Raw genomic sequence first — 46,484 nt, forward strand, 5'->3', positions numbered from 1 at the left:
CATCGTCTAGAGGCCTAGGACACCGCCCTTTCACGGCGGTAACAGGGGTTCGAATCCCCTTGGGGACGCCACTTACTTATTCAATAGGGAAGTGAAGTGTTGTTAAGATATCCACAGATTTTCTTCTAAAATTAGTTATCATTTTCTCTTAAAGATTAAGTGTTTACACTTAGTTACAAAACCATAGTAATTTCACTTCAATACAACTTGTTGTAACTCTACTTAGTCCTTAAACTCATTGAGTTAATTAAAAATGGACTAAAAAATGAAACTCTCAAAAATAGCACTTGCAGTATTATTAGCATCAGGGTTAGCTGCTTGTAATAGCTCAACCCAAGCAATTGATAAAAATACAGTAGCAGAAGTATCAATTCCAGGCGTTACACTCATAGAATCTGTTCAAGCTAATCCTAACGATATCAATATACCTTATAAAAAATATAAACTTGATAATGGTCTAACAGTTATCGTGCATGAAGATCATTCAGATCCACTAGTGCACGTTGATGTTACCTACCATGTTGGATCTGCTCGCGAAGAACTTGGTAAGTCAGGTTTTGCTCATTTTTTTGAGCATATGATGTTTCAAGGATCTGAAAATGTTGCTGACGAAGAGCATTTTAAAATAATCTCAGAGGCAGGTGGTACTTTAAATGGAACTACTAATTCAGATAGAACAAATTATTTTGAAACAGTGCCTGTAAATCAGTTAGAAAAGATGTTGTGGTTAGAGTCTGACAGAATGGGCTTTTTATTAGATGCTGTGACTCAAGAAAAATTTGAAGTACAACGAGAAACTGTAAAAAATGAACGAGGTCAACGAGTCGATAATCGTCCTTATGGTCGTTTAGGTGAGCGTATGGCACAAGCAATGTATCCCGATGGACATCCGTATTCGTGGCCTGTTATTGGATTTATGGACGATCTAAATCGTGTGAATGTTAATGACCTAAAAGCATTCTTTTTGAAATGGTATGGTCCTAATAACGCAACGCTTACCATTGGTGGAGACATCAACGCTAATGAAATATTGCCATTAGTTACTAAATACTTTGCGCCAATCCCAAAAGGCCCTGAAATACCTAAAGTTGAAAAAAAAGCAGTAACACTAAATGCTGATAGATATATATCGATGGAAGATAAAGTTCATTTACCTTTACTGGCAATGAGTTTTCCAACGACTTATGCTCGCTCTGAGGATGAAGCACCACTAGATATACTTGCCGAAATTTTAGGTGGTGGCAATAACTCATTACTTTATAAAAACCTAGTAAAAACTCAACTTGCAGTTCAAGCTAGTGCCAATCACCCATGCCAAGAGTTATCTTGCTCAATTAGTATTTATGCTTTACCAAACCCCACATCAGGTAAAACGTTAGCTGATATGGAAAAAATTGTACGTGATTCATTTACTGAATTTGAAAAGCGCGGTGTTACACAAGACGATTTAGATAAAGTAAAAGCAAAAATAGAATCGGGTGCAATATTTGGCTTACAAAGCGTATCCGGAAAGGTATCTCAACTTGCTGCATCAGAAACATTTACGGGCAATCCAAACTCAACTAAAGCTGAAATTGCACGCTATAACAGTGTGACAAAAGCAGATGTTATGCGTGTATTTAATCAATACATTAAAGGTAAATCTTCAGTTATTATGAGTGTAGTTCCAGAGGGACAAACTCAACTTATAGCCGCTCCAGATAATTTCACTCCTAAAAAGCATGATTTTGGGGGCCCCTCGACAACCTCTGCTGATGATTTAGTCGCCCGAAGAGCTGTTGATACATTTGATCGAAGTGTTCAGCCTGTAGCGGGTGCAAACCCTGCTGTAGACGTACCTGCGCTTTGGCAAACTAAGACCGACAACGGTATTAAAATATTGGGCACTCAAAGCAGTGAAACACCCACTACAGCTGTATTCATTAAAATACCGGGTGGCTTTTATAACGAGCAGACCAGTAAAGTGGGTTTATCGTCGATGACTGCATCGTTAATGAGCGAGTCAACGCAAAACTATACTACAGAGGAAATGAGTAACGCGCTTGAAAAACTGGGTAGCCAAGTAAGCATATACGCTGATAAAACACACACAAATGTATATGTTTCTACCTTGACTAAAAACCTAGACGCAACATTAAAGCTTGTTGAAGAAAAGTTATTTAGACCAGCATTTAATGCCGATGATTTTGAGCGTAATAAAAAGCAAATCATTCAAAATATTCAACATTCAATGAAGGATGCTGGGTATTTAGCATCTAATACATATAGCAAATTACTATATGGCGACAATATAGCTGCACTTCCAAGTTCTGGAACGCTTAATAGTATTGAGGCTATTACATTAGATGACGTTGAAACTTTTTATAAAGCCAACTTTAAACCACAAGGTGCTCAAGTCATTATAGTGTCAGATTTAAGTGAAGCTGATGTCGAACCAAAAGTTAAATCAGCACTTGCTAACTGGCAAGGGAAAGGCCAAAGTTTTGATGTAGACTTTACCGAGCCTAACGTTCAAACAAACGTAATTTATCTTGTGGATAAACCGGGTGCGCCACAATCACAAATTCGTATCGGTAAACGCGATATGGTTGAAGATATTACAGGTGAATTTTTTAAAGCTAATTTAATGAATTTTGCGCTTGGTGGTACTTTTAACAGCCGTATCAATCTAAATTTACGAGAGGATAAAGGCTATACATATGGTGCTCGTTCACGTTTTTGGGGTGATAAAACATCAGGTGGTTTTACAGCCTCTGCAGCAGTAAGAGCTGATTCGACTGCTGCGTCTATTACAGAGTTTACTAATGAGCTTAATAACTACGCTCAAAACGGTGTAACAGACGAAGAGCTGATGTTTATGCGTAAGGCAATTAACCAAAAAGATGCGCTTAAATACGAAACCCCTAATGCAAAACTTGGCTTTTTGGCACAAATTTTAGAGTTTGATTTAGAACCTAACTTTGTAAAAGAAAGAAATAAGATCGTTAGCACTATTAGTAAAGAAGAAATTAATGCTTTAGCTAAAAAGCACTTAAATGCTAAAGATATGATTTACCTAGTGGTTGGAGATGCAAAGACATTGCGTCCAGAGCTTGAGAAATTAGGTATGAAGGTTGTTGATTATAGTCTTTAATATTTAATTGAATAATCGGTATGATAAAGCAGCTTTTTAGCTGCTTTAATTTTATCTCTTCTCTATTCAGGGCTTATAAATATTTTACTTGTTAACCTATATAAAACTTCCAGAAAAAGAGGAGGATTTATGGCAAGTGGATGGGCGCGAGATGGCGCAATTCAAGAGCAAATAGATGCAAGTGTTAACGATGCAGTGCAATACGCAAGAAGTAACCTAATTTCAGGAGCGAGCGCTGAGCTTTGTGATGAGTGTGACGAAACAATACCACAAGCAAGAAGGTTAGCGTTACCAGGTGTGCGCTACTGTATTTCATGCCAAGCGGAATTAGAAGGGCTACCAAGCAATTCTAACGCGTTCAATCGCCGTGGTAGTAAAGATAGTCAACTACGATAAAGGTGCCAAAGGCACCTTTTTTATGGGTAAAATACCACGCATTATTATTTATGATTTTTTCTGAATAAGCTCAATTGCATACCCATCAGGGTCTTTAACGAATGCAATTTGGGTTGTCCCACCTTTAACTGGGCCGGGTTCTCGACTTATATTTCCACCTGCCGCTTTTATGTCATCGCACGCTTTATATATGTCTTCAAATTCAATGGCGATGTGCCCGTAGGCGTCTCCTAAGCTGTAACTACTTTGATCCCAGTTGTATGTTAGCTCAAGGACGGTTGTATCTTTTTCGTCGCCATAGCCTATAAAGGCCAATGTGTATCGGTACTCTTCATTTTCAGAGCGACGTAGCTCTTTCATACCAAGAACATGCGTGTAAAACGCAATGGATTTTTCTAAATCTGTAACGCGAAGCATAGTGTGTAATAAGCGCATTTAAGTAACCTTAAACTTTATTTGAATGTCGTCGGCCTTTCATTCAGACGTTTTGAAACACGTTTTTTAGAAAAGGCGAATTGCTTTGTTAGTTTGAGATTATATGAGGGCAGCACATGTTTATTACAACCAATAAAACGTCCATTTAGTATTTAAGTATGAATAAATAAAACATTTATTATTTATATGTGAGTTAACAACTTAAATTAATTACCAATTTTAAATAAAAATGCGACTGGTCAGCCAATTTTTACGCTTATTGGTCAACCTGTCACAGAAAGTTTATTTTAATATTATTTAACAATGCTTTTACACGAAGAGTTAGGTTTTGGTTTTTATCTTGTTGTAATTACTGGGTATTTTATTTCTCTTAGCATTTGGTTGTAACTGGCTAATTTACAAAAAGTAACTTATTGGTTGACAATAAATGCGTTTGGTCATAATGTTTGTGCATACCAATTGGTAACCTCGTTAACGTTGTTACTAAATGGGTTAGCAATTAATCAGAGTTACACTAAATTTTAAATTTAAATAAGAGCATAAAAAATGCAAAACCAATGAAAATTTGGTTCAACATTTTTACTTTCATAAAGCACAAAAGACTTATTTATTTAACTAAATATAGTGGCTCTACTGAATTAAATAAAAGACAGAGCGTACCTATTTTATGGGGTAAATCATTACTCATTATCATAAAAGTTTGCGCCATCATATCTAGGAGTTTTTCATGTCAAAACCTGTAATCGGTTTCATCGGTCTAGGCCTTATGGGCGGCAATATGGCCGAAAATTTACAAAACAAAGGCTATGAGCTGATTGTTATGGATTTAAGCAAAGATGCAGTTGCTGCATGTGTTGCTCGAGGCGCAAAAACAGCAAGCACGGCGAAAGAACTTGCTTCAGGTGCAGATATTGTAATGCTTTGTCTAACAACTTCAGCTGTAGTTGAAAAAATTGTTTACGCAGATGATGGTATTTTAGCTGGGATCAAAGAAGGCGCAGTGCTTGTGGACTTTGGTACATCGATACCATCTTCAACTAAAAAAATTGGTGCTGACTTAGCAGCTAAGGGTGCTGGTATGATTGACGCGCCATTGGGTCGCACACCTGCACATGCCAAAGATGGTTTATTAAATATTATGGCGTCTGGCGATATGGCTACCTTTAATAAAGTGAAATCTGTATTAGAAGACCAAGGCGAGAACGTTTTTCACTTAGGTGATTTAGGCGCTGGCCACACAACTAAGTTAATCAATAACTTTATGGGAATGACGACTGTATGTGCTATGTCACAAGCGTTTGCTGTTGCAGAGCTTGCAGGTGTAGACCGTCAGCAATTGTTCGACATAATGTCTACTGGTCCGTCAAACTCCCCGTTTATGCATTTTTGTAAAAACTACGCGGTTGATAATGTAAGCGACTTGGGTTTTTCTATCGCCAATGCAAATAAAGACTTAGGCTATTTTTTACAAATGGTTGAAGATTTAGGCACTCAATCAAAAATTGCTGAAGGTTCGTCTGCTAACTTACAAGCTGCATTTGACGCAGGTATGGGGCAAGGCAACGTGCCAGAGATATTTGATTACTTCAAAAAACTAGAAAAGTAATTCTTTTCTAGCTTTAAAGCGCTTTAAGCTTATGACTTAAAGCGCTTCAACACACATGACACCAATTGACTTAAGTCTTTATGTATTGTCAGTCTATTTAACCCTGATAGCGCATTTACTTAGTCACAACGAAAAAGAGTTAACTATGCGTTTGATTAATACAATAAAGCTTAGTCTAGTTCTCATCGGTTGCCTATCAACACACATAGCGGCCAAAGATTATTTTGTAGAGGACCAACAGGCTTTCAACGATATTGCAGCAAACCTACTTGCAGGCGATAAAGTTATTCTTAAAAATGGAACTTGGTCTGATTTTGAAATTTTATTACAGGGTCAGGGTAAAAAAAATGCACCTATTACGTTAACAGCTGAAACACACGGCAGCGTTATTTTATCAGGCCAATCTAATCTTCGTCTTGCGGGTCAATACCTTGAAGTGTCGGGTTTAGTTTTTAAAGATGGCTATACACCCAGTTCTGCAGTAATTGAGTTTCGTCGTGATAAAAAAGAGTTAGCTTACCACTCACGTGTTACCAACGTTGTGATCGACAATTACAATAATCCAGATAAGCGAGAGTCAGATTATTGGGTAGCGCTATACGGCCAACACAATAGATTTGACCACAGTCACTTAGTGGGAAAAAGAAATAAAGGTGTGACAGTCGCTGTTCGATTAAATACTCCTCAAAGCCAACAAAATCATCACAAAATTGATAATAATTATTTTGGCTACCGTCCTACATTTGGATCTAATGGTGGCGAAACACTACGTATAGGTACAAGTCATTATTCTTTAACTGACTCGTATACCTTGGTTGAAAATAACTACTTTGAACGCACTAATGGTGAAGTTGAAATAATATCTGTTAAGTCAGGTAAAAATATCCTTAAAAATAATGTGTTTTATGAAGCTCGAGGCACATTAACGCTACGCCACGGGAATGGAAATCTAATAGAAGAAAACGTATTTATTGGTAATGGTGTTGATCATACTGGCGGTATTCGCGTAATCAACAAAGACCAAATTATTAAAAATAACTACCTAGAAGGGTTAACTGGCTACCGCTTCGGGAGTGGTTTCACTGTAATGAATGGCGTACCTAATTCGTCAATTAATCGCTACCATCAGGTAGAAAACGCCACAATCGAAAATAATACATTCGTAAATGTACGTCACATACAGCTCGCGGCAGGAAGTGATGCTGAACGCAGTGCAGTCCCAATAAACAGCACAATGAGCAACAATTTGATTGTAAATCAAAGTGGTAATCAGCCGTTTACAACATTTGACGACGTGACTGGTTTAGTCCTTAGTAATAATGCTGCCAATACCAATGCGTTAGATGAGCTAGCTTATGGTGTAGAAAAGCAAGATATAAAGCTAAAAAAAGCCAAAAATGGATTATTTTATCCAGTATCTGAAAAGTTAACTGTAGGCGTAAAACGCGACTTAAAAGTATTAAAAAAAGAAGAGGTAGGTGTTAGTTGGTATCCTAAAACACCTGCATTAACAGCATTTGATTCGGGCAAAACAATCAATGTTAAAGCGGGTGCAGATGCTTTATTAAATGCTATTGAAAATTCTAATACAGGTGATGTATTGGTATTGGCACCTGGTCAATACGATATTTCTAAATTAGTAAAAATAAACAAAACACTCACCATAAAGGCAAAGAAAGAAGGCCAATCGAAGCTTACCTTTCAACGTTCTACCTTATTTGAAATTCATGATGGCGGCAGCTTAAAAATTGATGGTTTATCAATTTCAGGTGAGAACGCGCCTGACGCCATTGGTAACAGTGTGGTTCGTACACAAAAGTGGGGAATGATAGAAAATTACCGCTTTGAAATGACAAATACAGCAATCAATGAATTAGATATTAATCATTCATTTCATTTTTTCGTCACTGGTAAAGGGGCTATGGCCGATACCATTGTATTAAATAATAATACATTTAATGAAATTACGGGCGATGTATTACGCCTAAATACAGAAATCGAAGACTTAGGTGTTTACAACGCAGAGTACGTGACGGTTACCGGCAATAGCTTTAAAAATGTAAAAGGCAGTTTAGTAAAACTCTACCGAGGCGGGTCTGACGAAAGTACATTTGGCCCTCATTTTGAGATGAAAAATAATACGCTTAACAATGTTGGCCTTGGTAAACGCAATAAAGAAAAAGCCAGTATTCATGTTCATGGTGTGCAGGTTACTAATATTGAAAATAACGAGTTCACTAATTCTGCACCCATAGTCGTTGAGCATACTGTTGGCGAGCCAATCACGAAAGTATTAAAAAATACATTTAAAGAAACACCCGCCCCAAGTGTAAAAGAACTAAGAGTTGAAGGTCCGCATACCGCAATTCTTGAAAATAACAACGTGATAAATGAGGGGCAGTAAACTGATGAATTTTTTTAAACGAACAACACACATAAAAGCCGCTTTTTTAGGTTTATTTTCATTGTTACTGTCATCAGTAGCCAGTGCTGGGTCACATCCAAACCTTGTAATCACAATTGACGATGTAAAGCTCATGCGCCAAGCAATAAAGGGTGAGGGGCAGTTTGCAACGGCGTATAACGATTTAAAAGCGCAAGTAGATGAGCAAATAAAGCAGCCTATCATGGTGCCAGTACCAAAAGATGGTGGGGGCGGATATACGCACGAACGCCATAAAAAGAACTATCAGGTAATGTACAACGCGGGGATTATTTATCAATTAAGCGAAGACGATAAATATGCTGCTTATGTTCGCGACATGCTGCTTGAATACGCAGCTCTTTATCCAACACTTGACGTTCATCCAAAGCGTAAAGTTAAATCACAAAACCCTGGCAAGCTATTTTGGCAAAGCCTGAATGAAGCTATGTGGCTTGTTTACACTATACAAGCTTACGACCTTATTTATGATTCATTAAGCGCCGCACAGGTAAAAGTAATAGAGGATGATTTAATACGCCCTGTTTCATTGTTTACATCAGAGGGTCAACCGTCAACGTTTAATAAAGTACACAATCATGGTACATGGGCCACGGCTGGTGTAGGTATGGCAGGTTATGTATTAGACGAGCCTGAGTGGGTGGAAAAATCGCTATATGACCTAGACAAGTCGGGTAAAGGTGGCTTTATTAAGCAATTAGAAATGCTGTTTTCACCACAAGGCTACTACAACGAAGGGCCGTATTATCAGCGTTTTGCATTATTGCCATTTGTTACGTTTGCTAAAGCAATAGAGAATAACGAGCCGCAACGTAATATTTTTGAATACCGCGATGGTGTGCTACTCAAAGCGATTGATACCACTATTCAACTTAGCTACAACGGTTTATTCTTCCCAATTAATGACGCTATAAAAAGTAAAGGTATCGACACTATTGAGCTGGTTCATGGTGTTACAGCGGCTTATGGGCTAACAAACGACACCGGTTATTTAGATATTGCGAAAAAACAAAAACAGACAATTTTATCTGGCGATGGCTTGAAAGTAGCTCAAGCACTAGACAATCAAATGCAAACACCTTACGAGTTTAGATCTGTAGCGTTTGGTGATGGTAATGATGGTAAGCAAGGCGCGCTTGTGGTTATGAGAACGCAAGTAGGTGGCGATCAAGCTGTTTTATTTAAACCTGCGGCACAAGGTTTAGGCCATGGCCATTTTGATAAATTGACTTGGCAGTTTTATGATCGAGGTAACGAAATTGTATCTGACTATGGCGCGGCTCGTTTTTTAAACGTTGAAGCTAAGTTTGGTGGTCGTTATCTTCCAGAAAATGAAACCTACGCCAAGCATACCGTTGCACACAATACTGTTGTGGTAGATGAAACATCTCATTTCAATGCTAATGTAAAAGTGGGGAACAACAATCACCCAACACTAAATTACTTCACTACCAATGAGTTTGGTACTGTGGCAAACGGTTCAATTAGCTCGGCTTACAAAAACGTAGAGCTAGAGCGAACCCTTGCTTTAATAAATTTACCAGAGCTTGAGAGCACTATTACATTAGACATTTTTAATGCCAATGCTAAGACTAAACATCAATTTGATTTACCCCTTCACTATAAAGGGCAGCTCATTGACACAAGTTTTGACTTAAAAGCGAATGCATCACAGCTATCTGCATTAGGTAGTAATAATGGTTACCAGCATTTATGGCTTAAAGCACAAGCGACACCTCAAAATGGCCTTGCTAAGGTGACATGGCTAAATGATAACGGACGCTTTTATACGCAAACAAGTTTAGTTTCGGGTGATGAAGAATTTTTGTTTACTCAAATTGGTGCAAACGATCCACACTTTAATTTACGTAATGAAAATGGCTTTATTCGTCGCGTAGAAGATCAAAAACAGCATACGTTTGTGTCTATTTTAGAGCCTCACGGTGAATATAACCCTAGTAAAGAATATACCCTAGAGGCTGTTAGCCGTGTGTCAGCTGCCAACTATATCGAGCAGGGTAATTTATTGCTCGTGCATTTAATCATTAAGAACAAAGCCTACTTAGTCGCTATTAATAAAGCGCACAGCAAAGCAAGCAACACATTCACATTTAAAAATAAGTCATTCACCTTAAACGACCGACTTGGCGTTTATGCGTTGAAGAATAATTAGGAGTAATTAGGATGCAAAAGCAAAGTGCACATTTTTCATTTGGTGACAAAACTGAGATTGAAGATTTAGGCAATGGTTTAAAGCGTCAAATGTTAGGTTTTAACGAAGAACTTATGGCCGTTAAAATTTGGTTTGAAAAAGGCGCAATTGGTTATAACCATGCCCATAGACACTCACAAGTAACCTATGTAGTTGAAGGTGAATTTCACTTTAACATTGACGGCGTCACTGAAATTTTAAGACCCGGTGACAGCTGTTTTATTCCCCCGTTTGCAGATCATGGCGCTACATGCCCAACAGGTGGTATTTTAATCGATACTTTTAGTCCAGCTCGTGAAGACTTTCTTGAGGAATAATTATGCAACTTAAAGGCTTACGCTGGTGGGTTATTGCGTTAATCGCGTTAGCAACCATCATTAATTATATCGACCGCCAAGCACTTAGTGTGCTTTGGCCGGATATTGTAGAAGAAATGTTCCCTGATGAATCAGCATTAGAACGTAAACAAATATACGCAAATATTTCCATAGTGTTTGTGTTTGCCTACGCATTTGGCCAAGCTATTTTTGGTAAAATATTTGACTGGGTGGGCACCCGTTTTGGTTTTGTTTTATCAATTGGTGTGTGGTCGTTGGCAACCATTGCGCATGCATTTGCACAAGGTGTTTTAAGCCTGAGTATTTTTCGTGCCATTTTAGGGGTAGCTGAAGCCGGTAACTGGCCAGGCGCTGCCAAGGGAAACGCTGAGTGGTTCCCAACTAAAGAACGCGCACTCGCACAGGGTATTTTTAACTCTGGTGCTGCAATTGGTGGCATTATCGCTATTCCTCTAATCGCTTACTTAACAGTGTATTTTAGCTGGCAAATGGTGTTTGTTTTTGTAGGTGCCTTGGGTTTTCTATGGTTAGTTCCATGGTTAATTTTAGTAAAAGCGCCACCAGGTTCTCACCCTTGGATAAGCGAAGAAGAGCGCGAGTACATTTTAACAGGTCAAAGACGTGTTGATGACAACGGCGATGTAACAGGCGAAGATGAAGAAGAATATAACCCTTCTACTGGCGAGTTGCTTTCACGTAAACAAAGCTGGGGTGTAATTATAGCTTCTGCGGCGATTGACCCAATCTGGTGGTTATTCGTTTTCTGGATCCCTATTTATCTAAACGAAGTGTATGCCATGGACGTTAAATCTATTGGTATATATGGCTGGGTTCCTTATGTAGGCGCAATGTTTGGTGCATGGTTTGGTGGTCTACTTGCTCAAAATAGACTTAAATCAGGTTGGAATACTGACAAAACACGCAAGCTCACTATTACACTTGGTTGTTTAATTATGCTTCCTGCATTACTGGCTATGGCTAACCCTGGTGGACCAACAACAGCTGTTCTTATCATGGCCGTTATTTTGTTTGGCTTTCAAACTGCTATTGGTAATGTTCAAACTTTACCAAGTGACTTACTGGGTAAAAAAGCGGTAGGTACCTTATCTGGTTTTTCTGGCATGGCTGCAAAACTAGGTGCGGTAGGTCTTACGTCACTTGTACCAATATTAACCGCTGATGGTAATTATGCTCCGGCATTCATAATTGGTGCATCACTTGCCATAATAGCAATGGCTGCAGTGTGGATTTTAATCCCTAAAATTGAACCTCTTAAAAAGCCTGATTAATCTGCTTCAACTGCTATGCCAACACGGTAGTGCTTGTGCATAGCAGTTAGTTACAAAGGATACTTTCAAAAATGAATACTATTTATTTTATGGGTGAATGCATGGTAGAGCTCAGGGCTATGAGCGCTGCTACGTTACATCAATCTTTTGCAGGCGATGTATATAATTCAGCTGTATATTTGAAACGCTGTTTTCCTAAAGTAAGCACATCTGTAATTACGGCTTTAGGGCAAGACAACCTAAGTAAAAAAATGCGCGAACGCTTTGAAAGTGAGCAGCTTGATACACAGTATGTATTTAGCCACGAAAGCAAAGTGCCCGGCATGTACTACATTGAGACAGATGAGCACGGTGAGCGAAGCTTTATTTATTGGCGAAGTGATTCGGCGGCTAAAAAAACAGTTGAGTTTTTAAATGCCGAGTGCGTTGACCAATTATGCCAAGGTGATATGTTTTTCTTCTCAGGGATCTCTTTAGCCATCGTAGATAAAACATCACGAGATCAATTCTGGAAGGTTTTAGAGCAACTAAAAAGTGCTGGGGTTAAAATTGTATTTGATCCTAACTACCGAGCTCGTTTGTGGGACAGTGCAGAGGATACTAAGGCGCAGTATCATTTAGCATTTAACCTTGCAGATGTAACTCTTCCAGGAGTTGAAGACCTTACAACATTATATGATGTTCACAGCGTTGAGGCGGTAATAGAGTACTTAAAGCCATATCAAATTGATGAGATTGTGGTTAAAAATGGTCCAGAATCTGTTATTACACAACACAACAACACACTTCAAAGTCACACAATAATACCTGTCACCACAGTGGTAGATACAACGTCAGCGGGCGATGCCTTTAATGGTGTTTATTTAGGCGCTCGACTTTCAGGTAAGTCAATTGCGGCAGCAGTTCAACTTGGCGCTAAAGCAGCCGGAGCTGTGATTCAACAACCGGGTGCAATTGCACCAAAAGATGTTTTTCAACATGCAATGGTTGAAGCTGGTATCTAATAAAATTTAAGGCCTCCATACCCCGGCCAAACTACTTAAAATAAAGGAACAACGTTATGACTCGCTTTTCTGAACTTATGTCAGGGCAAACTCTGCTACCTATAATTCAAGCTGATACCCCAGAGCAGGGTGTTCAAATTGCAAAAGCTATGGCTAAAGCAGGCCTTACTTTGGTTGAAGTTGTGCTAAGAACAGACGCCTCAATTGATGCTTTAAAAGCGATTAAAGAGCAAGTCCCAGAGCTAAAAGTTGGCGCAGGTACCGTTATTAACGAAGCTATTTTACAGCAAGCAATTGAAGCAGGTTCTGATTTTATTGTAACCCCAGCGGTATCTCCTAAATTACTAACTGCACTAACAAAGTGTGGTGTTCCTGTTTTACCCGGCGTATCAAATACCGGTGATATTCTAATGGCGCTAGAGTATGGCTTTGAGGAGCAAAAATTATTCCCTGCATCGCTAGCAGGAGGGGCTCCGTTTGTGTCGGCTGTCTCGAGTGTATTTAGATCGGTTAGCTTTTGCCCAACGGGTGGGGTAAGTGAAAGTAACAAAATGGATTATCTTTCTTTAAATAACGTATTTGCTGTAGGTGGTACATGGGTTGCTAAAAAGGAATGGGTTGCACAAGAAAACTGGCAAGCTATTACAGACTCATGTATTCAAGCAATAAAATAGCAGGGAGCGCTAAAATGAACGATTTATCTCAAACTATTTTACCTGGCGTAATAGTGGGTGACGAGGTAAGTGCAATATATAACCATGCGCGTGCTAACCAGTATGCGCTGCCAGCTGTAAATGTAGTTAGCACAACCTCAATTAATGCAACTCTTGAGGCCGCGAAAGAAATGAAGTCACCTGTTATTATTCAGCTTTCAAATGGTGGTGCACAGTTTTTTTGTGGTAAAGGCCTCTCATTACCAGAACAACAAGGTGCAGTACTTGGTGCGGTGAGCGCAGCTAGGTATGTACATAGTGTTGCGGCGCACTACGAAATCCCCGTTATGCTTCATACCGATCACGCAGCCAAAAAATTATTACCATGGATTGATGGTTTGTTGGATGAGGGTGAAAGGCATTTTAGATTGACAGGTAAGCCGCTGTTTAGCTCACACATGATCGATTTATCTGAAGAGCCGCTAGAAGAGAACATAGAGATATGTGAGCGCTACTTAGCACGCATGGCTAAAATAGGGATGACACTAGAAATTGAGCTTGGTTGTACAGGCGGAGAAGAAGACGGTGTTGATAATTCTCACCTTGATAGCTCAGCGCTTTATACTCAGCCAGAAGATGTTGCTTACGCTTATGAACGCTTAAGTGCTATTAGTCCTAATTTTATCATTGCCGCTTCTTTTGGCAACGTGCATGGTGTTTATAAACCAGGAAATGTTGTCCTTACGCCTACTATTTTAAAATACTCACAAGCATATGTAGCGAAAAAATTTAACTTACCGAGTAATTCAATTAACTTTGTATTTCATGGTGGCAGTGGTTCAGAGGAAGAAAAAATTGCAGAGTCATTAACGTATGGTGTAGTTAAAATGAACATTGATACCGATACGCAGTGGGCATGTTGGAACGGTGTTTTAGATTACTACAACAGCAACGAGGCCTACCTACAAGGTCAAATTGGTAACCCTAACGGTGATGATAAACCTAACAAAAAGTACTATGACCCACGCGTGTGGCTTCGTCACTCTGAGCAGCATATGGTAACAAGACTCATCCAGTGCTTTAAAGATCTTAATTGTGTAAATCGGTATAGCTTATGAAAAGACTCAATACAGTATTAAAAGAAGATGGTGTAAGAACGGATCTAATTTTACTTATCCGTACTATTTTAGCCACAAGTAAAGAGATTGCGTTTAGGGTTGGTCAAGGTGAACTTGCAGGTGTTTTGGGTTCCACAATGAATGAAAACATTCAGGGTGAAGTTCAAAAAAAACTAGACATAATTGCCAACCAATTACTTAAAGATATTCTTCTTGACGACAGCTCTGTAAGAACCGTTGCCTCTGAAGAAGAAGACCATGCGGTTGGTGGCCACCCTGAAGGCACTTTTATTGTTGCTTTTGATCCACTCGATGGCTCTTCTAATATCGATGTAAATGGTCAAATAGGCACAATATTTACTATTTATTTGGCAAGAGACGACGTACCTTTTGACAGTGATGAGCAGTTTAACCAACCGGGTGTAAGCCAAGTGTGTGCAGGCTATGTATTATATGGCCCTTCATCATTGCTCGTAATGACCACCGGTGGGCCAACACGCTGTTATACCCTTGACTCAACACATGGTGGGTATTTACTCACTAATCCACAACTACAAATTCCTTCGCAAAGCCGAGAGTTTGCCGTAAATATGGCAAATTATCGTTACTGGGATGAGCCTACACAAGTGTACTTTGACAAGTTGCTTTACACATCTGAAAGCTTTGAAAAAAGCTCAATCCGATGGAATGCGGCAATGGTAGGTGATGTACACCGGATATTATGTCGCGGTGGCTTATTTTTATACCCGCAGGATAAACGCGTTGGTAATGACAATGGCAAAATTAGGCTTTTATATGAAGCCAACCCGCTTGCAATGCTCGTAGAAAATGCGGGAGGCAAAGCCACATCGCGTGGCGCTCGAATTTTAGATATAACTCCTGACGATTTACATCAACGAGTTCCCGTTACTTTAGGCTCGATTGAACCCGTTGATTATTTTAACAACTCAGCGCTAAGCTAATTCGATACCCTTCACTTCGGTTATTTAGTAACAGAGAAAGCTTTTCTCTGTTACTTTCCTTTTCAACTAATTACTCATCTTCTTGTTCTAGCAATTCTATTAATACGCTCATTAGTTAAATAGTCATTTGTATTTTAGTGTCATTATTGTAAAGCCAATTGGTAAAGATTTATTTTTTGTCAATGCTGATTTTTGTACATTTATGCATCCTTTAAATAGGTTAGTGGGTTACCTATGTGCCTTGTATAGGTAAAAAGGTACATTGAGTTCAGTAAATAAGCTGGAAATATCATTTCTATTGTGGTTATATGACCAAGTTGGTTAACAAATTATTTTCAAATAAAGTAAATTTGGTAACAACTTATATGATTATTTGGTAACACACACAATAGCTGGCCAAATATTTAACCTATAAAATGGAGAATAGAGGCATCATGAATTTAAAACACTTTGCACTATGCGCTATTGCAGCGGCAATAGTTGGTTGTGACACTGACGCAAACAACAATGACAACGAACTGGGCTCTATTGCTCTGTCAGGAACAGCCACAAGCGGTCAAACATTAACAACAAACGTGTCAGATCCTGATGGTATATCAGGAACTGTTTCTTATTTTTGGTATGCAGATAACGAAGTAATAGAAGGCGCTAATAGCGCATCGTTTACACTTACGGACGATCAAATTGGTTTAGCTATCACAGCTCAAGCTAAATATACTGATGATGGTGGTGTTAACGAGTCACATATTTCAGATCCGACCTCTGACGTAGCAGCCATTGCATTTCCAGCAAGCGTAACAATAACAGGTGATGCACTTATCGGGTCAGAGCTGACCGCGAATGTTGAAGACGAAAATGGTTTTGATAGTTTAACAGTCGTATACGAGTGGTTGGCGGATGACGTAGTAATTGAGGGAGAGGTTCTTTCGTCACTCATGCTTACTGAAGCACAGTTTAATAGCGTGATCACCGTTACAGCATCGTTTGAAGACGATCGTGGGTTTGCAGAGTCAGTGACGTCTGTTGGGACTGCGCCTGTTGCGCGTGTTAATGCGCAAGGTGATGTAGCAATTAGTGGCACACCCACAGTGGGTAATACGCTTAGTGCTGATATTACTGATATGGATGGTGTATCTGGAGAAGTCACTTATCAATGGTTTGCTGACGATGAAGAAATAGTTGGTGCAACCCAAAGCGAATATATTGTAGAGGCTGCTTTAATCGGGCAAGCTGTATCGGTACAAGTGACTTATACAGATGACAATGGTTTTGTAGAAGATAATACATCAGAAAAAACAATTCCCGTATCGGCTGTTGCGGTTGATGAAGCGGGAAGTATTACAATTATAGGCACATCACCTTACTTAGTTAGCGGTGAATTAACAGCGCAACTAACAGATAATAATGGTATTGAAGAAACAAATGTTACCTATAGCTGGTTTGCCGATGGCGTTGAAGTAGCCGATACAAACAGTAATACGTTTTCACCTGCGGCATATGCGGGTGCAATTATATCTGTGAGTGCTTCTTACACCGATAACGACGGATTTGAGGGTTCTGTAAGTGGTTCACTAGAGACGGTAATTTATTCCCAACTTGTTAGCTCACCAACAGAGCTACTAAGTGCGGTAAGTGGCGGCCTTGCTGATGGTGATGTTGTTGGCCTTAATACCGGTGTTTACGCTGATATGGATGAAGTTTTACTCACCAGTGGTGTAACGCTTCGCGCTGTTGAAGAACAAACGCCAGTTATTAGTGGCGAAGTATGTATTCACGTTGCTTCAGGTGTAGAAGGTGCAGCGCTAACAGGCCTTACGTTTAAAAATATAGATACAAAATCAGGCTCATTTTGTGAAACGCAAGAAAGTGCAATTATTTATTCTGAAGGGAATAACTTCGAGTTTACTCAAAATACTATGGATGGCGATGAAGCCGAGTTAAATAATTCGACTTACCACTGGTTAATGATCAAAGGCACGGGCGCGCTAATTGAGCGAAATACATTTAGTAATCGTGATAATGCTGAAAATGGTTCCGTTATTAAAATTGCTTCATCAGGCAGCGACCATGTTGTTCAATACAATTTATTTAGTGGCACCAGTGCGAATCCAAATTTTGGTAACTCAAGCCTTCATTTAATTAATGCGGGAAGTACTACCGGTTCAGATGCAGCTGACGATGCAAACTTTACTATTCAATATAATCGAGTAGAAAACTTTGTAACCGGTCGTCGTTTAATGCGTGTGCAAACATCGGGTGCAACTATCAAAGGTAACACTGTGGTTAACCCTAATGGCGGGATTTCACTAGAAGATGGTGGTTTTAATAACGTGACAGACAACGTTATTATTCGTACTACTGATATTGCAAGCTCTAGCGATCGTCCTGCTGGTGTGCTAATTACACCGCTAGGCCACACAGTTAGTAACAACTACATTGCAGGTATTCGTTCTGGTAATAAAGAGGCTGGTGGAATTGTATTTACAGCAAATCCATTCTCTCAAGCTGATGGCGGTATACCAAACTCAGGCAACCAAGCTGTATTAGATGCGGCGGGTGACTTCACATTAACGGTAACTAACAACACTGTTTTGAACTCTCAGCAACCAATCGTGTTTAGTACTGAAATAGGTTCTCGTGCCCCTGTGGGTGATTGTGATGAACTTACAGTGGATAATGCTCCTGTACTCTATGGCTTAACTAAAAATGCATTTGTCATAAACTTTGATGGAAACCTTATTGCTAATGGCTTAGGTGATCAAACTGATGCAGATACCATTGAAAGTAGCGCCTTAACACAAGGATTATTCTATCCAAATACGCTTGATAGCGACCATGCTTTTGAATACGACTGTGATTTAATCAAGCATGATACATCAGTATTAAGCAACAACTTTGGTTACATGGATAGCCGTGTATCTGGTGATACAAGTGGCGATTGGGTTGCAATCAGAAACCTAAATGGTAACGGCTCATTTGATACCGATGGCGCTATTGATCAAGACCCAGCTGCAAACGGTAAAGAAATACTTGAATATGTATTCGCAGCAAGCACATTACTTGAAACCGACCCAGCAGGTTTACAAGCTGTGGCAGGTGCAAAAGGGCTTTACTACATTCAAGCGAGTGATGTAGGTGTTGGCTCAACATGGGTTGTTAATAACGACTAACCTAAGTAAACACTCTTAATTAAAAAGCCCCTTTTTTGGGGTTTTTTTATGCCTGTGAGTAAAATATGACCGAAAAATGCGTTTGCTTTTCTAATTATTTTTCACTATAACGCCGCCTGACCCCTTGGTAATACTGGTTTGTGAAAATTGGTATGTTAATTGGTAATGCTTTGGTTGTGAAATTGGTTGATCATCCGTGGTTACTTGAGTATATTAACAACAGTTGTCACATAACTTATACAGATGAATAACAAGTCAACACACAACAATCACACAACAATAACCAACGGAGCATAAAATGTCGTTGAAGTCTTCAAAAAATAATAAAATGCGTTCAGGTCAATTCGCACTGAGCCCGGTAGCTAAATGGGTACGAACAGCCGCTATTGCCGGTGTAGCAAGCTCATGTGTATTTTCAGCGCACGCACAACAAGAACAAGCAAAAGCGACTGAGGTCGAGCCTGATGTAGAAATCATCAGTGTTACAGGTACACGCAGAACAATTCAAGATCAAATAGCCATAAAGCGCGAAGCCACAACCGTTGTTGATGGTCTTTCATCTGAAGATATTGGTGATTTACCCGCTTTATCGATAGGTGAAGCATTAGAGTCTATTACAGGCGCAGCATCGCATCGTGAAAATGGCGGTGCGACAGAAATTACCATTCGCGGCCTAGGTCCATTTTTAAGTGCAACACACATAAACGGCCGTGAAGCGACCAATGGTAGCGGTGACCGCTCAGTAAACTTTTCACAATTTCCATCAGAACTTGTAAAAAAAGTAGCTATTTATAAAACCCAAGATGCTTCGATGATTGAAGGTGGGGTTGCGGGTGTTATCGCACTTGAAACGGTTACCCCACTGGATTATGGCAAGCAGCGTTTGCAAGGTGAGGTTAAACTTAACTACAACCCTGACGAGAGTAATGTAGACAACTCACTTCAAAGCGATTTAGGTTACCGTGGCACATTTAGCTATGTTGACCAGTTTGAGTTCGATAATGGTCAGGCAGTTGGGTTTTCTTTTGGTGTGCAACGACAAGATATTTCGCAGCCAGAAGCAGAATACCGAAGCTCTAGCCCATCAGGTTCGTCGCTTTGGGCATGTTTAAATGATCCAACAAATACAAATGAAGGTTTTTACCGCAGTAGTGCAGGTGATTGTGAGGATCAAGTAAACGGAAGTAATAACCAAGGTTATGACACAGAAATTGACCCTGACACAGGCAAAGCTGTAAGTGACGGCACTCCATACGCATGGACTGGCAGCAGCCGAAGCTTTCGTCAAAACGAAACGTCAGACGAGCGTGACGCGGTATTTTTTGCCTTTCAGTACCAGCCGTCTGCAGAATGGGATATTAATTTTGATAGCCAAATTTCTGATAGAACGCAACGAGAAGCACGTCATGATTTAATTTTCTTACAAAAGCGCGCAACACCAGGTGTAACTGGCCCATCACTTGTCACTAACGATGTAGGCGGCATTTTACATTGGGAAGGTGAAGAGCGTATTGAGTCTGCTGGTGAGCAATTTTCTCGTGAAGAAAACTACCGTGGTTACGGCTTAAATATCGAACATACTGTAAATGATAGACTGACCATAGATTTAGATTTAGCGTATTCAAAAACCTCGCGTGAAGAACTGCAAATTTCTAACCGAGGCAGAACCGCTGGACGTAATTTCTTCTCGTGGGATATGGGCGATAACATTCCACATTTTACGCTTACTGATTTTGACGTAACAGATATTTCTAATTTTACTGACAGCTTAAGAACGCGTATTGACCGTGAAAACGTGAGAGATAACAAAGTTGTGTCTGCTCGTTTAGATTTTGACTATTTAGTTGATAGCGGTATGTTCACCACAATTCAAGGTGGCGTTCGTACCTCAGAGCTTAGCTTTACACAATTTGGTGGAACGAACGGTAACGGCTCTCGTAATCAATTTACTTTAGGTTCAGGTGCTGAAGCGCTCGATGTGCTTCAAGGTTGTCAAATTGATTTTCCTGAATCAGGCTTTTTGTCTAGTGTGTCAGATGGAAATATCATCACGCATGTAGATAGCGATGGCAATGTGGTAGACACAGGGACAGGCTCTTCATGGGCGACTTACGATAATGAGTGTTTTTCTCAAGCTGTTGTCGCGTCTAATGAGGGGGGAGTATTTGAATACCCTGAGGTTGAATACCAAAACGCAGGAACCATTGACGTAACTGAAAAAACAACTGCTGCTTACTTAATGGCTAATTACGATACAGAAATGTTTGGTAAGTTTATTCGTGGTAACTTTGGTTTGCGTATTGTCGATACTGAAGTTACATCAATTGGTTTTAGAAATAGTTTTGACGTTGTTACCAGTGATACAGGGGTTCTTTCTCTTGTTGAATCAGACACTGGCACACTTGATAAAATAAAAGGGGGCGGTGATTACACCAAGTTCTTACCTAGCTTTAACTTAGTGGTCGATTACAGCGAAGATATTTTATTACGTGCGGGTATTTACCGTGGTATGTCGCGTGCAGACCCTTCTGATTTAGGTTACAGCCGCTCTTTTCAAGAAGACACATCTGATACGGCCACTACAATTAGTGACTTGTTAGTGGGTGTAAACGGCTCTGGTAACCCAGATACGCAGCCTCTAATGTCATGGAACTACGATGCAGCATTTGAGTGGTACCCTAATGAAGATTCAATTTTTGCATTAAGCCTATACTACAAACAGTTCCAAGGTGGCTTTCAACAGCGCACAGTTATTGAAGACTTTGTTGTAGGGGGGGAAACCGTTTCATTGCCTATTACAAATTCAGTAACAAACGACGAAGAGAGTGAGATTTTAGGCCTAGAAACATCATTCTCATACCGTTGGGACAATGGTATAGGCGTTAAGTTTGGTTACAACTATGCTGACACTGATTTTGAATTTGAAGACAGCCTATACGGTGATACGTTCGTTACAGACGTTGATGGCAATACAACTCAGCTTAAAGAAGGCATTGTTGAGCCAGGTTCTGTACCAGGGTTTTCTAAGCATGTATTTAGCAGCCAACTTTATTACCAAATAGGTGGCTTTGATACTGCGGTTATTTACAAATACCGTAGTGAGTATTTCCAACCTTATACAAGCAATGGTACACGCTTACGTTATGTTGATTCGGTAGGCGTATGGGAAATGCGTGCATCGTACAAAATTAACAAGCACTTTAGAGTTAAAGCAGAGGCTATTAATTTATTTAGTGCTCCTAAATCTCAAGACTTTTTTGTTGAAGATAACTTAGGTGAAGTAAACGATTACGGCCCACGTTTATTCTTAGGTTTAAGTTATAAACTGTAAAAGTTAGTAACTTATAAAAACCCCCAATTGGTTTAACTAATTGGGGGTTTTTTTGTATCTACGTGGATGTGCACACCTTTATCACTGACTTTTCTAAACTAAACCATCTAAACTGATCGCAGATTAAATTCCATTCAACTTTTACAGCCTTTGTTGTAAGCCAAAAAAACTCCTTTGCATTTTTATAAGCGTAAATACGATTAGTCTGTTTTATTTTTGTACCTTTTTATTCTAGCCAAAAGTCTAATAGATCTTTAATTGGTTAACCAATTTTAGGGCTTTTTATACTTTTATAATTAAAAGCTTTCAATTTATAGCTAAATAATATAACGGAATAATGAACTTAAAAATACAATTTAACTACTACTATAGTGCTGCATACCTGATTTCAAAACTATATGTATTACAGGTGGTTGTATTTTTTTCCTACATTGTTGTAGTTGTCAGGTATTGGGAATTGATTTTTGGTAATAACAAATTTGAATATTTTTATAATATTTGACTTACAACGTGGTTGACCTTTTTGGTTTTGAGTGTAAATATTCAGTTAACCTTTTGTAATACATTAATTCACTTTTGTATGAAAAGTAACAAGTAGCATAGCGTTTCACACACACAGGAAAAAACTATGAATCATAATTTATCAAAAATCACACTGGCGGTTATATCTGCAACGGCAATGAATATGTCTTTATCTGTTCATGCGCAGGAAGAGACAAAAAATGTTAAGGATGACTTAGAGGTAATTGAAGTTTCTGGTATACGTCAATCTTTAACTAATGCGCTTGCTGAAAAACGTTCAGCAGACAGCCTTGTAGAAATTATTCAGTCAGAGGATATTGGTAAGTTACCTGACCAAAATTTAGCTGAAGTACTTGAGAACGTAACGGGTATTCAGATCACGCGTCAGGCTGGTGTAGGTACGGGTGTTCAAATTCGTGGTACCGATGCAAACCGTACTGAAATAAATGGTGTTTCAACTGTGGGTTCAGGCTCTGGACGCAGCGGCATTAGCTTTGAAGATGTGTCGGCTTCTATTATCTCTAGTTTAGAAGTTATAAAATCGCCTGAAGCCAAAACAATTGAAGGCTCAGTAGGCGGAACAATAAACCTTAAAACAATACGTCCACTTCAATTAGGCGAACAACTAGCCACTATTAGAGTGCAAGGTGAAAATAGTAGTCTAAGCACTGATAGTGGCTTACAACCGCGTTTTTCTGGAACTTTTGCAGATAACTGGGAAGGCGACTTTGGTGAGTTTGGTATTTTAGTAAGCGGCAGTTATGCCGAGCAAGACGTAACAGCATTTCGCCCTCGTGCAGACAGAGACAACATTGTAACCTCTGATAGTGGAGTAGCCAGTGCACAGTCTTTTGACTTTTTACCTATTCAATTTTTTGTCCAAGATTACGATAACTACGAATACGAAACAAAGAACTTTGTAGGTACGCTTGAGTGGGCACCAAATGACAATACTAAGTTTTATTTTGATGCGGTTGTAAACGAGCAAGAGCGTCGTCAAGAGAGCTCTCGTGTTCAAGCGTCGGGTGTCAGTGCATTGAATGACATTTCGGTTCCTGATGAATTTGAAACAATTAATCTAGGTTCTTTAGGTGGAACTAATTTAGGTTCAATTCAAGCGGCTTTACGCGGTGTAATCCCAGTTAATTTAGCAAATGATGATGACGATCCAAATTTACGTTTTTCGAGTGATACAAATTCTCGTGTTACCGACAGTAATATTTTTAGGCTAGGCGGTGAATGGCAAGGTGATAAATGGTTTGTAAGCGCTGAGGTTGCGTCGTCATCTTCTGATACAACAACACCAAGCTTTAATACTACACTTAACTTCATTAACCCTAATGCACCTTTAGATGCTGGTGGCGGTAATGATAACAGTGTACCTTTTGAATACGACCTATCAGGTGGAGCACTTACTTTTGGTATTGCACAAGGTGCTGAATATGCGCCTACGGTTGAGCAATTACTTGACCCTGCAAATGTAGTACTACGTGACGTAAACATAGGTCAAGATACCGTTGAGAACTCTGAAGATGCGTTCCGTATAGATTCAACATATTACACAGACTCAATTATTACCTCTGTTGATTTTGGTTACCGTTACAGCAAATCGGCGAGTAAGCAAAACGAAATCACATCAAGTGTTGGTCTGCGCTCTATGGCAGATAGCCCAAGAGGTGATTTATTCGCTGATCTTTTAGTTGCGGGTCCTGATAACTTTAATGAGGCTGATGGTCGTTCGTTATACATAGGCGATTTTTTACTGATAGACCCAGAACTCGTGGCATCAGACCCAGATGCAGTACTTGCAACACTTCAGCAAGCATTACAAACTCATGGCTCTAGCCGTACGCTAAATGCACCAACGTCAAGTTCTTCAGGCTTTTTTGATATTGAAGAAATTACCCACGCTTTTTATGCACAAGCTAACTTTGAATACGACATGTTCCGCGGTAACTTTGGTTTACGTTATATTCAAACTGATGTTGAATCGACAGGTAACTCTGTAACGCAAGACGGCGGTGGCAATGAGCTAGTAACGCGTATTACAAATGAGTCAGACTACAACTTTATCCTACCGCGTTTAAACTTAGTTGCCGATGTGTCAGAAGATGTAGTGGTTCGCTTTGGTGCAGGTAAAGACATTCGTCGTCCAGACTATAACGACTTATCTACTTCTATTACTTATAGCACGAGCCCAAATGATGAAGTTGAATTTGGTAACCCAGCACTAAAACCAGAAGAAGTATTATCTTATGATTTATCAGCAGATTGGTACTTTACTGAAGCGAGCGTATTTAGTGTAGGTATTTTCCACAAAACGCGTAAAGAGCTTCATGTTAATCAGTTAACATCGCCGGTAGAAGACCCAGTAACAGGCTATCGTGATTTAACAGACCCTTGTGAAGGGGGTGGCATATTTAACCCAATTGCAGACATTAACGTGTTTGGTCCTGAAAATGGTCGTGGTGTATGTGTAGGTACTGAGACAAAAGTAAACGACACTGGCGAAACAACCCAAAAAGGGATTGAGTTTGCGTTCCAGTATGACCTATCTAGCTTTGAAAAAGATTTAGGATGGGCGTCGGGTTTTGGTGTTTTAGCTAATTACACAATTCAAGAGTTCTCGGGCGGGGAAACAGTCAATAAGGCTACTTCAAGAGCGAGTAACGTATTTGCTGCAAGCACCGGTACACCGGGTATTGAAGTAAGCGAAATACAAGGTTTGCTTAACTTGTCAGAAAATGCGTATAACTTTACTCTATACTACGAAAAGTTCGGTTTATCGGCACGTATGCGTTATACATGGCGTGAAGGTTACCGCTCAAACGATTTTGGTAGCACGTCAAGCTTCCCATGGGGGTTCCCTGTAGTGCAAGAGGACCGTGGTCAGCTTAATGCAAGTATTAGCTACGATGTAAATGAGCAGCTTAATATTGGCTTAGAAGCCGTAAATATTACTGAGTCTGAAATTAGCCAGTCTTGTGTTAACGAAGGGTCGTTATTGTGTTTCCAAGGCCTTACAGACCGTCGTATTACGTTTGGTGCTAGTTACCGTTTTTAAAATTTATGTTGAAAGTGTGTAGCCTTTGAACGGGCACAAAAAGCAAGCCACTATGGCTTGCTTTTTTATTTATAAGGTTTAAATAATGAGCAGTTTTTAAATTAAATTAGGTACTAATTGGTTTCATTTTCTCTATTTGTTTACTACCTTTTTGGTATTAATATTTTTTTAAATGAGATCATTCATGAATGGTATCAGTGATTTAAATTTTAAAAACTTACTTGAGTATGCACAAGTAGGTGTGATTATTCATAACTGGGATACATCAATTGTTTACATAAACCCAATCGGTTTGCAGTTACTAAATTTAGATTACGAGCAAGCAATAGGGCGAGACATTTATGACCCTAATTGGACACTCATTGACGAGCAAAGCAATCTAATGTCTGTTGATGATTATCCAGTTAATATTGTTAAAGCTACAAAAAATAAAGTAGTTAATAAAATTATAGGTGTTGTTGGCGGGGCAAAAAAAGACATAAGCTGGTTTATGGCTAACGCTTACTTTGAAGGACATGACGATGATAAAAACTTTATTGTTGTAACCATCACTGATATTTCTGACGCTAAGCAGCAAATTTCATTTCAAGATGTGGTCGAAAATACGCAAGACATGGTTGTTATTACCGATGCAAAAAATATCAAACACCCTGAAGGGCCTAAAATAATTTACGTAAATAAGGCTTTTGAAGTACTCACTGGCTATACCTCAGCAGAAGTTATTGGTGAAACGCCTCGAATTTTACAAGGTGATTTGACCGATTCTAAAGGCAAACAAAGAATATACGCTGCGCTAGAACGTCGAGAAGAAGTAACTGAAACACTGTTAAATTATGATGTTAGAGGAAGGCCCTATTGGGTTGAAATGAATATTATTCCGTTGAAAAATAAGTTTGGTGAGGTTACTCATTTTGCAGCAATTCAACGGGATGTTTCAAAAAGTAAATTTCAAACCGAACAGTTAGAAAAACGAAATAAAGATTTAAAAGAGTTAAAAGTTAACCTAGAAAATTTAGTACAAGAAAGAACATTTGAATTACAACAAGCTAAGTCTCAACTTGAAAAAATAGCGTTTTTTGACCCATTAACTGGAATTCCTAATCGTCGTTTTTTTTCAGATCAAGTTAATAAATTAGTCAAAGGAAGTGTCAGGCGTGGGGGTATAATTGCGTTTGGATTATTTGATGTTGATAACTTTAAAGCTGTTAACGATACCTATGGTCATGATGTGGGTGATCGCGTACTTGTTGAATTAGCAAACATATTAACGCACATATTGAGAATTGATGATGTATTTTGCCGCTTTGGTGGTGAAGAGTTTGCTTTTGCTGTTATTTTAAAAGAAGCAGGCGATGCTGAACCCATTGCCGAAAAACTTATTAATGCAATTAGAAATCTTAAAGTGCCTGTTGAAGGAGAAAACACAATAAATGTAACCGTAAGTATGGGGTTAAACGTGGTATCACCAAGCAACAGCACTGATATAGATGATCACATAAAAATATCTGATTCAGCTATGTACCAAGTTAAAAAGTCTGGCAAAGATCGTTATAAAATTATTTATGAACCATAAGATAAGTTGGGTTATGCAGTGTTACTAAGCTAATAAGTATAACTTTTCACAAGTTAGGTACTCACTCTTTTACATGTATAAGCCGTTAAAATATCGCCTTTATTGTGCTAATTTTGTTGGCTCCATTGCTTGGGCGATAAGCCGTACATTCTTTTAAATTCTCTGCTGAACTGAGAACTGCTTACATAACCCATTTCCATGGCCGCAACGTTGACATTGGTACCTTGTGTTATTTTCATGGCGGCATGGTTAAGCCTCATTGATTTAACAAATTGAATAGGGGACATGTTAGTTGCTTGTTTAAATTTACGATGGAATACAGCGCGGCTCATACCTATTTGGCTAGCCATGTCTTCAATGGTTATGTTTTCATGCAAATGAGATGATAAAAAGGCAATTGAACGTGCAATCTCGTTACCCACACCAAATGCTCGTTTAAATGCATAGCCTGCTTGACCTTTTAACAGCGCGTAATATAGCTCACGCAAGCGTGCTTTTTTCAATATGGCTAAATCAACAGCATCATCGTCGAGCAACAACATTTTATATAACGCATCGGTAAAGTTAGGGTCCCAATCGGCAGTTAAAATACTTTGTGAAGGATAACTCACGTTAGGTATTTGTTGGGTGCTCGTTGCGCTTTGAATCTCGAGTGCTAACTCGGTCATAATTCCTGTATCTATCGAAATGTATACACCTATTAATGGGTTATCTGTCGAGGCTTTTGGAGTACCGGCTTCAATAGGCATAGGCATTGTGCAACATATGTATTGTGTGTTGTCATAAAGGTGTTTGTTGCCATCTAAAATAGCTTCTTTTGTGCCTAAAACAATAGCCGTGACAGAAGGTTCATAGACCGCTGGTGAACATTCAATAGGGTCTGTGATTTTAAATAATTGAATGCCTTCAATACCTGTTTGTACCATGCCGCTTTCATTCATTTTTCTATTAATTAGTTGTAGTATCTTGGCTTTACTCATAGTCAATAATCACTCATTAAACAGGTGGTAAAATTAGCATTAGAGTTTGTGTAACTCAACAAAGTGATACAAATAGGCATGTTTTAAGGATTATTACGCCTTTTAGCATGTGTGGCTGAGATTATAATGTCTGCATATTAAAATTAACATTATTCATCTTGGACAACATTATGACGCAAAAAAATCAATTTGGGCCTAACGGCTGGACACCTGAAAACTTAAGCGCTTTGCATGGTAAAACTTATCTAATTACGGGAGCAAATACAGGCGCGGGCTTTCAAGCAACTCGCATATTACTCTCTAAGGGAGCCAATGTTGTTATGCTAAATCGTAATCCAAATAAATCTGTGCTGGCAATTACAAAGCTCAAGGATGAATTTGGCAGTGGCGCAAACGTCAGCTTTATAACATTGGATTTAGCCGATTTGACATCAGTACGCACTGCTTGCACAGAAATTTTGATAAAAGTACCTCAAATTAACGCACTAATTTGTAATGGTGCAATAGCGCAAGTTGAGCAGCAACAATTTACAGCAGATGGTTTTGAAAGCCAGTTAGGGGTTAACCATTATGGCCACTTTTTATTATGTGGTTTGTTGTTTGAGCGAATTAACACATCGAAGGGACGTATTGTTGTGGTGTCGAGTGAAGGGCACAAAATGGGGCTCAAAACAATTCAGTTTGAAGACATGAACTGGGATAAAAATTACAACGCAAATAAAGTGTATAGCCAAAGTAAATTGGCGCAAATGATGTTTGCTTACGAGCTACAAAATAAAGTTAAAGCGGCCGATAAAAATGTGGAAGTATATGTTTGTCATCCTGGGGCATCAAACACATCATTAATTAGGGAAACAGCAAGTTTTGCTACTAGGTTATCGTGGTCATTTATGGTCAAACTGGGTGTTGCTCAATCAGCTGAAAAAGGCGCTTATCCAGAAGTAATGTGCGCAGCTCAAAGTAACCTAAAGCAGCATGCCTACTACGGACCAACCGGATTTTTAAACTTTGGCGGCCCTGTAGGCGAATGTAAGCTCGAATCATTTGTGTTAGATAAAAAGGTTTTAACAAAATTATGGACGCTTTCGGAACAACAAACAGCATTTAAATGGCAACTGTAGAAAGCAATATTTACTAGACGAGCACCTATGAAACATTTCATTTATATATTGGGAATATTTATGTCGGCCTCAACAGCGTTAGCGAATGAACTTATTAGCGAACAAAACACTTCACAACCATCAATAAATAGCGCGTTGGTTCAGGATCATGAAGGTAATATTTATCGAACAGTTACGATTGGTAAACAAATATGGTTAGCTGAAAACCTTCGTGTGACTAAGTTTCAAGATGGCTCAAAGGTTAATACTGGCTTTATACCTAATGATGATAAAAGTAATTTAGCTATTTATGGTAGGCTTTACGATTGGTATGACGTAACAGATACGCGAAACCTTTGCCCAGAAGGATGGCGAGTCGCCTCTGATGAAGACTACAAAGCTTTAGAGATAGCTATAGGAATAGATAAAACAGACGTGGATAAACTTGGGTGGCGTGGACAAGACGACGTGGCAATTACGTTAAAAGTAAAGCAACCCGACACTATTTTTAAGCGTTTTAATCAATTGCAAGTAAATAAATACGGCTTTTCTGCTATGCCTGCGGGGGTCAAATTAGGAAATTGGTATATCACTCAGGGTATGTATACCGAGTTTTGGACAAGCACCAATGCAACTAATTCTGAGGCTTATGCAAGAACACTTGCTTATTCGTGGTGGAACTCTCACAAGGGCGAAATTCGCCGTGCGAAGCTTAATAAAGAGTATATGTTTTCAGTTCGATGCGTAAAAATTTAGGTGGTTAGATAATGCTATTAAAAATTACATTCGTGTTGTTTATTACACTTTTTACAGCAACAGGTTGCGTAAATACGAACCAAGCTTCGTCGGGCGATGATATTGATAAAGATCTTATTGTGCTGGCACATGGATTAGGAAGAAGCGATTGGGCCATGTGGAAATTAGCTCAAAGGCTAGAGCAAGCAGGGTATAAAGTATGCAGTTTAGATTACGCAACAATTGGCGAAAGTGTTGAGGCAGTATTGAAAGACACAACAAAACAAATTGATGCCTGTATTATCAATTCTTCAAAAGTGCACTTTGTAGGGCATTCTTTAGGTGGGTTAGTAATTAGAGCATATTTACAAAACGCTAATCACACACTAAAAAATGTGGCTATAGGAAATAGCGTTTTAATAGGCACGCCAAATAAAGGGAGTGAACTGGCTGATCATTTTAAAAACTCTTGGTTAATTACTTTAGGAGGCGGCATTAGCAAATCATTAGTTACAGGTGTGAATAGCCTTGGTAATAATTTGGGAGAGTTAACTGTAAAGTTTGGCGTAATAGCAGGTACAAAGTCGTCTAGCTTAACTAACGATAAATTTAATGGTGTTAATGATGGGCTTGTATCGGTTGAGTCCACAAAATTAGCGAACATGCATGATTTTATTACTATTAATGTAAGCCACTCTGAAATGCGCTACAACGAAAATGTTGCTTATCAAACTATACATTTTTTACAAAAAGGTTATTTTAAGCACTAATTTTATGCATGATTAGCTAGCTACTATCAAAAAATACTTCAGTTTATTTAACCTTAACAGAGAGGTTAAAAGCCACCGTTTAAATATTAAACCCACTTAATAAAGCCTCTTCAGCAATATTTACCATCGACTAAAAATAGAGAGTTAACAACGCGTTTAACGCTTGAATTGAAAAATTTTATTTGAACTTGTGATTTTTTCGCAGTTGCTGCGAATAACTAGGTAATAAACTAAGCAGATATTATTTTAGGCTCGATATGTTTTAAATAGTATTTAAAGCATATCGAAGGCATACCCGTAAATAGGGCTAGAGTACTTTATGCTATTAAATAAACAAACTTTAAAGTCTTAATATTATGAAATTAAGAAAAAGTGATGGATTAACCAGTAAATGACCACAACTAAAAAAACACAATTTGCTCAAGCAATGGAGCAACATAAAGGCATTATTTATAAAATTGTGAATTCATACTGTCAAAACAAAGATGACCGACAAGACTTAGCCCAAGAAATATTAACAACGATGTGGCTAGCTTATGATAATTACAACAATGCTTATAAGTTTTCAACGTGGATGTACCGAATTTCGCTGAATGTAGCTATATCTTATTACCGAAGAGACAGTCGGCGAGAAGATAAAGCAAATGAAGAGTGCATAGTGAAGATTGCTGACTTATCGCAAGAAGATGAGAGCAACGAGGTGGTAAAGCAGTTATATGAGTTTATTGGTCAACTCGATAAATTAAATAAGGCGATTATGCTCCTTTATTTAGAGAGTGAATCTTACGAAAGCATAGCCAATAGCTTAGGGATCAGTAAAACCAATGTTGCTACGCGAATTAGTCGAATTAAACACACATTAAAACTTCAATTTGAAACACGGGATTCTTAACATGAATTTAGATAACTTTAAAAGCGCTTGGCAACAACAAAGCACTGATACACATAGTGCTATTGAAATTAATCAAGCAAAGCTTGCTGAAATAAAAATAAATAAACAAATAAAAGCACTTAATAAAATGAAATGGGCACGAATAATTGAAAGCTGTGTGTTTCTTATTATTATTGTACTGTTGTGGAAGTATATTGCTGCAGGCTTTACTTTTTCAGCGCCAATCATTTCAGCCTTTATTCTCAATCTGTTTGCCATCATTGGGCTTGCAGGAAATATTGGCCAAATTGTTTTAATTTCAAACATTGACTATTCAAAACCAGTTAACCAACTACAAAAAGATTTTTACCGAGTTTGTTCTCATAAATTAGAATTGACCAAGTTGCTACTTATGTCAGTTCCCTTTTATCTTGCTTATGTTTTTATTGGGTTTGATCTACTTTTTGGAATTGATTTATATCAGTATTTAGAGCTGCACATGATTTGGTTTTACTCTTTGTCGTCAGTACTGCTTTTTATAGCTACAGCATGGGTATTTGCTAAATTAAATTATAAGAACATTTCTGAGAAATGGGTTAATGCGAGTGTTCAATTTATTGTTGGTAAACGTTTGGTCACTATGGCTGAGTTTTTAAATAGCTCTGAGTTAATAGAAAGTTAGTTATCAAATGCTGTGTTTGTGTAGAAAATAGTTAATGATTTTTTTGCATAAACTCTTTAGATAATTGATTTTTTCTGCCATTAAGCTGCCAAATTTTTACATCGCTTCTATACTATGTAAAACGCGTAGTTAATGAGTTAGAAGTAGTGCCTGCCAGTAAAAATAATCTTGAGCAAGAAAACACAAAACTAAAGCGAGCGATTGCTGAGCTTACTTATGAACGAGATAAGTACAAAAAAATCTTTGACGCTTCGGCCGACGCGTATTCAGTTATCGATTTAAGCTCAGGTAAGTTTATAGAATGCAACCAAGCAGCTATTGATATGCACGGTGTTAATAGCATGGGCAACTTTTTAAACCTTAGTCCTGCTGACTTGTCACCCGAGTTACAACCTTGTGGTAATCGTTCAGATGTTTTAGCTAAAGCGCATATAAATTGCGCCATAGAACAGGGCTTTCATAGTTTTAAATGGATACATTCGCGTTTAGATGGCACAACGTTTAACTGTTTAGTTAACTTGACTGGATTATTCATAGAGGGCAGTCAATTAATATTGGCGGTTGGTCGAGACATATCCGATATAGAAATAGCCCAAAAACAAATCAGTACCGAAGCTTCAGAAAAGCAGCGATTTAAACAAGCGTTTTTGGGAGAAAAAGAAAAGTTTGAAAAGTTTGTTGATTTGGCACCCGTTGGTATTGCAATTAATTCAATATCTGACGGCAGCTTTGAGTTTGTGAATGAGGAGTTTGGCAGAATCACAGGCTATAGCGTTGATGAGTTAAATCAAATGGACTATTGGCAGCTCACCCCTGAAAAGTATGAGAAGCAAGAACATGAACAGCTAGAATTACTTGCTAAATATGGCCAGTATGGGCCGTATCAAAAAGAATACATACATAAAAATGGGCATGTATATCCCGTATTATTATCGGGTATAAAAATTACAGATAGCAAAGGTGAAACATTTATTTGGTCTGTCGTTCAAGATATATCTCATCAAAAGCAGAGTGAGCAACAAATTAAAACGGCGAAAGAAAAAGTGGATTCTTTTGCTTTGCGTATGCAATTAGCCAATGACTCTGCGGGTATTGGAGTATGGGAGTTAGATTTAAAAACAGAAAAACTAGTATGGGATTCTTGGATGTATAAATTATACGGCATCTCAGAGTTAGAGTTTTCCTGCACATACCAAGCATGGCTAGATAGAGTTCATGTTGATGACGTTGAACATAATGAACGTATGTTGGATGAAGCAATCAACGGGGTAGGCATTTACGACCCAGAGTTTCGCGTTGTACACCCTGATGGAAATATCCGGACAATTAAAGCAAGTGCAGAGATATTGAGAGATTCGCATGGTGCAGCCATAAAAGTAGTTGGTGTAAATTACGATGTAACCGAAAAAGTAGATGCAATACGAAAATTGTTTGATGCAAAGTTAGCTGCTGAAAATGCTGCACAATCAAAAAGTGACTTTTTGGCTAATATGAGTCATGAAATTCGCACCCCTATGAATGCAATTCTAGGTGGTTTGCAACTGCTAAAAAATACTAGTTTACCTGAAGAGTTAAGGGCAGTTCTTAAAAATGCCTCTTATTCGGGGCAAAGTCTTTTAACCATAATTAACGATATTTTAGATTACTCTAAGATAGAGTCCAACCAACTACAGTTAGAAAAAGCATCATTCTCATTAACTGAGGTATTAGATTCTATAACCTATGACTTAGACTCCTTAGTTAGTGAAAAACGTATCGGCTTTACCGTAAATAAAGATGAAAGTTATTACGAATATTGGGTAGGTGATTTAGTTCGAGTTAAGCAAATACTATTAAATTTAAGCTCTAATGCGGTTAAATTTACAGATAAGGGAAGTGTTAAAATAAACGCGAGCAGTAAAGTTTTTGAAGGTAAAGAGGCTATATACCTAGAGGTTGTAGACTCAGGAATAGGGATGAGCAAGGAAGTTACTGAGCACATTTTTGAGCGGTTTACTCAAGCAGACTCATCTACAACCAGAAAATATGGTGGAACAGGACTTGGCATGTCTATAACTATTAGTTTAGTTAAAATGATGGGCGGCGAAATTGATATCCAAAGTAAGCAAGGACTTGGCACAACTGTCACGATTAAATTACCACTACCTAAAGCAAATAACATAGCAGATAAAGCCCCTAAAAAATCGTTTAAAGCGCCCAATTTACAGGGGAAAAAAATTCTTGTTGCCGAAGATAACAGTATTAATCAAGTGTTGATTAAAGCCATGATGGCTAAAACAAATGCCGATATTACAATTGTAGAAAATGGTCAATTAGCATTTGAAGCTGTTGGTTCCGAACGTTTTGACTTAGTATTTATGGATATTCACATGCCAATTATGGATGGGATTGAGGCTAATCAACAGATAAAAACAATACTGCCAAATTTGCCTATTATTGCGTTAACAGCCAATGTAATGGATAAAGACGTAAAACATTACTACCAGCAAGGTTTCATCTTTCATGTACCTAAACCAATCGATATCAACGAGTTATATGGCACACTCAGGCGTTGTTTGTATTTAATCGGTTAATTAATGTTGGCTATATAAAATAAGGCCTGTCCAATAGAAAAGTATTTGGTTTTGAAAATAACATCAGCAGGGTTTAAAAACTGCTGACAAATTTCTCGTAGAATATTGTATGTAATACTAATCCGCAATAATACTTAATCATTTTTCGAGGCTAAACATGTCGCTACCTGCGTTACAAAATGTTCATTTAGAGCAACTAAATAGTGATATTTTTGCCTAGCTATCAACACGTTTTTCCAGCCTCAAAATAGCTCACTTAATTAAGTGAATGGGTAAAATACTGGTTATTTTTCTATTTTACCTTTTAGAACATAAATTTCACCATCAAAGCTACCTTGAATAGTTAACCCTTGACCGGCAAGCTCTTTTAAGTATTCGATATGTTCTTCAGTGATGTGTTGCCCTGGAACTAATAACGGTATACCTGGAGGATAGGGGGTAACTAAACCAGCACAAATACGATTATTGCTTTTAGCAATAGGCACCGACTCGCGTTCGCCATAAAAAGCATCGCCTGGAATACACGCTAAATCGATGGCTGGTAAGCTTTCTGGCAAGCGAGAGCGCCTTGTTGATTTGGCTAGTTTTACTCTCCCACTATCAAGTTTTTTTAATGCATTGTATAAACGAATAATCTTCGAACGAGTACCACCAAGCGTTAATAATACCAAAATTGTACTGTGAGTGTATTTTTCTATTTCTAGGCCAATTTCATCTAATAAAAACTTATGAATGTCTTTTAATGAGTAGGGTAATTCACCAATATCGATAAGGATTTTTAGTGGATCGTGACCCATATTATCTTCACTAAAGTGTGGAAATATTTCCATAAAATCGTCTTTACCCAGCACTTTAATGTATTTCAACGATGCCATTTGTTGTTTAAATTCGTCGACATGGTTTAACAAGGCATTAAGTAATTTATAGCCTTCCATTTCCAATTGTTTTTGGCATACGTCAAGCGAGGCAATAAGCTGATACTTGGGCGATGTACTGGCGTAAATACTGTAAATTTCTCTAAAAAAATCTGCATCGAAGTCTGGATCATTCACATGAATATAAGACGCCTGTGAAAACGCCGATACCACTTTATGTGCTGAATGAGTGACATAATCGGCTCCAGCATGAATGGCTGAGTAGTAACGCAGGCTCGGGTGAAACAAAGAGTAAGCAAACCAGGCTTCGTCAATGAATACTTTAATGCCGTGTTGATGGGCAAAATCCACAACTTGTTTTAAATCGCTTAATAAACCATCGTAAGTACAACCGGTAAGCACCAGTAGTTTTGCATCGGTATTTTGCTCTATTGTTTGTTTTATATCGGCTAACGAAGGTGGCGCAAAAATACCATATTTAGGGTTTAATATACTCGATAAATAAATGGGTAAACTGGCTGATTGCAAAATGCCATAATGAACAGATTTATGACAATTACGGTCAATAATGACCTTATCCCCCTTACGTAACAGGGTTTGTAAAATAATTTTATTTGAAGTAGAAGACCCGTTAGTAACAAAGTAGGTATGCTTTACCTCAAACGTTGCAGCTGCAGATTCTTGAGCACGCCCAATGGTATTGGTGCTATCAGATAAAGAGCCTAACGAATCGACAGATACCGACAGATCGCCAACAAACACATTGCGGCCATAAAACTGATAGAAGTCTTTAATATAAGGCGAGTTTCTAAAGCTAGAGCCACCACTATGGCCTGGTGTGTGCCATGAATCGTTCGACTCGCCAACATAACGGCGATACGCAGTCCAAAACGGGGTTTCTGAACGGTCGTCAAAGTCGTTGATCATATAGCCTAAAATAGCTTCGGGGTCAGAAATAACCTCGTCTTTAAAGAAAAACGATTCAATTTCTTCTGACTCGTTGACTATTTCCAGTCCTTTAGTATCATCGCCAATTACATAAACTGGAAGCTCTAATCGAATGGCTTTTAACTGCTCAATAAAGCGGCTATACGTTCTCTCGCCAACCTTGTTTTGTAAATCCCAACTAAGTACAACAGCCTGAATATCACCATCTTCTTCAACACTTGTTATCGCATCTTTAAGCGTAAAACGCTCAAGAATATCGATATGGATATCGTCTCGCTCAAAATTTGGTATCGCTTTAGAGAGATTTGTAGACAACTCTTTTAAAGTGGCTTGGTCTTGCTCAATTAATAATATTCGCAGTAAAGGCAACATAGGGGTTTTCGTAATAAAATCTTATAATACTCAGTAGCATAACCAATGCATTGGCACTTGTGAAATTAATACTTGGTAAATCTGCATTAATTATATTTTATGCACGTCCATGTTTAATGTTTCATTCTCAATAAATGTTCACGCAAGCGAATGTCCTACAACTGTTTTAAAGTAAAAAGTTGATCACTATGCGTAAACTTATCTTTTACTCTGTTTTATCTTTAAACTCACACAAGTCTTCAATAATACAACTACCACACTTAGGCTTACGGGCTGTGCACACGTAGCGGCCATGAAGAATTAACCAGTGGTGGACATCAACTTTGAACTCTTTTGGCACTACTTTTTCGAGCTTTTTTTCTACTTCAACAACATTTTTACCCATAGCAAATTTAGTGCGGTTCGATACACGATCGATGTGGGTGTCGACAGCAATTGTCGGCCAGCCGAAGGCGGTGTTGAGTACCACATTTGCTGTTTTTCGACCTACGCCGGGTAGGGCTTCTAGGGCTTCGCGGTTTTCAGGTACGATGCTGTCATGTTTATCTACCAATATTTGGCACATTTTATAAACGTTGGCAGCTTTAGAATTAAATAAGCCTATGGTTTTTATATAATCACGGAGTTTATCGTGGCCTATATCTAAAATAGCCTGTGGTGTATTTGCAACAGGGAATAGTTTTCTGGTTGCTTTATTAACACCAACATCAGTGGCTTGCGCTGACAGTGTAACAGCAACAAGTAACTCGAACGGGCTTGAATATTCAAGCTCCGTTTCTGGGTTTGGGTTGTTATCGCGCAAGCGTGTAAGTATTTGGTAGCGTTTTTCTTTATTCATATAACTTAAACGTACTTACTTAAAAAGCAGTACGTTTCCCCTTAAGTTAAACTGGTAACACGTGCACGAGGGCCTTTTTCGGCTTCTGGCGGTGCAATTTGTTTTGATTTTATTTGTGCATCAATCACATTTTTAGCGGCTATGAGCAACCCAAGCCCTAAAAATGCGCCAGGTGGTAAAATAGCAAGCAAAAACTGATTGTCAAAGCTAAACACTTCAATGCGTAAACTTTGTGCCCACGGACCCAGTAATAAATCGGCACTGTCGAATAACGTACCTTGGCCAATGAGTTCTCGCATTGCACCCAGTACAACGAGTACAAGCATAAATCCAAGTCCCATCATTAATCCGTCAAAGGCAGATAAATGAATTGGATTTTTTGAGGCGTACGCTTCGGCGCGGCCTATAATTGCGCAGTTAGTTACAATTAGTGGAATAAATATGCCCAGCGATTGATAAAGTCCAAATGTGTAGGCGTTCATCAGTAATTGAACAATGGTTACAAACCCAGCAATGATCATTACAAAAACGGGAATACGTATATCTTTTGGTACCCAGTTTCGTACAATAGATACGCTTACATTTGATCCAATTAATACCAAAAGTGTTGCAAGGCCCAAGCCCAGTGCGTTTGTAACAGTCGATGTCACAGCAAGCAGCGGGCAAAGCCCTAAAAGTTGAACAAGAGCAGGGTTGTTTACCCACATCCCTTCTTTGTACAGTGTTTTTAACTCACTCATTGGGTTACCTCTTCACACTGGCTATTTGGGGCTGTAAAAATAGTATCAAACTCATTTTGCGCAAATAATACGGCGTTTTTAACTGAATTTACAACTGCACGAGGCGTAATTGTTGCCCCAGTGAACTGATCAAATTGGCCGCCATCCTTTTTCACAGCCCAGCGGTTATCGTCTTCACTGTGCACCGTTAAGCCTTTAAATGTTGTGATCCATGATGACTTTTTAATTTCTATTTTGTCGCCTAACCCTGGTGTTTCTTCGTGTTTAGTGGTTCGCACTCCCGCTACAGTTCCATCGCGTAATATGGCGGTTAAAAGCTTTATATCGCCACTGTAACCGTTTGGTGTTACGTGCCTAACAACAAGGGCGACTGGTTGGTTATTTTTTCGTGCACGGTAGATAACTTGCGAATTATATGGTCCTAGTCGCTCATCTGTAATAACGATACAGTCTTTCGACAAGTCATTGTCGTAGGTATTAGGGTCAAGTACTTCGTGCAATTGTGATGTTAAGTATAGTTGCTCTTGCTCTGCAATTTTATCCGCCGTTAATGCATCAATAGTTGCCACTAGCCCAGTAGTTACAAGGGCGAACGCAGTTAAAATAGCGCCGTTTTTTGCCATAGATGAAACAATCATTTTACTGCTCCATGGCCATAAGTTCGTGGCTGTGTGTAGTAGTCAATAAGTGGTACTGCAATATTTAGCAATAGTACTGCAAAGGCAACCGCATCAGGAAAGCCACCAAAGGTACGAATTAAATAAACAAATAACCCAATTAGTGCGCCGTAAATCAAGCGACCTTTATTTGTGGTTGAGGCCGAGACTGGGTCGGTTGCAATAAAAAATGCGCCCATCATAGTTGCGCCACTTAGCAAGTGAAATACAGTACCCGGCTCTGTGCCCGGTGCCGCTATGTAACCAATAGCACTGCATAATGCTAAGCTACCAATAAAACTAACAGGAATATGCCAGTTAATTACTTTTTCTTTTAGTAAATACAACCCGCCAGCTAAAAAACCAAGGTTAACCCACATCCAACCTTGGCCTGCCCATTCGTTAAAAATAGGCTTTTGCATGCTTTCGCTCACTGTTAAACCATGAGCTACATCTGTTTTGATAGTGTCTAGTGGCGTTGCCATTGTAGTGCCATCAACACCAGCACGTACTTGATCTAAGCTATAACCAGTAGAGGTAAAGTCCGTAAAAATAAGCCGTAATTGTTCTGTAAAGCCAATAGGGTTACTTGCTAGATCTGTAACAGGTAACCACGCAGTCATTTGCACAGGGAACGATACCAGTAGCAAAACATAAGCTGCCATAGCGGGGTTAAATAGGTTAAAACCTAAGCCACCATAAAGCTGCTTTACAATCACTATGGAAAATAAACAACCAATAATAACAATCCACCACGGTGCAAATGGTGGAATACTCAAGGCAAGTAACACCGCGGTTAACCATGCGCTGCCATCACTTAATGCAGGCCAAACAGGGCGCTTACGTATTAGCATTACTGCTGCTTCAAAAGCTGTGACAGCCACAATAGCAAGGACGAGTTGAATAAGTACACCTGTACCAAAAAAGAAAACTTGAGCAATGAGTCCAGGAATACACGCAGCAATAACGGTTAGCATTAATCGTGTTAGCGATTTATGGCTATGATTATGCGGCGAACTGGCCATGGTTAATTTCATGACTGATCATTTCCTTCTTTTTGTAACTTTTTGGCTTTGGCGCGAGCAATTGCGGCGGCCACTGCGGCTTTTTTCTTTTGGGCGGCGGTTTGTTCTGGGTTAGCTTCACTTGGCGTTTCAGGCTCAGTTCTCGCCACTTGGTCAGTATCTTCATCGCTTTGTGTTTGCTGCGCTTCTTTTGCCGCTTTTTTAGCTTTAGCACGGGCAATCGCAGCCGCTACAGCCGCTTTTTTGTTCTCTGCTACGGAGTCTGTTTGTGGTTCTTGAAGTTTAACATTATCGGTTTTCAGCTCATCAATACTTGGCTCAGTCGATTGCTCAGTGTGTTGTGCCTCTTTTGCTGCTTTTTTTGCTTTAGCGCGGGCAATTGCGGCAGCTACAGCCGCCTTTTTGTTATCTGCTGGAGAGTCTGTTTGTGACTCTTCAGATTTAACATTACTGGTTGATTTGTCGTTGAGACTTGGCTCATCTGGTTGCTCAGCAGCTTTAGCTGCTTTCTTAGCTTTAGCGCGGGCAATCGCGGCGGCTACGGCCGCTTTTTTGTCATCATTAGGTGCTGCTGTATCGGCATCATCTGTATTAGTTTGAGCCTCTTGTGGTTGGGCTGCCTTTTTAGCTTTAGCACGAGCAATTGCGGCGGCTACGGCTGATTTTTTATCATCAGCTGGTGCAGTACTGGCATCATCTGTATTAGTTTGAGCACCTTGTGCTTGGGCTGCCTTTTTAGCTTTAGCACGTGCAATAGCGGCAGCGACTGCGGATTTTTTGTCGTCAGGGGTTGTAGCGTCTTCAGAAAGCTCTTTTTGCTCTTTATATTTACGAGCTTGCTCTTTGCGCAGTGCACGCTCTTTAGCGACTTCACTATTATCTGGCTCAATCTCAGTATTTTGGCCTTCAAGTTTTTTGGCTTTTGCGCGAGCTATTGCAGCAGCAACGGCTGCCTTTTCATTTCCATCGTTCGATTTGTTTTTAACACGGGCAAGGGCATCCGCTACTTTTTGCTTTTCATCATCAGACTTAGCTGGTGCCTTGCGCTTATGACGATTTTTACGCTCTTCTTGTTCACGCTCTAAACGCTCCTTGCGCGCATCAAAGCGTTCTTTTGCTCTATCTGCTTTTATTTTTTCAGCTTGTTGTTCTTTTATTTCAACTTTAGCCACTCGGTAATATTGCACAAGTGGGATTTCGCTTGGGCACACATACGCACAGGCACCACATTCAATACAATCAAACAGGTTATGTTCTTGGAGTTTGTCGTACTCTTTAGATTTTGCAAACCACTGTAATTGTTGCGGTAGTAACGAAGCCGGGCACGCGTCTGCACACGCACTACAGCGTATACAGGCTTTTTCAGGTCCTGGCTCTGCAAGCTCTTTATGATCAGGGGCTAAAATACAGTTAGTTGTTTTAATTACACCAATCCGTACAGTGGGCAATGTAAAGCCCATCATTGGGCCACCCATTACAACACGTTGTTGTGGTACTGGCGAAAACCCTTGGCAGTCGAGCAGGTGTTTGATTTCTGTACCTAATAAAGCCCATACATTACCTGGTTTGTGTATAGTGTTACCCGTTACTGTAACCACTCGCTCTATAAGAGGTTTCCCTTCGTAAACAGCTTGTTGTACGGCATAAAGGGTACCTGTATTGTGCATGAGTACACCAATATCAGCAGGAATTCCCATGCTGGGTACTTCACGATTAGTCAGCAATTTTATTAGTTGTTTTTCGCCACCTGAGGGATAAACTGTTGGCACGGTTTGAACAATAATTTTGTTGTTATGTTCAGCCGCTTTAGTCATTGCAGCAATAGCTTCTGGCTTATTGTCTTCTATGCCCACAATACAAATTGTTGGGTCTAAAAGTTGTTGCATTAATTCGATGCCTTGGATAATTTCAGCAGCGTGCTCACGCATTAGTTTGTCGTCAGCGGTTATATAGGGTTCACATTCCACAGCATTGACAATGAAGAAGTCTATTTTTTGCTTTGTATCGGCCTTGATATAAGTTGGAAAACCAGCGCCACCCATGCCACTGATACCCGCTTGATGAATTATATCAACTAACTGCGTATGGCTTAGTGTTTTTGGCTCACTTATTGGGTTAAGTGTGCACCACTCGTCTTTTCCATCAGGCTCAATAACAACACTTAGCTCTGGCAGTGCAGACGGGTGAGCCGAGGGCTTTGGCGCTATTTCTGTAATAACACCCGAACTAGGAGCATGTACTGGTACAGACCAGTTAGCAACGGGTTTAGTTAAGGCTTGACCTTTAAGTACGCGTTGGCCTTTTTCTACAAGTAATTTACCATTAGCGCCAATGTGCTGTTTTAGCGCAACTACAAGTTTGTCAGGTAGTGGAAGGCGAGCAATATTTGCACCGTTAGAAAGTGATTTTTGCTGTGGAGGATGCACGCCGCCAGGAAATTGCCAAACAGTACCTTTTTGTATTTGTTCAAGTAACTTTTCCACTCAAACCTCTAATCTATTTGTGTAACAGGAATAGCATCTAACTGCCATTTCCAGTTTTGTTTTGTTTCAGCAACCGGTAGCATATCAATACAATCTACAGGGCAGGGCTCAACGCATAAATCACAACCTGTGCATTCGTCTATTAAAACAGTATGCATTTGGCGAGTAGCACCTACAATGGCATCTACAGGACAGGCTTGAATACATTTGGTACAGCCAATACATTCGTCTTCGCGTATGTATGCAACGGTTTTAATTGGCTCGGCTTGCTCTCCACCGGCAAGGGGTTTCTCATCAACGCCCATCAGGCCAGCAAGCTTTTTCATGGTGGCTTCACCACCAGGCGGGCACTTATTAATTTCATCCCCATTGGCAATTGCTTCTGCGTAGGGGCGACACCCCGGGTAACCACATTGACCACATTGCGTTTGCGGTAAAATGGTATCGATTTGTTCAACAATGGGGTTACTTTCTACGCGAAAGCGTATTGCAGCAAAGCCTAAAATTAACCCAAAAACCAGCGCGAGTGAGCCAAGCGCAATTAAGGCATAAAACAAGGTCATATTAAAATTTCACTAATCCGGTAAAACCCATAAACGCCATAGACATAAGGCCGGCGGTTATCATAGCAATAGAGGCGCCTTTAAAAGGTGTTGGAACATCAGCAGCAGCAAGGCGTTCGCGCAGCGCTGCAAATAGTACGAGCACTAATGAAAAGCCAACCGCAGCACCAAAACCATACACTGCTGATTGTAAAAACGAGTGGTCTTCTTTTATATTAAGTAAAGCAACACCTAGTACTGCACAGTTTGTAGTGATAAGTGGTAAAAATATACCCAATAAACGGTAGAGTGTAGGGCTTGTTTTACGTACCACCATTTCTGTAAATTGCACTACAACGGCAATAACTAAAATAAAGCTCATGGTGCGTAAAAATTCTATATCCAAAGGGATTAAAATATACTGATTAACCAAGTAACTAGTTACTGAAGCAAGCGTAAGTACAAAGGTGGTAGCTAAAGACATGCCGATTGCTGTATCAAGTTTTCCTGATACACCCATAAACGGACATAAGCCTAAAAATTGTACTAACACAAAGTTATTAACTAGAACGGTTCCAATCAATAACAATACATATTCAGTCATGCGAGCCTCGCGCTTTTAAAGTCCCGTGTATTATCCTTTTTTCTGCTCTGATTAACAACATGTGCAGTGATTATCATTTAAATAAACATTATTAAATTAACTAACAGTAATAATGATGTAATAGACCTATGAGTTAGACATACTTTTTTCTTTAACATGATGACTTTAATCATACTAATTTGAGGGGGGCAGTGATCACCGTAGCGCTAAATAAAGGGGAAGGGCACAAACAAAAAAAGAGCAACGAGTGCTCTTTTTTAAAATAGGGGGTTAAATATCTTTCGGCTTTTCGATGTAGTAGCCTTGAACGCCATCTAAGCACAAGGTTTCTATTATGTGTTTTTCTTCTTGGCTCTCTACACCTTCGGCAAATACACTCACGCCAATCCTGTGTGCTAGATCTACCATTAGACGCATAAAGTATTGATTATTTTTATCGTCTTCTAAACCGCGAGTGTAACTGGCATCCATTTTTATGAAATCGGGTTTTAAATCACGGAAAAACTTGAATGATGTTAAACCGACGCCAAATCGCTCAACGGTAATACGTGCACCTACTCGGTGAACCATATCAATAAAGCGTTTACTGGCTTTAATATTTTGTTGTAAACCAAACTCACTTACTTCGAAAACGAGTTTAGATGCGATATGGGTATCTTTTAATAGGCGACGCTCTAGCCAAATTACAAACTGATCGTTATGTGCACTTGAGGCCGTTACATTTAAGCCAAAGAATTTCTCGGATAAGTTACGGCTTTTTACTTTTTCAAGCGATGAGTCGATGATAAGGCGGTCAATTTCTATAGCCATATCGAGTTTTTCAGCCATGGCTAAAAACGATGCAGTAGGGAGCATTTGGTTATCTTCGGTTTTAAACCTAACCTGTATCTCGGCGTATGCCTTAATGCTTTTACCCAAAGGCATAATATTTTGCATTACTAAATGCACGCGTTTTGATTCAATAACTTCGTTTATTACTTTACGCCAGTTTTGGTTACCAAAGCCTGCGCTTACATTATTGACTAAATCGGTTTCGCGTTGTACGTGCCATGCATTAGTTTGCTTAGACTGAGCCATACTCATCGCGTTATCAACCACCGAAAGCAGCTCGCCTAATGGTTTACCTTTTTCGTAACCCACAATGCCGGTATTAGCCACAGAGCTTAATTCTTGGTTTTGTTGATATTGAGTAAAGCGAGACTGTAAGTTTTCACCAAAACGCTCAGCTTCTTTAAGCGGTGTATGCGGTAAAATAACAGCAAAGTCAGAGCTGTTTAGTCTAAATAATTGGCTGCCAGTATAAGTGCCGCTCAAGTGTTTAATTATATCAGCAACACCCCTTACGTACTCGTCACCTTTTTGGTAGCCACGGCTTTGATTAATTGCTTGTAACTCACTGCAGCGCACCATAGCTAACGAGCCAAACGTACTTTGCTCGCAGTTCTCGATATGCTTTTCATAATACTCAACAAACATATTTCGGTTACCTAAAGAAGTGATAACGTCTTTATAGGCTTCTTGTTTAATGCTCATTGCTGCATTTTGTATATCTTGGCTTTTAGACTTTAAAAAGTGCGATAACCGGTTAAAGCTTGGAACTAAATCTTTCCCCAGCTTTTTGAGACTAGAACCATCGAGTGCAGTTTGTAGATCGTCATCAACTTGGTTTTGGTTAATATAAATATCAATGATGTCAGATACTGTAGTGCTGATATTTTTGTTCAGCTGGTAAAAAATTGACTTAAGTAAGATGATAGGAATGATCACCAACACCGCAGATATAAGTATTACTATGAAGAGGGCCGTTTGTAGCTGCGAAGCTAGTTGTTGAATGTTGAGCGTAAATTCTACTTTTACATCTGCTGCATCGTTGACAGCAAATTGGGGGCGTATAGAGTTAAATTGAGACTGAATAAACTCGGCGAATGCTGGCAACTCTTCAGACGAATTAACACTGAAAACTTCCGCGCCTTGATAATCTCTAAGCGTGAAGTTTGAAAAGGTATTGCCGTTTGCAATTGATTTTTTTAAGTCTTCTGCAGAAATATCGTCTATAGACAGCTCATTTATATACTTACTAACGGTTACTTGAGCACTTTTTTGTGCTTCGCTCACCGCGTTATCAAAGCCCACTGAAATGAAGTAGCTTCCTGCTGCAACACACAATAACCAAGATATTATTTGTATTAAAATAAGTTTTTTAAATCCAGCCATTTTTTCAATCTTTTTGATATTACAGAGGAAAGGAATCAAGTCCTTGATTATTTAACTAAATGCAACATTTATTAGTTTTTTTTCAATGTTTTAGTTCTAGAGTAGAAGGGTAGTGGAAATAGTAGTAAATGTCTATGGAATTGTTGAGAATTGGCTCCCCCTCCCCGACTCGAACGGGGGACCTGCGGATTAACAGTCCGTCGCTCTAACCAACTGAGCTAAGGGGG

Annotated in this window: 32 protein-coding genes and 2 tRNA genes; 22 read left to right on the forward strand and 12 right to left on the reverse strand. The window is 39.2% G+C overall.

All coding sequences use genetic code 11. The annotated features are described in order from the left end of the window. Position 1 precedes the first annotated feature (1 nt). From MTF67_RS14485 to MTF67_RS14495, 3 genes are all read left to right on the forward strand, one after another. Positions 2–71: transfer RNA gene (locus MTF67_RS14485), tRNA-Glu, on the forward strand. Positions 72–265: 194 nt separating this feature from the next. Further along, positions 266–3,133: a pitrilysin family protein gene (locus MTF67_RS14490; protein ID WP_248519917.1), complete on the forward strand. Its 2,868-nt coding sequence runs from the start codon at positions 266–268 to the stop codon at positions 3,131–3,133. A gap of 129 nt (positions 3,134–3,262) precedes the next feature. Next, positions 3,263–3,529 (forward strand): DksA/TraR family C4-type zinc finger protein, encoded by a 267-nt coding sequence (locus MTF67_RS14495; protein WP_248519918.1) that lies wholly within the window; start codon positions 3,263–3,265, stop codon positions 3,527–3,529. Positions 3,530–3,577: 48 nt separating this feature from the next. Here the strand turns inward: MTF67_RS14495 and gloA are convergent, their stop codons facing one another. Further along, positions 3,578–3,964: a lactoylglutathione lyase gene (gloA, locus tag MTF67_RS14500; protein ID WP_010558060.1), complete on the reverse strand. Its 387-nt coding sequence runs from the start codon at positions 3,962–3,964 to the stop codon at positions 3,578–3,580. 727 nt (positions 3,965–4,691) lie between these two features. Here gloA and MTF67_RS14505 point away from each other — a divergent pair. From MTF67_RS14505 to MTF67_RS14565, 13 genes are all read left to right on the forward strand, one after another. Then, complete coding sequence (locus MTF67_RS14505) at positions 4,692–5,570, forward strand: NAD(P)-dependent oxidoreductase (protein ID WP_008131457.1); 879 nt, start codon at positions 4,692–4,694, stop codon at positions 5,568–5,570. Positions 5,571–5,715: 145 nt separating this feature from the next. Next, positions 5,716–7,974: a polysaccharide lyase 6 family protein gene (locus MTF67_RS14510; RefSeq protein WP_248519956.1), complete on the forward strand. Its 2,259-nt coding sequence runs from the start codon at positions 5,716–5,718 to the stop codon at positions 7,972–7,974. 4 nt (positions 7,975–7,978) lie between these two features. Next, on the forward strand, positions 7,979–10,186 hold the full coding sequence (locus tag MTF67_RS14515; protein ID WP_248519919.1) for a heparinase II/III family protein: 2,208 nt from the start codon (positions 7,979–7,981) through the stop codon (positions 10,184–10,186). An 11-nt stretch (positions 10,187–10,197) separates the two neighbouring features. After that, positions 10,198–10,542 carry a cupin domain-containing protein gene (locus MTF67_RS14520; RefSeq protein ID WP_006794594.1) on the forward strand — a complete coding sequence of 115 codons (345 nt, stop codon included), beginning with the start codon at positions 10,198–10,200 and terminating at the stop codon, positions 10,540–10,542. 2 nt (positions 10,543–10,544) lie between these two features. Continuing rightward, on the forward strand, positions 10,545–11,852 hold the full coding sequence (locus MTF67_RS14525; protein ID WP_006794595.1) for an MFS transporter: 1,308 nt from the start codon (positions 10,545–10,547) through the stop codon (positions 11,850–11,852). Positions 11,853–11,923: 71 nt separating this feature from the next. Next, positions 11,924–12,856 (forward strand): sugar kinase, encoded by a 933-nt coding sequence (locus tag MTF67_RS14530; RefSeq protein ID WP_248519920.1) that lies wholly within the window; start codon positions 11,924–11,926, stop codon positions 12,854–12,856. A 56-nt stretch (positions 12,857–12,912) separates the two neighbouring features. Further along, positions 12,913–13,530, forward strand: a complete 618-nt coding sequence (gene eda / locus MTF67_RS14535; protein ID WP_248519921.1) for a bifunctional 4-hydroxy-2-oxoglutarate aldolase/2-dehydro-3-deoxy-phosphogluconate aldolase — start codon at positions 12,913–12,915, stop codon at positions 13,528–13,530. 14 nt (positions 13,531–13,544) lie between these two features. Continuing rightward, the gene (gene fbaA, locus MTF67_RS14540) at positions 13,545–14,627 is read left to right on the forward strand and encodes a class II fructose-bisphosphate aldolase (RefSeq protein ID WP_248519922.1); all 1,083 of its coding nucleotides are present in this window, start codon (positions 13,545–13,547) and stop codon (positions 14,625–14,627) included. Beyond that, complete coding sequence (locus MTF67_RS14545) at positions 14,624–15,589, forward strand: class 1 fructose-bisphosphatase (RefSeq protein ID WP_010558054.1); 966 nt, start codon at positions 14,624–14,626, stop codon at positions 15,587–15,589. Before fbaA ends, MTF67_RS14545 begins: the two co-directional genes overlap by 4 nt. A 434-nt stretch (positions 15,590–16,023) precedes the next feature. Next, the gene (locus MTF67_RS14550) at positions 16,024–18,759 is read left to right on the forward strand and encodes a poly(beta-D-mannuronate) lyase (protein WP_248519923.1); all 2,736 of its coding nucleotides are present in this window, start codon (positions 16,024–16,026) and stop codon (positions 18,757–18,759) included. 298 nt (positions 18,760–19,057) lie between these two features. Beyond that, positions 19,058–22,090 (forward strand): TonB-dependent receptor, encoded by a 3,033-nt coding sequence (locus MTF67_RS14555; RefSeq protein ID WP_248519924.1) that lies wholly within the window; start codon positions 19,058–19,060, stop codon positions 22,088–22,090. A gap of 628 nt (positions 22,091–22,718) precedes the next feature. Beyond that, positions 22,719–25,676, forward strand: a complete 2,958-nt coding sequence (locus MTF67_RS14560) for a TonB-dependent receptor (RefSeq protein WP_248519925.1) — start codon at positions 22,719–22,721, stop codon at positions 25,674–25,676. 184 nt (positions 25,677–25,860) lie between these two features. Then, a complete protein-coding gene (locus tag MTF67_RS14565) occupies positions 25,861–27,249 on the forward strand; it encodes a sensor domain-containing diguanylate cyclase (RefSeq protein ID WP_248519926.1) in 1,389 nt (462 codons plus the stop codon). A gap of 107 nt (positions 27,250–27,356) precedes the next feature. On the opposite strand, the gene MTF67_RS14570 is transcribed toward MTF67_RS14565, so the two are convergent. Continuing rightward, on the reverse strand, positions 27,357–28,229 hold the full coding sequence (locus tag MTF67_RS14570) for an AraC family transcriptional regulator (protein ID WP_248519927.1): 873 nt from the start codon (positions 28,227–28,229) through the stop codon (positions 27,357–27,359). Between the two features lie 170 nt (positions 28,230–28,399). Here MTF67_RS14570 and MTF67_RS14575 point away from each other — a divergent pair, with 170 nt between their 5' ends. From MTF67_RS14575 to MTF67_RS14600, 6 genes are all read left to right on the forward strand, one after another. After that, positions 28,400–29,350 carry an SDR family oxidoreductase gene (locus tag MTF67_RS14575; protein WP_008131435.1) on the forward strand — a complete coding sequence of 317 codons (951 nt, stop codon included), beginning with the start codon at positions 28,400–28,402 and terminating at the stop codon, positions 29,348–29,350. Positions 29,351–29,410: 60 nt separating this feature from the next. Beyond that, positions 29,411–30,085, forward strand: a complete 675-nt coding sequence (locus MTF67_RS14580; RefSeq protein ID WP_006794764.1) for an FISUMP domain-containing protein — start codon at positions 29,411–29,413, stop codon at positions 30,083–30,085. 11 nt (positions 30,086–30,096) lie between these two features. Further along, on the forward strand, positions 30,097–30,834 hold the full coding sequence (locus MTF67_RS14585) for an alpha/beta fold hydrolase (RefSeq protein WP_006794765.1): 738 nt from the start codon (positions 30,097–30,099) through the stop codon (positions 30,832–30,834). 391 nt (positions 30,835–31,225) lie between these two features. Then, positions 31,226–31,726 (forward strand): RNA polymerase sigma factor, encoded by a 501-nt coding sequence (locus MTF67_RS14590; RefSeq protein ID WP_248519928.1) that lies wholly within the window; start codon positions 31,226–31,228, stop codon positions 31,724–31,726. Position 31,727: 1 nt separating this feature from the next. Then, positions 31,728–32,387, forward strand: a complete 660-nt coding sequence (locus MTF67_RS14595) for a hypothetical protein (RefSeq protein ID WP_039036686.1) — start codon at positions 31,728–31,730, stop codon at positions 32,385–32,387. 146 nt (positions 32,388–32,533) lie between these two features. Beyond that, a complete protein-coding gene (locus MTF67_RS14600) occupies positions 32,534–34,960 on the forward strand; it encodes a PAS domain S-box protein (RefSeq protein ID WP_248519929.1) in 2,427 nt (808 codons plus the stop codon). A 284-nt stretch (positions 34,961–35,244) separates the two neighbouring features. On the opposite strand, the gene MTF67_RS14605 is transcribed toward MTF67_RS14600, so the two are convergent. From MTF67_RS14605 to MTF67_RS14650, 10 genes are all read right to left on the reverse strand, one after another. After that, complete coding sequence (locus MTF67_RS14605; protein ID WP_248519930.1) at positions 35,245–37,155, reverse strand: aminotransferase class V-fold PLP-dependent enzyme; 1,911 nt, start codon at positions 37,153–37,155, stop codon at positions 35,245–35,247. Positions 37,156–37,360: 205 nt separating this feature from the next. Beyond that, positions 37,361–37,993, reverse strand: a complete 633-nt coding sequence (gene nth, locus MTF67_RS14610) for an endonuclease III (RefSeq protein ID WP_008131416.1) — start codon at positions 37,991–37,993, stop codon at positions 37,361–37,363. A 41-nt stretch (positions 37,994–38,034) separates the two neighbouring features. After that, the gene (locus MTF67_RS14615; protein WP_008131414.1) at positions 38,035–38,733 is read right to left on the reverse strand and encodes an electron transport complex subunit E; all 699 of its coding nucleotides are present in this window, start codon (positions 38,731–38,733) and stop codon (positions 38,035–38,037) included. Next, the gene (gene rsxG, locus MTF67_RS14620; RefSeq protein ID WP_248519931.1) at positions 38,730–39,371 is read right to left on the reverse strand and encodes an electron transport complex subunit RsxG; all 642 of its coding nucleotides are present in this window, start codon (positions 39,369–39,371) and stop codon (positions 38,730–38,732) included. The genes MTF67_RS14615 and rsxG overlap by 4 nt, the downstream gene beginning before the upstream one ends. Further along, positions 39,368–40,426, reverse strand: a complete 1,059-nt coding sequence (gene rsxD, locus MTF67_RS14625) for an electron transport complex subunit RsxD (RefSeq protein ID WP_248519932.1) — start codon at positions 40,424–40,426, stop codon at positions 39,368–39,370. The genes rsxG and rsxD overlap by 4 nt, the downstream gene beginning before the upstream one ends. After that, positions 40,423–42,897: an electron transport complex subunit RsxC gene (gene rsxC, locus MTF67_RS14630; protein WP_248519933.1), complete on the reverse strand. Its 2,475-nt coding sequence runs from the start codon at positions 42,895–42,897 to the stop codon at positions 40,423–40,425. Before rsxC ends, rsxD begins: the two co-directional genes overlap by 4 nt. Positions 42,898–42,905: 8 nt before the next feature. Continuing rightward, positions 42,906–43,460 carry an electron transport complex subunit RsxB gene (gene rsxB, locus MTF67_RS14635; protein ID WP_006794774.1) on the reverse strand — a complete coding sequence of 185 codons (555 nt, stop codon included), beginning with the start codon at positions 43,458–43,460 and terminating at the stop codon, positions 42,906–42,908. 1 nt (position 43,461) lies between these two features. After that, entirely contained in the window at positions 43,462–44,043 is a 582-nt protein-coding gene (rsxA, locus tag MTF67_RS14640; RefSeq protein ID WP_008134172.1) for an electron transport complex subunit RsxA, read from the reverse strand. 270 nt (positions 44,044–44,313) lie between these two features. Beyond that, positions 44,314–46,257: a GGDEF domain-containing protein gene (locus MTF67_RS14645; RefSeq protein ID WP_248519934.1), complete on the reverse strand. Its 1,944-nt coding sequence runs from the start codon at positions 46,255–46,257 to the stop codon at positions 44,314–44,316. A 151-nt stretch (positions 46,258–46,408) separates the two neighbouring features. Continuing rightward, a tRNA-Asn gene (locus tag MTF67_RS14650) sits at positions 46,409–46,484 on the reverse strand.

The sequence above is a fragment of the Pseudoalteromonas sp. 2CM32C genome (assembly GCF_023161925.1).
Taxonomy (GTDB): domain Bacteria; phylum Pseudomonadota; class Gammaproteobacteria; order Enterobacterales; family Alteromonadaceae; genus Pseudoalteromonas; species Pseudoalteromonas marina.

What these genes read in the sequence shown, in the direction of transcription:
- rsxG (WP_248519931.1), bottom strand. Translation starts at nt 39,371, where the DNA reads ATGATTGTTTCATCTATGGCAAAAAACGGCGCTATTTTAACTGCGTTC.
- MTF67_RS14555 (WP_248519924.1), top strand. Translation starts at nt 19,058, where the DNA reads ATGTCGTTGAAGTCTTCAAAAAATAATAAAATGCGTTCAGGTCAATTC.
- MTF67_RS14530 (WP_248519920.1), top strand. Translation starts at nt 11,924, where the DNA reads ATGAATACTATTTATTTTATGGGTGAATGCATGGTAGAGCTCAGGGCT.
- MTF67_RS14605 (WP_248519930.1), bottom strand. Translation starts at nt 37,155, where the DNA reads ATGTTGCCTTTACTGCGAATATTATTAATTGAGCAAGACCAAGCCACT.
- MTF67_RS14505 (WP_008131457.1), top strand. Translation starts at nt 4,692, where the DNA reads ATGTCAAAACCTGTAATCGGTTTCATCGGTCTAGGCCTTATGGGCGGC.
- rsxD (WP_248519932.1), bottom strand. Translation starts at nt 40,426, where the DNA reads ATGAAATTAACCATGGCCAGTTCGCCGCATAATCATAGCCATAAATCG.
- MTF67_RS14525 (WP_006794595.1), top strand. Translation starts at nt 10,545, where the DNA reads ATGCAACTTAAAGGCTTACGCTGGTGGGTTATTGCGTTAATCGCGTTA.
- gloA (WP_010558060.1), bottom strand. Translation starts at nt 3,964, where the DNA reads ATGCGCTTATTACACACTATGCTTCGCGTTACAGATTTAGAAAAATCC.
- MTF67_RS14560 (WP_248519925.1), top strand. Translation starts at nt 22,719, where the DNA reads ATGAATCATAATTTATCAAAAATCACACTGGCGGTTATATCTGCAACG.
- MTF67_RS14615 (WP_008131414.1), bottom strand. Translation starts at nt 38,733, where the DNA reads ATGAGTGAGTTAAAAACACTGTACAAAGAAGGGATGTGGGTAAACAAC.
- MTF67_RS14585 (WP_006794765.1), top strand. Translation starts at nt 30,097, where the DNA reads ATGCTATTAAAAATTACATTCGTGTTGTTTATTACACTTTTTACAGCA.
- MTF67_RS14575 (WP_008131435.1), top strand. Translation starts at nt 28,400, where the DNA reads ATGACGCAAAAAAATCAATTTGGGCCTAACGGCTGGACACCTGAAAAC.
- MTF67_RS14565 (WP_248519926.1), top strand. Translation starts at nt 25,861, where the DNA reads ATGAATGGTATCAGTGATTTAAATTTTAAAAACTTACTTGAGTATGCA.
- MTF67_RS14490 (WP_248519917.1), top strand. Translation starts at nt 266, where the DNA reads ATGAAACTCTCAAAAATAGCACTTGCAGTATTATTAGCATCAGGGTTA.
- MTF67_RS14510 (WP_248519956.1), top strand. Translation starts at nt 5,716, where the DNA reads ATGCGTTTGATTAATACAATAAAGCTTAGTCTAGTTCTCATCGGTTGC.
- fbaA (WP_248519922.1), top strand. Translation starts at nt 13,545, where the DNA reads ATGAACGATTTATCTCAAACTATTTTACCTGGCGTAATAGTGGGTGAC.
- MTF67_RS14550 (WP_248519923.1), top strand. Translation starts at nt 16,024, where the DNA reads ATGAATTTAAAACACTTTGCACTATGCGCTATTGCAGCGGCAATAGTT.
- MTF67_RS14520 (WP_006794594.1), top strand. Translation starts at nt 10,198, where the DNA reads ATGCAAAAGCAAAGTGCACATTTTTCATTTGGTGACAAAACTGAGATT.
- MTF67_RS14545 (WP_010558054.1), top strand. Translation starts at nt 14,624, where the DNA reads ATGAAAAGACTCAATACAGTATTAAAAGAAGATGGTGTAAGAACGGAT.
- MTF67_RS14495 (WP_248519918.1), top strand. Translation starts at nt 3,263, where the DNA reads ATGGCAAGTGGATGGGCGCGAGATGGCGCAATTCAAGAGCAAATAGAT.
- rsxA (WP_008134172.1), bottom strand. Translation starts at nt 44,043, where the DNA reads ATGACTGAATATGTATTGTTATTGATTGGAACCGTTCTAGTTAATAAC.
- rsxB (WP_006794774.1), bottom strand. Translation starts at nt 43,460, where the DNA reads ATGACCTTGTTTTATGCCTTAATTGCGCTTGGCTCACTCGCGCTGGTT.
- nth (WP_008131416.1), bottom strand. Translation starts at nt 37,993, where the DNA reads ATGAATAAAGAAAAACGCTACCAAATACTTACACGCTTGCGCGATAAC.
- MTF67_RS14515 (WP_248519919.1), top strand. Translation starts at nt 7,979, where the DNA reads ATGAATTTTTTTAAACGAACAACACACATAAAAGCCGCTTTTTTAGGT.
- eda (WP_248519921.1), top strand. Translation starts at nt 12,913, where the DNA reads ATGACTCGCTTTTCTGAACTTATGTCAGGGCAAACTCTGCTACCTATA.
- MTF67_RS14570 (WP_248519927.1), bottom strand. Translation starts at nt 28,229, where the DNA reads ATGAGTAAAGCCAAGATACTACAACTAATTAATAGAAAAATGAATGAA.
- MTF67_RS14580 (WP_006794764.1), top strand. Translation starts at nt 29,411, where the DNA reads ATGTCGGCCTCAACAGCGTTAGCGAATGAACTTATTAGCGAACAAAAC.
- MTF67_RS14590 (WP_248519928.1), top strand. Translation starts at nt 31,226, where the DNA reads ATGACCACAACTAAAAAAACACAATTTGCTCAAGCAATGGAGCAACAT.
- MTF67_RS14645 (WP_248519934.1), bottom strand. Translation starts at nt 46,257, where the DNA reads ATGGCTGGATTTAAAAAACTTATTTTAATACAAATAATATCTTGGTTA.
- MTF67_RS14595 (WP_039036686.1), top strand. Translation starts at nt 31,728, where the DNA reads ATGAATTTAGATAACTTTAAAAGCGCTTGGCAACAACAAAGCACTGAT.